The sequence below is a fragment of the Caryophanon tenue genome, assembly GCF_001700315.1.
GTDB lineage: Bacteria > Bacillota > Bacilli > Bacillales_A > Planococcaceae > Caryophanon > Caryophanon tenue.
In genome coordinates, this window is sequence record NZ_MASJ01000001.1 from 1 (window position 1) to 57,671 (window position 57,671).

53 protein-coding genes, 1 riboswitch and 1 other annotated feature (1 of these 55 running past the window's edge) are annotated in these 57,671 nt (G+C 41.0%); of the genes, 36 read left to right on the forward strand and 17 right to left on the reverse strand.

The annotated features are described in order from the left end of the window. The first annotated feature begins 484 nt into the window (after nucleotides 1–484). The 8 genes from A6M13_RS00005 (at nucleotide 485) to A6M13_RS00040 (ending at nucleotide 9,647) form a co-directional block, all read left to right on the forward strand. Nucleotides 485–1,918, forward strand: a complete 1,434-nt coding sequence (locus tag A6M13_RS00005; RefSeq protein ID WP_083998123.1) for a hypothetical protein — start codon at nucleotides 485–487, stop codon at nucleotides 1,916–1,918. A 96-nt stretch (nucleotides 1,919–2,014) separates the two neighbouring features. After that, complete coding sequence (locus tag A6M13_RS00010; protein ID WP_066542061.1) at nucleotides 2,015–2,770, forward strand: MerR family transcriptional regulator; 756 nt, start codon at nucleotides 2,015–2,017, stop codon at nucleotides 2,768–2,770. A gap of 61 nt (nucleotides 2,771–2,831) precedes the next feature. Further along, on the forward strand, nucleotides 2,832–3,170 hold the full coding sequence (locus tag A6M13_RS00015) for a TraR/DksA C4-type zinc finger protein (protein ID WP_066542062.1): 339 nt from the start codon (nucleotides 2,832–2,834) through the stop codon (nucleotides 3,168–3,170). Nucleotides 3,171–3,356: 186 nt separating this feature from the next. Further along, a complete protein-coding gene (locus A6M13_RS00020) occupies nucleotides 3,357–4,727 on the forward strand; it encodes an isochorismate synthase (RefSeq protein ID WP_066542063.1) in 1,371 nt (456 codons plus the stop codon). Next, nucleotides 4,720–6,435 carry a 2-succinyl-5-enolpyruvyl-6-hydroxy-3-cyclohexene-1-carboxylic-acid synthase gene (menD, locus tag A6M13_RS00025; protein ID WP_066542064.1) on the forward strand — a complete coding sequence of 572 codons (1,716 nt, stop codon included), beginning with the start codon at nucleotides 4,720–4,722 and terminating at the stop codon, nucleotides 6,433–6,435. Before A6M13_RS00020 ends, menD begins: the two co-directional genes overlap by 8 nt. Further along, the gene (menH, locus tag A6M13_RS00030; RefSeq protein WP_066542065.1) at nucleotides 6,423–7,238 is read left to right on the forward strand and encodes a 2-succinyl-6-hydroxy-2,4-cyclohexadiene-1-carboxylate synthase; all 816 of its coding nucleotides are present in this window, start codon (nucleotides 6,423–6,425) and stop codon (nucleotides 7,236–7,238) included. The genes menD and menH overlap by 13 nt, the downstream gene beginning before the upstream one ends. Before the next feature lie 56 nt (nucleotides 7,239–7,294). Beyond that, nucleotides 7,295–8,113: a 1,4-dihydroxy-2-naphthoyl-CoA synthase gene (menB, locus tag A6M13_RS00035; RefSeq protein WP_066542066.1), complete on the forward strand. Its 819-nt coding sequence runs from the start codon at nucleotides 7,295–7,297 to the stop codon at nucleotides 8,111–8,113. Between the two features lie 97 nt (nucleotides 8,114–8,210). After that, on the forward strand, nucleotides 8,211–9,647 hold the full coding sequence (locus A6M13_RS00040) for an o-succinylbenzoate--CoA ligase (protein ID WP_066542627.1): 1,437 nt from the start codon (nucleotides 8,211–8,213) through the stop codon (nucleotides 9,645–9,647). Nucleotides 9,648–9,708: 61 nt separating this feature from the next. Here the strand turns inward: A6M13_RS00040 and A6M13_RS00045 are convergent, their stop codons facing one another. From A6M13_RS00045 to A6M13_RS16175, 4 genes are all read right to left on the reverse strand, one after another. Then, on the reverse strand, nucleotides 9,709–10,923 hold the full coding sequence (locus tag A6M13_RS00045; RefSeq protein WP_066542067.1) for an NAD(P)/FAD-dependent oxidoreductase: 1,215 nt from the start codon (nucleotides 10,921–10,923) through the stop codon (nucleotides 9,709–9,711). 70 nt (nucleotides 10,924–10,993) lie between these two features. After that, complete coding sequence (locus A6M13_RS00050) at nucleotides 10,994–12,013, reverse strand: metal ABC transporter solute-binding protein, Zn/Mn family (RefSeq protein WP_066542068.1); 1,020 nt, start codon at nucleotides 12,011–12,013, stop codon at nucleotides 10,994–10,996. A gap of 99 nt (nucleotides 12,014–12,112) precedes the next feature. Further along, a complete protein-coding gene (yidD, locus tag A6M13_RS15925; protein WP_083998126.1) occupies nucleotides 12,113–12,343 on the reverse strand; it encodes a membrane protein insertion efficiency factor YidD in 231 nt (76 codons plus the stop codon). Then, nucleotides 12,340–12,483 (reverse strand): hypothetical protein, encoded by a 144-nt coding sequence (locus tag A6M13_RS16175; RefSeq protein WP_169817398.1) that lies wholly within the window; start codon nucleotides 12,481–12,483, stop codon nucleotides 12,340–12,342. Before A6M13_RS16175 ends, yidD begins: the two co-directional genes overlap by 4 nt. Nucleotides 12,484–12,585: 102 nt before the next feature. Here A6M13_RS16175 and A6M13_RS00055 point away from each other — a divergent pair, with 102 nt between their 5' ends. Continuing rightward, complete coding sequence (locus A6M13_RS00055) at nucleotides 12,586–13,053, forward strand: NUDIX domain-containing protein (protein WP_066542069.1); 468 nt, start codon at nucleotides 12,586–12,588, stop codon at nucleotides 13,051–13,053. Beyond that, complete coding sequence (locus A6M13_RS00060) at nucleotides 13,037–13,816, forward strand: alpha/beta hydrolase family protein (protein ID WP_141680877.1); 780 nt, start codon at nucleotides 13,037–13,039, stop codon at nucleotides 13,814–13,816. Before A6M13_RS00055 ends, A6M13_RS00060 begins: the two co-directional genes overlap by 17 nt. Before the next feature lie 45 nt (nucleotides 13,817–13,861). Here the strand turns inward: A6M13_RS00060 and A6M13_RS00065 are convergent, their stop codons facing one another. Further along, nucleotides 13,862–14,224 carry a DUF1516 family protein gene (locus A6M13_RS00065; protein ID WP_066542070.1) on the reverse strand — a complete coding sequence of 121 codons (363 nt, stop codon included), beginning with the start codon at nucleotides 14,222–14,224 and terminating at the stop codon, nucleotides 13,862–13,864. Nucleotides 14,225–14,560: 336 nt separating this feature from the next. Continuing rightward, nucleotides 14,561–16,150 carry a phosphoenolpyruvate carboxykinase (ATP) gene (pckA, locus tag A6M13_RS00070; protein WP_066542071.1) on the reverse strand — a complete coding sequence of 530 codons (1,590 nt, stop codon included), beginning with the start codon at nucleotides 16,148–16,150 and terminating at the stop codon, nucleotides 14,561–14,563. A 213-nt stretch (nucleotides 16,151–16,363) separates the two neighbouring features. Next, nucleotides 16,364–16,481: riboswitch (SAM riboswitch) on the forward strand. 351 nt (nucleotides 16,482–16,832) lie between these two features. Here pckA and metK point away from each other — a divergent pair. After that, nucleotides 16,833–18,029 carry a methionine adenosyltransferase gene (gene metK, locus A6M13_RS00075; protein WP_066542072.1) on the forward strand — a complete coding sequence of 399 codons (1,197 nt, stop codon included), beginning with the start codon at nucleotides 16,833–16,835 and terminating at the stop codon, nucleotides 18,027–18,029. A gap of 62 nt (nucleotides 18,030–18,091) precedes the next feature. Here the strand turns inward: metK and A6M13_RS00080 are convergent, their stop codons facing one another. Continuing rightward, nucleotides 18,092–18,604 (reverse strand): gamma carbonic anhydrase, encoded by a 513-nt coding sequence (locus A6M13_RS00080; RefSeq protein WP_066542073.1) that lies wholly within the window; start codon nucleotides 18,602–18,604, stop codon nucleotides 18,092–18,094. 130 nt (nucleotides 18,605–18,734) lie between these two features. On the opposite strand from A6M13_RS00080, the gene A6M13_RS00085 reads away from it, so the two are divergent. Continuing rightward, nucleotides 18,735–19,538: an alpha/beta hydrolase gene (locus tag A6M13_RS00085; RefSeq protein WP_066542074.1), complete on the forward strand. Its 804-nt coding sequence runs from the start codon at nucleotides 18,735–18,737 to the stop codon at nucleotides 19,536–19,538. 230 nt (nucleotides 19,539–19,768) lie between these two features. After that, entirely contained in the window at nucleotides 19,769–21,241 is a 1,473-nt protein-coding gene (locus A6M13_RS00090; protein ID WP_066542075.1) for an alanine/glycine:cation symporter family protein, read from the forward strand. A gap of 39 nt (nucleotides 21,242–21,280) precedes the next feature. On the opposite strand, the gene mnmM is transcribed toward A6M13_RS00090, so the two are convergent. Beyond that, nucleotides 21,281–21,859 carry a tRNA 5-(aminomethyl)-2-thiouridylate-methyltransferase MnmM gene (gene mnmM, locus A6M13_RS00095; RefSeq protein ID WP_066542076.1) on the reverse strand — a complete coding sequence of 193 codons (579 nt, stop codon included), beginning with the start codon at nucleotides 21,857–21,859 and terminating at the stop codon, nucleotides 21,281–21,283. Then, nucleotides 21,849–22,814: a tRNA modification radical SAM protein MnmL/YtqA gene (gene mnmL, locus A6M13_RS00100; RefSeq protein WP_066542077.1), complete on the reverse strand. Its 966-nt coding sequence runs from the start codon at nucleotides 22,812–22,814 to the stop codon at nucleotides 21,849–21,851. Before mnmL ends, mnmM begins: the two co-directional genes overlap by 11 nt. A 296-nt stretch (nucleotides 22,815–23,110) precedes the next feature. On the opposite strand from mnmL, the gene A6M13_RS00105 reads away from it, so the two are divergent. The 5 genes from A6M13_RS00105 to A6M13_RS00125 all read left to right on the forward strand — a co-directional run bounded on the left by A6M13_RS00105 (nucleotide 23,111) and on the right by A6M13_RS00125 (nucleotide 29,498). After that, entirely contained in the window at nucleotides 23,111–24,274 is a 1,164-nt protein-coding gene (locus tag A6M13_RS00105; RefSeq protein ID WP_066542078.1) for an MDR family MFS transporter, read from the forward strand. Nucleotides 24,275–24,322: 48 nt separating this feature from the next. After that, nucleotides 24,323–24,537: a binding site (T-box leader), on the forward strand. Between the two features lie 94 nt (nucleotides 24,538–24,631). Next, nucleotides 24,632–27,046, forward strand: coding sequence for a leucine--tRNA ligase (gene leuS, locus A6M13_RS00110; protein ID WP_066542079.1), 2,415 nt, complete (start codon nucleotides 24,632–24,634; stop codon nucleotides 27,044–27,046). Nucleotides 27,047–27,112: 66 nt separating this feature from the next. Then, entirely contained in the window at nucleotides 27,113–27,304 is a 192-nt protein-coding gene (locus A6M13_RS00115; protein ID WP_066542080.1) for a hypothetical protein, read from the forward strand. A gap of 73 nt (nucleotides 27,305–27,377) precedes the next feature. After that, the gene (locus tag A6M13_RS00120; RefSeq protein ID WP_066542081.1) at nucleotides 27,378–27,809 is read left to right on the forward strand and encodes a hypothetical protein; all 432 of its coding nucleotides are present in this window, start codon (nucleotides 27,378–27,380) and stop codon (nucleotides 27,807–27,809) included. Between the two features lie 111 nt (nucleotides 27,810–27,920). After that, nucleotides 27,921–29,498 (forward strand): Na/Pi cotransporter family protein, encoded by a 1,578-nt coding sequence (locus A6M13_RS00125; RefSeq protein ID WP_066542082.1) that lies wholly within the window; start codon nucleotides 27,921–27,923, stop codon nucleotides 29,496–29,498. 113 nt (nucleotides 29,499–29,611) lie between these two features. On the opposite strand, the gene A6M13_RS00130 is transcribed toward A6M13_RS00125, so the two are convergent. Then, nucleotides 29,612–30,868, reverse strand: coding sequence for a BaiN/RdsA family NAD(P)/FAD-dependent oxidoreductase (locus A6M13_RS00130; RefSeq protein WP_066542629.1), 1,257 nt, complete (start codon nucleotides 30,866–30,868; stop codon nucleotides 29,612–29,614). 171 nt (nucleotides 30,869–31,039) lie between these two features. On the opposite strand from A6M13_RS00130, the gene A6M13_RS00135 reads away from it, so the two are divergent. The 3 genes from A6M13_RS00135 to A6M13_RS00145 all read left to right on the forward strand — a co-directional run bounded on the left by A6M13_RS00135 (nucleotide 31,040) and on the right by A6M13_RS00145 (nucleotide 35,182). Beyond that, nucleotides 31,040–32,653, forward strand: a complete 1,614-nt coding sequence (locus A6M13_RS00135) for a putative polysaccharide biosynthesis protein (protein WP_066542083.1) — start codon at nucleotides 31,040–31,042, stop codon at nucleotides 32,651–32,653. 82 nt (nucleotides 32,654–32,735) lie between these two features. Then, a complete protein-coding gene (locus tag A6M13_RS00140; protein WP_066542084.1) occupies nucleotides 32,736–33,455 on the forward strand; it encodes a pseudouridine synthase in 720 nt (239 codons plus the stop codon). A 107-nt stretch (nucleotides 33,456–33,562) separates the two neighbouring features. Beyond that, complete coding sequence (locus tag A6M13_RS00145) at nucleotides 33,563–35,182, forward strand: polysaccharide deacetylase family protein (RefSeq protein WP_066542085.1); 1,620 nt, start codon at nucleotides 33,563–33,565, stop codon at nucleotides 35,180–35,182. Nucleotides 35,183–35,679: 497 nt separating this feature from the next. Here A6M13_RS00145 and A6M13_RS00150 read toward each other — a convergent pair whose 3' ends face one another. Continuing rightward, complete coding sequence (locus A6M13_RS00150; protein ID WP_066542086.1) at nucleotides 35,680–35,901, reverse strand: DeoR family transcriptional regulator; 222 nt, start codon at nucleotides 35,899–35,901, stop codon at nucleotides 35,680–35,682. Between the two features lie 389 nt (nucleotides 35,902–36,290). Between A6M13_RS00150 and pepV the strand changes: the two genes are divergently transcribed. Both pepV and dat read left to right on the forward strand, forming a co-directional pair. After that, nucleotides 36,291–37,676 carry a dipeptidase PepV gene (gene pepV, locus A6M13_RS00155; RefSeq protein ID WP_066542087.1) on the forward strand — a complete coding sequence of 462 codons (1,386 nt, stop codon included), beginning with the start codon at nucleotides 36,291–36,293 and terminating at the stop codon, nucleotides 37,674–37,676. A 29-nt stretch (nucleotides 37,677–37,705) separates the two neighbouring features. After that, entirely contained in the window at nucleotides 37,706–38,557 is an 852-nt protein-coding gene (dat, locus tag A6M13_RS00160) for a D-amino-acid transaminase (protein WP_066542088.1), read from the forward strand. Between the two features lie 343 nt (nucleotides 38,558–38,900). Here dat and A6M13_RS16180 read toward each other — a convergent pair whose 3' ends face one another. After that, a complete protein-coding gene (locus A6M13_RS16180; protein WP_169817399.1) occupies nucleotides 38,901–39,050 on the reverse strand; it encodes a hypothetical protein in 150 nt (49 codons plus the stop codon). An 84-nt stretch (nucleotides 39,051–39,134) separates the two neighbouring features. On the opposite strand from A6M13_RS16180, the gene A6M13_RS00165 reads away from it, so the two are divergent. The 4 genes from A6M13_RS00165 to A6M13_RS00180 are packed head-to-tail and all read left to right on the forward strand — an operon-like array spanning nucleotide 39,135 to nucleotide 42,609. Continuing rightward, nucleotides 39,135–40,166: a nuclease-related domain-containing protein gene (locus A6M13_RS00165; protein WP_066542089.1), complete on the forward strand. Its 1,032-nt coding sequence runs from the start codon at nucleotides 39,135–39,137 to the stop codon at nucleotides 40,164–40,166. Nucleotides 40,167–40,171: 5 nt separating this feature from the next. Further along, a complete protein-coding gene (locus tag A6M13_RS00170) occupies nucleotides 40,172–41,071 on the forward strand; it encodes a diacylglycerol/lipid kinase family protein (protein ID WP_066542090.1) in 900 nt (299 codons plus the stop codon). Further along, on the forward strand, nucleotides 41,068–41,715 hold the full coding sequence (gene trmB, locus A6M13_RS00175) for a tRNA (guanosine(46)-N7)-methyltransferase TrmB (RefSeq protein ID WP_066542091.1): 648 nt from the start codon (nucleotides 41,068–41,070) through the stop codon (nucleotides 41,713–41,715). The genes A6M13_RS00170 and trmB overlap by 4 nt, the downstream gene beginning before the upstream one ends. A 27-nt stretch (nucleotides 41,716–41,742) precedes the next feature. Then, nucleotides 41,743–42,609, forward strand: coding sequence for a YtnP family quorum-quenching lactonase (locus A6M13_RS00180; RefSeq protein WP_066542092.1), 867 nt, complete (start codon nucleotides 41,743–41,745; stop codon nucleotides 42,607–42,609). An 84-nt stretch (nucleotides 42,610–42,693) separates the two neighbouring features. Here the strand turns inward: A6M13_RS00180 and A6M13_RS00185 are convergent, their stop codons facing one another. The 4 genes from A6M13_RS00185 to A6M13_RS00200 form a co-directional block, all read right to left on the reverse strand. Further along, nucleotides 42,694–42,987 carry a DUF2653 family protein gene (locus A6M13_RS00185; protein ID WP_066542093.1) on the reverse strand — a complete coding sequence of 98 codons (294 nt, stop codon included), beginning with the start codon at nucleotides 42,985–42,987 and terminating at the stop codon, nucleotides 42,694–42,696. Continuing rightward, the gene (locus A6M13_RS00190; RefSeq protein WP_066542094.1) at nucleotides 42,975–43,481 is read right to left on the reverse strand and encodes a hypothetical protein; all 507 of its coding nucleotides are present in this window, start codon (nucleotides 43,479–43,481) and stop codon (nucleotides 42,975–42,977) included. The genes A6M13_RS00185 and A6M13_RS00190 overlap by 13 nt, the downstream gene beginning before the upstream one ends. Before the next feature lie 186 nt (nucleotides 43,482–43,667). Further along, complete coding sequence (locus A6M13_RS00195) at nucleotides 43,668–44,330, reverse strand: hypothetical protein (protein WP_066542095.1); 663 nt, start codon at nucleotides 44,328–44,330, stop codon at nucleotides 43,668–43,670. Between the two features lie 108 nt (nucleotides 44,331–44,438). Next, nucleotides 44,439–44,753, reverse strand: a complete 315-nt coding sequence (locus A6M13_RS00200; protein ID WP_066542096.1) for a peptidase M4 — start codon at nucleotides 44,751–44,753, stop codon at nucleotides 44,439–44,441. 136 nt (nucleotides 44,754–44,889) lie between these two features. On the opposite strand from A6M13_RS00200, the gene A6M13_RS00205 reads away from it, so the two are divergent. The 8 genes from A6M13_RS00205 to A6M13_RS00240 all read left to right on the forward strand — a co-directional run bounded on the left by A6M13_RS00205 (nucleotide 44,890) and on the right by A6M13_RS00240 (nucleotide 54,357). Beyond that, entirely contained in the window at nucleotides 44,890–45,966 is a 1,077-nt protein-coding gene (locus A6M13_RS00205) for a M42 family metallopeptidase (protein WP_066542097.1), read from the forward strand. Nucleotides 45,967–46,026: 60 nt separating this feature from the next. Beyond that, nucleotides 46,027–46,542, forward strand: a complete 516-nt coding sequence (locus tag A6M13_RS00210; protein WP_066542098.1) for a DUF84 family protein — start codon at nucleotides 46,027–46,029, stop codon at nucleotides 46,540–46,542. A gap of 81 nt (nucleotides 46,543–46,623) precedes the next feature. Beyond that, the gene (locus A6M13_RS00215) at nucleotides 46,624–47,439 is read left to right on the forward strand and encodes a DUF1444 family protein (protein WP_066542099.1); all 816 of its coding nucleotides are present in this window, start codon (nucleotides 46,624–46,626) and stop codon (nucleotides 47,437–47,439) included. Beyond that, the gene (gene ytpR / locus A6M13_RS00220) at nucleotides 47,436–48,050 is read left to right on the forward strand and encodes a YtpR family tRNA-binding protein (protein ID WP_066542100.1); all 615 of its coding nucleotides are present in this window, start codon (nucleotides 47,436–47,438) and stop codon (nucleotides 48,048–48,050) included. Before A6M13_RS00215 ends, ytpR begins: the two co-directional genes overlap by 4 nt. Before the next feature lie 305 nt (nucleotides 48,051–48,355). After that, the gene (locus A6M13_RS00225; protein WP_066542101.1) at nucleotides 48,356–51,586 is read left to right on the forward strand and encodes a DNA translocase FtsK; all 3,231 of its coding nucleotides are present in this window, start codon (nucleotides 48,356–48,358) and stop codon (nucleotides 51,584–51,586) included. A 232-nt stretch (nucleotides 51,587–51,818) separates the two neighbouring features. Beyond that, nucleotides 51,819–53,126 (forward strand): UDP-N-acetylmuramate--L-alanine ligase, encoded by a 1,308-nt coding sequence (murC, locus tag A6M13_RS00230; RefSeq protein ID WP_066542102.1) that lies wholly within the window; start codon nucleotides 51,819–51,821, stop codon nucleotides 53,124–53,126. Nucleotides 53,127–53,306: 180 nt separating this feature from the next. Further along, nucleotides 53,307–53,780: a DUF948 domain-containing protein gene (locus A6M13_RS00235; RefSeq protein ID WP_066542103.1), complete on the forward strand. Its 474-nt coding sequence runs from the start codon at nucleotides 53,307–53,309 to the stop codon at nucleotides 53,778–53,780. 34 nt (nucleotides 53,781–53,814) lie between these two features. Beyond that, nucleotides 53,815–54,357, forward strand: coding sequence for a YtxH domain-containing protein (locus A6M13_RS00240; protein ID WP_066542104.1), 543 nt, complete (start codon nucleotides 53,815–53,817; stop codon nucleotides 54,355–54,357). Nucleotides 54,358–54,392: 35 nt separating this feature from the next. Here A6M13_RS00240 and A6M13_RS00245 read toward each other — a convergent pair whose 3' ends face one another. Beyond that, nucleotides 54,393–56,576, reverse strand: a complete 2,184-nt coding sequence (locus A6M13_RS00245) for a cell division protein FtsA (protein ID WP_066542105.1) — start codon at nucleotides 56,574–56,576, stop codon at nucleotides 54,393–54,395. Nucleotides 56,577–56,754: 178 nt separating this feature from the next. Between A6M13_RS00245 and A6M13_RS00250 the strand changes: the two genes are divergently transcribed. Then, a protein-coding gene (locus tag A6M13_RS00250) for a bifunctional 3-deoxy-7-phosphoheptulonate synthase/chorismate mutase (RefSeq protein WP_066542106.1) crosses the window boundary here: on the forward strand, nucleotides 56,755–57,671 show its 5' portion. It continues 169 nt past the right edge of the window; 917 of the gene's 1,086 nt are visible here — the first part of the coding sequence; the start codon lies at nucleotides 56,755–56,757; its stop codon lies beyond the right edge, outside the window.

Here is a 57,671-nt window from a genome sequence, read left to right on the forward strand (position 1 = left end):
GGTAACACGGGTTCGAATCCCGTACGGGTCATACGAAAAAAGCGCGTAGCATTTATTGCTGCGTGCTTTTTTATTATTTAGGGAAATTAGATTGAATGGAATTGGGCGGCAATGAAGTTCGACTATCAGGAAAAACCGTTCGAGTTTGCGAACATATAAAATAACGGAAAAGATGTATTAGACAAACCATTATGCCCGTAAAGACTGAGAAATCGGCAAGCTATACATGAAATGCCTACGCCTGTTACAACCTTTTATCAATAGGCACATTACGGCTAGTTAACTAAGAACAATGCTATTCAAATAAAGCACGATGAAAACGACGTTATTTTAGAAATTCATTATAAAATCAACCTGAGTAGCTGTATTTTTGGCAATGGGACTAGAGGAAAAGGACCAGTAAAATGGTCGAACGGCTCATTATTAGTGAGAGTGGTTTACAAAGTGCAGGAAATGGCAATTTTAAATTAAGAGGTGACGCTTTATGAAGTTAGAGTCAATTAATATAGAAGAAACCGAACTCATCTTTTATTATCCAGTGACGTACCGAATGTCAAAGCGACAGGAGCTACTCGATATGTTGAGCGTATATGAATATGAGTTCTTTTCGTTAGAGGATGAAGAGAAGCGTCAAGCATATTACGGCGGGCATACGATATCGCATCAAGCATTACAACAATTTTTTTACCCGTTTTTAGAAGATAAGCTGTTTCCAGAAAAGCCGGAGCATCGTAGCTTTAGTCGTTTTTCAAAAGCTTTTTATGAAAATGGGGTAATGGACGTTCGAGGGAAGTCTGTGCCTTTTACGTTAAGCAGTGTGGATTTAACGCTAGCGCCATTTGGTTTAGCGTTTATAGCGGTGCGTATTGTGTTACATGAGCGAACGCGCCTTAGTGATGTGCTTGATTTTTGTCATTTTTTCCGTGTGCTTGTGCCACATTTAGACGAGGAAAAAGGCGCGCTATATACGTATAATGGCAATTCTTATTCTCGTGTGGACCATTTATTAAAAACCGAGTGTTATCCATTTTTAGAACAGTTTTTTGTTGATTATGAAAAGCTCGGTAAACATTATTCGCATATGCCATTTTTTGAAGATGAGCGCATGTTTGTGAGCGGCTTTTTGCGTACTGAACAAGGACAGCAGATTGATGAAACAATGCTGTTTCGCTTAGGGCAGCTAAATGGTACCGATGAACAAAATGAACCATTTATATCGACGAGTAATCCCGAATATGTCAAACGTTATTTAGAGAAGCATTTGTTAGATAGATGGGCGCCGCATACGTACCAGATCACATCGAATGCCGCACATATGCAAATTACAAATCAATCAAAGGAAGACGCGGAAGTGCGTGTCTGTGAATTTTATAGCGTCGGTTATTATAATGTGCTGATTCATTTCTTTTATAAAATTATGCTACTTAAATTATCATTCGAGCATAGTGAAATTCGGTGGGGCAAAGATAAATATGTCGTCGATGAATTGATTGAAACGATTACGAAATTTGCGTCCCGTTATTATTTTGATGAAGTTGTTGTAAGAACAGAGGGACGTGAAACATCGAATTTACTGCGTCAGCACTTTCGCATTCATGAGCAGTATGAGGAGATTCGCGAAACACTGGATGAGCTGTATCGTTTACAAGAGGATCAAGAAGATGAACGCCAAAGTCGCTTCCTTTTTATTTTAACGGTGTATACCGTTGTATCAGGTATATACGGTATGAATTTAATTATTGAAGATTGGCAAGGTTCGATTGCGTGGGATAAAATGGCTGGTTATACAGTCTTTGAATGGATTGCATGGTTGCTCGGAATTACAGGTATTTTATTATCAGCAACAATTGTTGGTCGTTCGCTTTACCGAGGTGTGACGAATTTTATGGAGAAAAAGCGCCGTGAAAAGTGGGAATAACAGCGGGAGGTATTCGTTTGTAAACGAATGCCTCTTTTTTATGCTTGACGTTGCCGTTACGTCAACGTTTATGATAGCTATAAGGAGGCAGTAGTCATGTATACAATTAAACAATTAGCCGATTTATCGGGTGTAACGACACGCACATTACGGCATTATGACGCGATTGGTTTATTCCAACCGACGAGCTACAGTGACGCAGGCTATCGGCTTTATGCACCTGAGCAAACATTAGTGCTACAGCAAATTTTATTGTACCGCGATATGGGCTTGTCGCTTCCGCAAATCCAAGCGTTCATTACCGATGAGCAGTTTTCGTTAGAGCAAGCGTTACAAAATCATTATGTAGCATTACAACAGCAAGCTAAACAACTGGAGCAAAAGATGCATACTGTTGAAAAAACATTACAGTATATAAAGGGAGAGGTTACGATGACACAGCATGAACAATTTGAAGGTTTTAAAAAGCAGCAAATCGAGCAAAATGAACAAGCATACGGACAGGAGATTCGCCAAAAATACGGTGAGGAATCAGTGATGGCCGCGTATGGCAAGATGAAGGATATGACCGAGGTACAATACGAGGCAGCACAACGGTTAGAAAGCCAAGTATTTAGCTTACTACGAGATATGCTTGTGGCGCAGGATGACGAAACGATGCTTGAAATTGCAGAACTGCATAAGCGTTGGTTAAGCATGTATTGGCCGAAATATACAACAGTCGCACATGCAGGACTTGCATCGATGTACATTGCGGATGAGCGCTTTACTGCGTATTATGATGAGCGTGCAGGAGTAGGGGCAACACAGTTACTTTACGAGGCGATTATGCGTTATACGTCACGTGCCTAAATGTTTGAACATGCCTCATTGTTGGGAATGAAAAATACAACGATGAAGGAGGCAGATGACAATGACTGATGAACAATTAAAAACATTACAAGCGCAATTACTTGCTGAGAAAGAGGCGCTAGAAGCAGGGATTACGATGCATGAGGACGACGGCGAAAATGTTGAGCTAGAGGCGGTTGATAATCATCCTGCTGACCAAGCAACGGATTTAGCCGATGAATATGTCGACCAAGCGCTTGAAGAGTTTCGGGAAGAGGATTTAGAAAAGGTCGAGATTGCATTACAGGCGATAAAAGACGGGACATATGGTACGTGCACAGTTTGTGGTGAGCCGATTCCATATGAGCGTTTAGAAGCTGTGCCAACCGCTTTAACGTGCGTTGAGCATGCATCTGCATAAAATAAAGAAGACGTGAGCAATGCTTTTTCGTATTGCTGACGTTTTTTATTTTGTTTGTATTTTTCTTGTGACATTCTAAACATCAAAACAAGGCGAACTGCGTAATATGTGTTAAAATAGAATGCGAACGATTGGACGAACGTGATGCTCATAACACAGCATCATTTTTATTGGAGGTTATTTTTTATGCAAGCTAAGTGGTTACAAGCCACTACAGAAGGATTAACAAAACCTACTTTATATATGGAAACAATTGAGGTAGCGAATCTTTCTGCATTATCGTTTTTTGCGGCAGGACAAGCATCTTATCAGCAAAAACGATTTTATTGGCAAAATCGAGAAAAAACTTTAACGCTTGTTGGTCTTGGTCATGCATATACAATTACACATCAAGGTGAGCATGAACGTTTTACAACAGTAGAACAGCAATGGCAACAATTAACGCAATCTATGCATAAAGAAGGCGTGGCACATGTACAACCGATGCTATTTGGTGGTTTTACATTTGACCCGGCAAATATAATTGCGAGTGAATGGGCAACGTTTCCGGATGCCTTTTTTGCGCTTGCAACATTTCAGTTTGTTGAGCGTGACGGACGTAGCTACGTAACGATTCAAACGGTAACGAACGCTCAAGTAGACGACAAAACGATACAAGCATTGCGCGATGAACGCGATGCGCTGATTCAACAAGCACAGCAGCAAGTAAGCTATAAAAAACCGGTAGCAACAAGCTATTTTGAGCCACATAAAATTGAATATTTAGCATCGATTGACCGTGTAACGGACTTAATTCAGCAGCAACAGGCAGAAAAGGTCGTAATTGCGCGTCCACTGGCTTTAACGTTTGATGAAGCGGTATTACCGGAGCAAACGATGGCACAAGTTTTATCAGAACAGCCAAATAGCTATTTATTTGGCTTAGAGCATGAAGAGTTATTTTTCTTCGGAGCGTCACCAGAACGTCTTGTAAAGGTCGATAATAAACAGGCGTATTCATCATGTGTAGCGGGTTCGATTAAGCGCGGCACAACGGATGAGGAAGATGCACAGTTAGGGCAGACATTGCTACAAGATGCGAAAAATTTAGGTGAACATCAGTATGTCGTTGATATGATTGCGGATACCTTTAAAAGACATTGTACTGAAGTAGATTTACCGACAGGCCCACAGCTATTAAAAATTCGTGATATTCAGCATTTATTTACACCAGTAGAAGGTCGTTTACGTAACGAAGCGACGATTTTAAGTTTAGTACAGCATTTACATCCAACACCTGCATTAGGCGGCGTACCGCGAGAGGCAGCCATGTCGATTATTCGCGAGTACGAGCCAATGAACCGTGGTTTATACGCAGCGCCAATTGGTTGGTTAGATGCGGAAGGTAACGGTGAGTTTGCAGTGGCGATTCGTTCTGCAGCTATTACGAATAAAGATGCATATTTATATGCAGGTGGTGGCATTGTAGCAGATTCAGAGGCGCAGTCAGAATATGAGGAAACATTGGTGAAATTTAGACCAATGTTACGTGCATTAGGAGGCAAAATTGATGAGTAATCGTCAAGTGTTAACACAATACGTGTATCAAATTGCAGCAACGCTTTATGCAGGTGGCGTACGTGATGTTGTTGTGAGCCCAGGCTCGCGTTCGACACCGCTTGCATATGCGTTTGCATCCGCAAATGACTTAATATTACATCGTCAAGTGGACGAGCGTGCAGCCGCATTTTATGCATTAGGTTTAGCGAAAGCATCAGGAAAACCGGTTGTGCTTCTTTGTACATCAGGTACAGCAGCCGCAAACTATTTTCCAGCGATTATTGAAGCGAAATATGCGTGTGTGCCACTCATTGTGTTAACGGCAGACCGCCCGCATGAATTACGTGAAGTTGGTGCGCCGCAAGCGATTGACCAAGTGCAATTATACGGTCAGCATGTGAAGTGGTCGGTTGATTTTCCGATTCCAGATGAAGCGCCGCAAACATTGCCATTCATTACACAGCATACAGCACGCGCAGTATTAACAGCGATGTCCGCACCGTATGGACCAGTGCATATGAATGTGCCGTTCCGCGAGCCGTTAACGATTGATCTTCAAGAAGTACTACCAGCAGTTAATGTGCAAACATTTGCTGCAACATTAACACCACCAGTTGAAGCGCAACAAGCACTTTGTGATATTGTTGCGAAAACCGCGCGTGGCTTTATTGTTGTTGGGGAGCAAGCGTTGCAAACAAATAATGCGCATATATGGGCGTTTATTCGTCAAATGAAATGGCCGGTTTTAGTCGAAAGCTTATCGAATATGCGTGGCAATATTCCACTTGATTGCCGTGACTATGTGATTGCGACGTATGATGCGATTTTAAAAAGTCCAGAATTTAAAGCAGTTGTGCGACCAGAGACGGTGATTCGTTTCGGTGCACAACCTGTATCAAAATTTGTGCAATTGTTTATTGAGGAAGCACAGCCAGAGCATTATATTGTTATCGATGAAAATGTGAAGTTCCGTGATTCAATTGCGATGGCAACATGTGTCATACAGGCACAAATTGGTGAATGGTTAACGAAGCTACCGATTACGACAGCCATTGAGTCGGCATATGTCGAAGAGTGGCGTGATGTGAATGAGCTCGCAATGGAATATATCGAGCATTATATTGATGGTGCGGTTGATGAAGGGGCAGCAATGAGCCATTTACTAGCAGGTGTACCGGAAGAAACGGACCTTTTCGTGAGCAGTAGTATGCCGATTCGCGATATTGATACGTTTTTCTTGCCGACAACACGTGATGTACGTGTATTCGCAAATCGCGGTGCAAACGGCATTGATGGTGTTGTGTCAACAGCGATTGGCTTTAGTCAGAAAAACGAACGAAACACCGTGCTAGTGATTGGAGATTTAGCCTTTTTACACGATATAAGCGGCTTACTGGCAACGCGTTATCAGGCGTGTAATTTAGATATTGTTGTGATGAATAATGATGGTGGAGGTATCTTCTCGTATTTACCACAAGCGAAAGTACCACAGCATTATGAGGAACTGTTTGGTACACCAACTGCTTTAACATTTGAACATATCGCAGCGATGTATAGTTTTGAGCATATCGCTGTGCATAATGTGCAGGAGCTATATGGCATTATGCAAACGCCACGTACAAAAATTCGTTTAATTGAAGTGTTTACAAACCGCGATGATAATACATTTGCTCACCGCGCATTGTGGCAACAAATTATGATGGGGATTAAAACATGGCAAAGCTAACGATTGGCAGTGTTGATTACGCATATACAGTTTGGCATGAACAGTGTGAACAGACAATTGTTTGTTTGCACGGTTTTACCGGCACGAAGGACACATGGGCGCAGTTTGCAGAAGCGTTGCCGACTACGCGCATTATTGCCGTCGATTTAATTGGGCATGGTCATACATCTGCACCGATGGATACGGTATTATATACGGCTGAGGCACAAGTTGATAGTTTACGTCAGTTTTTCGATACACTTCAGCTACGTTCGGTTATTTTGCTTGGCTACTCAATGGGCGGGCGTCTCGCGTTAAGTTTTGCGACGCGCTATCCACAGTATGTTGAACAACTTATTCTTGAAAGTGCATCACCTGGGCTTGCCGATGACCAAGCACGCGCTGAGCGAAAAGAAGCGGATGACGCACTTGCACAACGCATTGAGCAGGATGGTGTTGAAGCGTTTGTTAATACATGGGAAAACATTCCACTTTTTGCGACACAAAAACATTTGCCCGCTGCTGTACAACAAGCGGTGCGACAAGAGCGTTTATCGCAGCGCTCGCATGGATTAGCAAATAGTTTACGTGGTTTTGGTACAGGTGTACAGCCTTCTAACTGGCATGTATTGGATACATTAACAATGCCTGTGTTACTGCTAACAGGTGCGCATGATGAAAAATTTTGCGTGCTTGCTGAAAAAATGGAAAAGCATCTAGAAAACGTTACACATCTTGTAATTCCTGACGTTGGACATGCAATTCATGTGGAAAATCTCACACAATTTGCTACAATGGTAAAGGAAGCAATTTCGCTTACGTGAAAATTTAAACCACTTTGTTTTTATGGACACAAATTCAATTTTAGGAGGAACTATTCATGACTCGTGAATGGACTACGCTTCATACATATGAAGATATTAAGTATGAGCTATACAACGGCATCGCAAAAATTACGATTAACCGTCCAGAAGTACGCAATGCATTCCGCCCGAAAACAACGGCTGAAATGATTGACGCATTCTCTCGTGCACGTGACGATGAGCGCGTTGGTGTAATTATTTTAACAGGTGAAGGTGAGCATGCATTCTGTTCAGGCGGCGACCAAAAAGTACGCGGCCATGGCGGTTATGTAGGCGACGACCAAATCCCTCGTTTAAACGTATTAGATTTACAAACATTAATTCGTAAAATTCCAAAGCCAGTTGTGGCGATGGTAGCTGGTTATGCAATCGGTGGTGGTCACGTATTACACGTAGTATGTGATTTAACAATCGCTGCAGACAATGCAAAATTCGGTCAAACAGGACCAAAAGTTGGTTCATTCGATGCTGGTTACGGTTCAGGCTACTTAGCACGTATCGTAGGTCACAAAAAAGCGCGTGAAATCTGGTATTTATGCCGTCAATACGGTGCACAAGAAGCGCTTGATATGGGCTTAGTAAACACAGTTGTTCCTTACGCACAGCTTGAAGATGAAACAGTACAATGGTGTGAAGAGATGTTACAAATGTCTCCAACAGCTTTACGTTTCTTAAAAGCTGCAATGAACGCAGATACAGACGGTTTAGCAGGTATCCAGCAATTAGCTGGTGACGCGACACTTCTTTACTACACAACAGATGAAGCAAAAGAAGGCCGTGACGCATTCAAAGAAAAACGTCAACCTGACTTCGGTCAATTCCCACGTTTCCCTTGATTTAGCGGCATGATAGAATAAAGGTAGGGAGCTTGTTACGCCAGTAGCAAGGTCCCTTTCTTTCATTTTGAAAAAGGAGAGATGAGTAGTGGAAACAATGCCGAACTGGTTACTACAGCGTGCCTATTTAACACCACATCGTGAAGCATTGCGTTTTGAAGGGCAGTCATGGACATTTAAAGAAATACATGAAGAAGCGTTACAGCTCGCAAGTCGATTACACGGCTTAGGTGTCAAACCGTATGACCGTGTTGCCATTTTAGGTTATTCAACGAAAGAGCTCGTCGTGCTGTTATATGCGTGTATGCATGTACAAGTGGAGTTAGTCCTACTAAACCATCGTTTAGCACCGGATGAATTAGCGTATCAATTAACGGATAGCGCGGCACAGTTCGTATTTGCAGACAAACGACTGGTGACAGCGATTGCGCATGAGCAAGTGCATACATTCGATGCTATTCACGAAGCACCACTGACATCCTTTACACCTGCACCGCTTTGGCAAAAAGATGCAACGATGACGATTATGTATACGTCTGGTACGACAGGCTATCCAAAGGGCGTTCGACAAACAGTGCGTAATCATGAAGCGTCAGCACTTGCCTCAGCACTAAATTTAGGTGTGCGCGCCGATGATTGTTGGCTATGTGCCTCACCAATTTTTCATATTAGTGGGTTTTCAACGTTAACGAAGTCACTTGTATACGGGATGACTGTCGATTTATATGAAAAATTTGATGCGGTGACGGCGGCAAATCAAATTGCGAATGGACAGGTCACACATATTTCGGTCGTTGCCGTTATGCTTGGACGTCTACTCGATGTGCTAGAGGCGCAAGGACAGCAAGCGCATGCTCGTTTTATTGTTGCGTTAGCAGGAGGCGGTCCGTTGCCCGAGCGTTATTTACAGCGTGCGGCGCGTTTACAGCTCGCCGTGTCTCAAACATATGGCATGACGGAAACGGCTTCGCAAACAGCAACATTAGGCGCAGAAGATGCCACTCGTAAACTAGGGTCTGCAGGGAAGCCATTATTTTTTAATGCGATTCGTATTGCTGGAGCGACGAAGCCATTTGAAAAGGGAGAAATTTGTATTCAAGGACCACATGTCACACCGGGCTATATTGGACGTTTCGCAGCGCGTCCGGCAACTGAGGATGGCTGGCTCGCATCAGGCGATATCGGGTATTTAGATGATGAAGGCTATTTATACGTTGTAGACCGCCGCGCAGACTTAATCATCTCGGGTGGAGAGAATATTTATCCGGCGGAAATCGAAAACGTCTTACACGGGCATCCAGCGGTGTTAGAAGCGGGTGTATGTGGTGTGGAAGATGATGTATGGGGGCAAGTACCAATGGCATGTGTTGTGTTAAAGCAAGCAGTGCCAATGGAAGAGCTACGTGCATACTGCTTACAAAAGCTAGCGAAATATAAAGTGCCAAAATATTTTTATGTGATCGATACATTACCACGCAACGGTGCGAATAAAGTGATGCGTCGTAAGTTAATAGATTACCGACCTCAAGGCTAACAGAAAAAAGCGATGAACTACGACGTATTTTGATAGTTGTAGCGCATCGTCTTTTTTATTTTTATATAGTTTGAATACCGGTGACACGTTTTGTCGACACAATCGCTGAAATTGCGGTGTAGTGTTGTTGCAGTTGTTGCGTAATTTCATCAGCTGCAATCATGCTATAAACCGTTCCATTCCCACCATAGCCAGCAATGTAGAATTCATTCGCATAATCAGGATGTGGCCCAATATACGGTAGTGCGTCACGGGATTCACCGAACGAGGCACAGTACACAAACTCGGCCTGTAGTTGCAGGTGAGGGAACAGCTTTTTGACTTCCTGTAATAATTTTTTAGCCTGCTTCTTCCGTTTTCGTGGTGACGTTGTCGGTTTTGAAAATGCTTCATCTAAGCCACCGATGACAAGTCGATTATCGACGGTTGTACGTAAATACAAATATGGTCGTGCAGTTTCCCAAATAAGTGCGCGTTCATGCCAAAAAGGAGCGGTTGTTGCTTGCGTAACAAGGGCGTACGAGCGACGAATATTGGCGCCAATTAAATGGTCAACCGGCAGAGGACTGTAACCAACTGCATATACAACATGTTTTGCACGGATTGTACCAGTCGTTGTTTCAAGGGTGATGGTGTCACCGTGTTGGATGTTGTGAACGTGTGTATTTGAAAAAACATGCAAGCCATCGTCAATCAGCTTTTGTAAAATGGCATGGACGAATTTCACTGGATTCACTTCCGCATCACCGTACGTCACGAGTGCAGCATGTTTTTTGAAGCCCATGTGCTGTTGGACTTGTTTTTTTGTCCAAAAGTCACAACGGAAGCCATGTTGTTGCAGCATGTCATATTCACGCTCTAATTTTTTCGCGTCTTCTTTTGTGCTGGCGTAGCACACACTTGGACGCTCAATAAAGTCAACATCACGATGGAGTTGCCCAGCAAGCTTTTGTAAGTCACTCATCGCTTGTACGCATCGTTTGTAAAATGTTACGGCATCGACAACGCCAATTTTTTCTGCTAGCTCATGCAGCATAATATCATTGGCATATTGCAGTAAACCGGTATTGGCAGCAGTACTATTGCTTGCCGGTTCATGGCTATCAATCAGCGCAACCGTATAGCCTGCCTGTTGCAATTGATGCGCACATAAAGCACCACTCATACCAGCGCCAACAATGGCAACGTCATAAACGTGTCGCATACAGAGTGGTTTTTCGTATAGGATAGGTGCTACAGTTTTTGGCCAAAATAATGAACCTTCGTGTAAAAGCATACAAAAACCCCTTTCAGAAATACGTGATTGTAATCAAATATTCCCAAAAGAGGTTTTTTATTAAACATGCTTATTGTAATGCTGTTTTTAATGTTTCGATATTTTCTTCCATTAGTGAAAGATAATCTTTACCTGCATCAATATCTTCTTGTGTTAATACACTTAAGTTATGCAGTGTTAACGACTGTGCGCCAACTTCATTTTGAATCACTTCGGCAAGCTTCGATGACACATTTTGTTCGAATAAAATATATTGCACGTTTTGCGCCTTTGCTTGGTCAACGATTTTTGTTAACTCTTTTTGTGATGGCTCGGCTTGAGAGTTTAACCCTGCAACGGCAACTTGCTCTAAGCCGTATTCACCAGCGATATAGCCAAATGCTGCATGCGATACGAAAAATGTTTTAGAAGAAGCGGCAGCAGCCATCTCTTTATAGTGTGTGTTGATTTGTTCTAAATCGGCAATCAATGCGTCGTAGTTTGCTGTAAATGTTTCTTGCTGTTCTGGCATTTGGGCAATTAATTGGTCTTTAACAGAGGCCGCTAATGTTTGCGCAATCGTTGGTGATAGCCAAACGTGTGGGTCATGCTCACCGTGGTCGTGGTCGTCATGCACCTCTTCTTCGTCATGTGCATGTCCTTCATGATCATGGTCGTCATGTGCCTCTTCTTCACCGTGCGAGTGGCCTTCACTAATGTGTAATTGCTCTTCCGTTACATTGTCACCGGCTGCAATCATTTTCACATCTTCATTCGCAAGTGTTTGCTGTGCTTTCTCAACAAAGCCTTCTAAGCCTAAGCCGATATAGAAGAATGTATCCGCATCTGCAAGCTTCATCATATCTTGTTGTGTCGGTTCAAATGTATGTTCATTTGAGCCTGGAGGATAAATCGACTGGACATTGACATAGTCGCCACCGATGCGCTCTGCAAAATAGCTTAGTGGATAAACGGTTGTATACACATTTAATGTTTCTTGTTGTACCTCGTTTTGTTCAGTTGTTGTCGTTTCTGTTGTTGCGGCATCATCACCACAAGCGGCAAGTAGCATTGCGGCAAGTGCTGCTGAAGCAAAAAATCGTTTTTTCATATATTGGACACTCCTCAAAAATTCAAATAGTAATCATTACGTTTTATTTAACGTTGATAACTATACCGCAACATAAAACAAAAAGCAAGCCCTCGAAAATTATTTTTTCGAGGGCCATTTTTCAGGGACGGGGTCAAAGCCGCCTTTATGGAGTGGGTGACATTTTGAAACGCGAAACACAGTCAGTAAAAAGCCTTTTATAACACCGTGCTTTTGAAATGCTTCAATCCCGTAATGTGAACATGTAGGATGAAAGCGACAAGATGGCGGTAGCATGGGTGAAATGAATTTTTGGTATAGTCGAATACCACCGATCATGAGTTTATTCATGATTTGCGACCATGCTGTTGTTGCTGTTGTTGTTCAATTTGTTTTGCTGCATCTTTTTTAAAGGCTATAAATACTGTAACTGCACCAGCAAGGAATAAAAAAAGCATAATAAAGAAAATTACAGGCAAAGAAAGTGCCATAATGATTCACCTCATTTAACAAAGTATCTTTATTATACCGCAAAAATTCAAAAAAGCGTGTTTTGACAAATCGTGCTACACTAAATTGGAGGAGTGATAACGATGTTTACATTTGAAGATTTGCGTGGCTGTAAAGTTGAATTAAGTTTTATGCCACATACTTTTGACGTTGCAAGCAAGCATGTACTCGTGTTAGTACAGCATGAGGGGAAATGGTTAACGACGCAACATAAAGTGCGCGGCACAGAATTTCCAGGAGGCAAAGTGGAGCTAGGAGAAACGTTAGTGGAAGCGGCGATTCGGGAAGTGTACGAAGAAACGGGTGTACATGTAACCGATGTGACATGGTTTGCAGAATATGCCGTACATGCAGAGCCACTATTTAGTAAAACGGTATTTTTAGCGCGATTTGCATCACAAGAGCCATTGCCGAATGATTTTGAAACAGTTGGCATGGCGTGGTTAGAGGAGTCAGCTGTTTTTAAAGCACAACCACTAAGCTTTTATATGCAAGACGATGGGATGCAAATGCTACTGCAAGAGGTGAAGTGTAGTGATTATAAATGGTGACATGATTACGCATCGTCCATATCCTTCACCACATGATAGCGTAAAGCTAACCGAAATTACATATAGCTCACGAGGTGTGTCTGTAAAAGGATTATTAGCAGAGCCAAAAGCGTCAGGTACGTATGAAGGACTTGTTTATTTACGCGGCGGGCTACAGCATGTCGGTATGGTGCGCGCTGCCCGTATTGCGCAATTTGCACAGCAAGGTTTTATCGTGTTTGCTCCGTATTATCGCGGTAATCGCGGGGGACACGGGCGCGACGAGTTTGCTGGAGATGACCGCTATGATGCGCTATATGCAGTCGATGTGTTAAAGCAATTTTGCTCATCGTCACGCATTCACGTATACGGCTTTTCACGCGGAGGCATTATGGCACTGTGGCTTGCTGCTATGAGCGATGACATTACGTCCGTTGTGACATGGGCAGGCGTTAGTGATGTGACTTATTTATATGAGGAGCGTGTCGATATGCGTCGGACATTAAAGCGCATTATTGGCGGTACGCCGATGAAGTATCCAGCGCGTTACGCTGCGCGTACACCGTTGTTTGCCTTAAATTATGTACAAGCGCCGCTATTAATTATTCACGGGACACATGATGAGCATGTCGATATTGAACATGCATACTTTTTAGCAGGCTGCGCTCGCGTGCTCGATAAACAGGTCGAAACATGGATAACAGAAGGGCAGAAGCATCATTATGGCCCAGCACTTAACCGACAGACGGTGCGTGATTTATGTAAATGGATGAAGGCACAATAAAAGGAATGTCCGATATGTAAAGCTCGGACATTCCTTTTTCGTTGTTTAAAACGCGTACCCCATTGGCAATGTAAAGCCGAGCCAAGCAATCACTAAAAATAACGCTGTCATTATCATTAAAAGTGTCCGCGTCGATTGCTGTGTCCGCTTTTTATGTAAGCAAAGCTCCATCGCTATAATTAATAAGGCGCCGACAAAAAATTTTGTGGCATATTGTAAAAAGTAGCCGTAATTCATCGCTTCTAGCACAAGAAGTGTTCCAGAAATAATGATAAGTGCATAGAAAGAGTGTAATGTTAGTTGAAGCGGGCGAGGGTGCTCGTTTTTAAAAAGCAGTACAAAAAATAATAAACATGCAGTAACCCATGTGAAAATATGAAAAGTTGTTGAAACTGTAAAAAATGCCATCGCTCATTCTTCTTTCTCTTTTTTTCGTTATCGTACTATAGAGGGAAATAAGTGAAAAGGCGTGCTTGTAACAGTACATAAACTGTTCAACATTGTCTGTGAACTTTTGTTCATCGTTCAATAAATGGACAAAAAATACGTAAGTAGGATATAAAAAAGCGTCCGAGATAGCATCTTGTTTCTGATAAACATTTGCTCGTGCGTCCCGACACAGGCGGTAACATTAACGGGAATAGCAATGTGTTTTACGATGAGGTATCGCATGAGCAACATAAAAATAGCCTTCAGCAGAGTTGCTGAAGGCTATTTTCTGTCTCAATCGCTTGAATCGAATAATTATTTTACTAAAGGAGCACCTTTAGATGTGATTTCTTCAGAAACGTTTGTGAACTTTTGGAAGTTTGCATTGAATAAATCTGCTAATTGTTTTGCTTGTGCATCATAAGCAGCTTTATCAGCCCATGCATCGCGTGGGTTTAATACTTCTGTTGGTACACCTTCAACGTGTTGAGGAATGTGTAAGCCGAATACTTCATCTTGAACTGTTGCTACGTCGTTTAATTTACCGTCGATAGCTGCACGAACCATTGTACGTGTGTAAGAAAGTTTCATACGAGAACCTACACCGTAACCACCGCCAGTCCAACCAGTGTTTACTAAGAACACTTGTGCACCGTACTCATCAATTTTCTTACCTAACATATCAGCGTAAACTGTTGCTGGTAATGGTAGGAATGGAGAACCGAAGCATGTAGAGAATACTGGTTCTGGCTCAGTAACACCGCGCTCAGTACCTGCTAACTTCGATGTGAAGCCGCTTAAGAAGTGGTACATTGCTTGTTCTTTTGTTAATTTAGAGATTGGAGGTAATACACCAAATGCATCTGCTGTTAAGAAGATAATTGTATTTGGGTGACCTGCAACTGATGGTAATACAATATTGTCAATGTAGTCGATTGGATACGCTACACGTGTATTTTCTGTTAAAGAACCGTCATCATAGTTACATACGCGTGTTTCTTCGTCTACCACTACGTTTTCTAATACCGCACCAAATTTGATTGCGTTATAAATTTCTGGTTCGTTTTCTGCTGATAAGTTAATTGTTTTTGCGTAGCAGCCGCCTTCAACGTTAAATACGCCATTATCTGACCAACCGTGCTCATCATCACCGATTAATTTACGGTCTGCATCTGCTGATAACGTCGTTTTACCAGTGCCTGATAAACCGAAGAATAATGCTACATCGCCTTCTTCACCAACGTTTGCAGAACAGTGCATTGGGAAAATATCTTTTTGTGGTAAAATGTGATTCATAATACCGAAGATTGATTTTTTCATTTCGCCGCCGTACTCAGTACCACCGATTAAGATGATTTTCTTTTCCATTGATGTAATGATAAATGCTTCTGAGTTTGTGCCATCAACAGCAGGGTCTGCTTTAAATGATGGTGCAGATACGATTGTGAAATCTGCAAGATGTGTTGGTAATTCTTCCGCTGTTGGGCGAATGAATAATTGGTGGGCAAATAGGTTGTGCCAAGCAAATTCGTTTACAACTTGGATTGCTATGCGAGATTCTTTGTCTGCGCCAGCGTAACCGTTGAATACGAACACTTCTTCTTGCTCTTTTAAGAAGTTTACTACTTTCACATATAAGTTATCGAATACTTCCGCAGAAATTGGTTGGTTCACTTTGCCCCAATCAATTTGGTCTTTAGTGCTTGCTTCTTCGACGATAAATTTATCTTTTGGTGAACGACCAGTGTATTTACCAGTTTCTGCGCGTAATGCACCTTCTACTGTTAATACTGCTTCACCGCGCGCTGTTGCACGTTCAACTAATTGAGGTACTGATAGCTGTGTGCGGATATTTTGACCGTTTAAAAGTTCATTCAGTTCGTTTTTAATTTCTACTGAGTTCATTCGATTCTACCATCCTTTTATGTGCTCCCAACGAATTCCGTGGGTGTTTGAATTAACTAAATTTAAAAATAGTATAACACATTAACTGAAATAGTCTATACTAATGTGGGATTTATTTTTGCCCTTTTTTGAGAATGTGAGAGAATTGACAAATATGTATGAAGTAGTTGACAGTGCCACTATTTTTTCGTATCATGGGGAATTGAACGGATACTCTTATCCCGAGCTGGTGGAGGGTCAGGCCCTATGAAACCCGGCAACCTGCAATATACGTTGACGTATAGCGTGTTGGTGCCAACCTGATGCAAGGATCTTCCTTGAACGATAAGAGTGAAAGGTAAACGAGAATTGAAACCCTTTCCTCATGTAATGTGGGCGAAGGGATTTTTTATTTTTAAGGTGTTAGGCATCATCATAACATCTTTATAAAGAGGGAGAAAGCATTTTTTCGTTACTAAGAAACTATTTTTCAAAAGTGATGACAACTAGCGCATATACGTGAAATGTTTACGTGATGGCTTTTTAATGTTTCTTCCTTATTATATATCTTTCGAATCCTCGTGTGAAAAGCGGCAGTGGCTTGGCGTCCAATCAACTAATTGAGGGGACTAAACATGGGTAACGAGTACCGTATCAAATTCGGGCGGCATTTCCGCCAAGATATATTAGGAGGAATTTTTCCATGACGCAACGTCGATTATTTACTTCAGAGAGTGTAACAGAAGGGCATCCAGATAAAATTTGTGACCAAATTTCAGATGCGATTTTAGATGCCATTTTAGCAGCAGACCCAAATGCACGCGTAGCATGTGAAACAACAGTAACAACTGGTTTAGTATTAGTATCAGGTGAAATCACAACATCTACATATGTAGATATGAAAGGGATTATCCGTGATACAGTTGCTGAAATTGGTTATACACGTGGGAAATACGGCTTTGATGCAGAAAACTTAGCAGTACTTGTAGCAGTAGGTGAGCAATCTCCTGACATCGCACAAGGTGTAGACCAAGCATTAGAAGCTCGTGAAGGTTCAATGACAGATGAAGAATTAGAAGCAATTGGTGCAGGCGACCAAGGTTTAATGTTTGGTTATGCATGTAACGAAACACCAGAACTTATGCCGATGCCAATTTCATTAGCACATAAATTAGCACGTCGTTTAACAGAAGTGCGTAAAAACGGTACATTAAACTATTTACGTCCAGATGGTAAAACACAAGTAACAATTGAGTACGATGAAAACAACACACCAGTACGTGTGGATACAATCGTTATTTCAACACAACATGATGAAGAAGCAACATTAGAGCAAATTCAAGCAGATATGAAAAAGCATGTCATTGCAGAAGTTGTACCGGCTGAATTATTAGATGACAATACTAAATACTTCATTAACCCAACAGGTCGTTTCGTAATTGGTGGACCTAAAGGTGATGCAGGTTTAACGGGTCGTAAAATCATCGTTGATACGTACGGTGGTTATGCACGTCACGGTGGCGGTGCATTCTCTGGTAAGGACGCAACAAAAGTTGACCGTTCAGCTGCATATGCAGCACGTTACGTAGCGAAAAATATCGTAGCGGCTGGTTTAGCAGACCGTGCAGAAGTACAACTTGCATATGCAATCGGTGTTGCACAACCAGTATCAATCGCTGTTGATACATTCGGTACAGGTAAAGTGGATTCAGAGCAAATCGTAGCATGGATCCGTGAAGAGTTTGACTTACGTCCAGCAGGTATCATCAAAATGTTAGATTTACGTCGTCCAATTTACAAACAAACAGCAGCTTACGGTCACTTCGGTCGTACAGACTTAAATGTACCTTGGGAAGCAACAGATAAAGCAGCAACATTACAAGCAAAAGCTGGTTTATAATTTATAGAAAAGAGGCACTAACGAATGTGTATTCGTTAGTGCCTCTTTTTATGTACGTAGTATTATTTTTGTAATGATTTGTAATACTGACCTTTTTCCACGTATTCACGAATAATACGGTCCATATCTTTGCGATCTTCTTCCGTAATTTCGCGTACGACTTTTACTGGAGAGCCCATCGCTAATGTGTTTGGTGGGATTTTTTTGCCAGGTGGTACAAGTGAGCCAGCGCCAATGAATGCACCTTCACCAATTTCAGCACCGTCTAAAATGATTGAACCCATGCCGATTAATGCACGTTTTTTAATCGTACAGCTATGTAGTGTTACTTGATGGCCAACTGTTACTTCATCTTCAATAATGAGTGGTGCTAGTGGACTTTGATGTAAGCAGCTTAAATCTTGAATACTTACGCGTTCGCCGATAATCGTCTTGTTTACATCACCGCGGATAACCGTGTTAAACCAAATCGTTGAGTGTGCACCAATCGTAACATCACCTGTAATCGTTACATAATCTGCAACAAAAACGGTCGGGTCGATTGTTGGGGATTTATCTTTATATGGGTAAATCATCGCAAATGCTCCTTTTTTCGATTATTATGAATTACATATAATCGTATCAAACAATACACATAAATGAAACAGCAGAAAAAAATAATGTTTTCATGTAACAGATGTATAATAGAAGAATGGAGGGATGCATATGTGGAAATGGGATGCCCAACAAGCACCAAAAGCGGTTGTTGCAATTATTCACGGTGCTTATGAATATCACTATTGGTATATGTGGTTAATTGAACAATTACGAGCAAATGGATACGATGTCGTTATGGGCGACCTGCCAGGGCATGGTGAAGTGAAGCGCAGTGAACATATTCATAATGAAAGCTTTCGCGATTATGAAGTATTTGTAAATCAAACATTAAAAGTAGCGATGACACATGATTTACCGGTATTTGTTATCGGGCAAGGTTTAGGAGCTACGCTTGTGATGCAAGGTATTAGAAAGAAAAGTATCGAGTGTGCAGGGATTATTTTATTATCGCCATGGCTACAATTGGATAATACACCAAGCAAATTATCCGGAGCACTTGCGAGTATGTCCAAAATTGTCGGGAATATGAAGTTGACACATCAATTATCATTATCAGATATGACGAATAATGAAGATAGCTATCCTGAATTACAAAATCAGCCAATATTTAGTACTCACATTACCGTTAGTTGGTATAAAGAGTTACAACATTTAATGCGTGAGATGAGCAATGACCAAATTAAAATACCAAATATTCCAACGCTTGTTATGACAGGTGGGCAGGACCGCATTACCAATACAGTTGCATCCCGAAAATGGGTGCTACAGCAACATTTAAGTGAGTTTCATTATAAGGAATGGCCGAACTGTCGTCATAACTTACATATGGAAGAAGAACGTGAGGAAATATTCCATTATATGAATGATTTCATGGCTAATATTTTGCGTTCTCTCGGATATATTATTGAATAAATTGTACTAGCACAGGGTGTTATCGCCAAATAACATTTGGATGTTAGTTCATAAAAATAACTTACAACATATACGTATTTATGTTGTAAGTTATTTTTATTTTGTGTATTAAAACACATTGCACAATATAAGATTTTGTAATATATTGAATTTTAAGATTAGTCTTTTTCTAAATGGAAAAAACGTATGAAAAAGACAATTTAGTACATAGAAAAAAAGGGGGCGGACAGATGAGTGAAGCAATTAGCTGGATTAATGGAATTTTATGGGGACCGTGGATGATTTACGGTATTTTAGTCGTTGGTCTATTTTTCTCGATTTTAACGAAGTTTGCACAAGTACGTTTATTCAAAGATATGATTACGTTAATGTTCAAAGGGGAGAAATCAGCAGAAGGTGTATCGTCATTCCAAGCATTATCGATTGCGCTGTCAGGACGTGTAGGTACTGGTAATATTGTCGGAACAGCATCGGCAATCGCGTTTGGTGGACCAGGTGCGGTATTTTGGATGTGGGTAACAGCGTTTATTGGTGCTTCTACAGCATATGTAGAATCAACGCTTGCTCAAATTTATAAGGAAAACAAAAATGGTCAGTACCGAGGTGGCCCAGCGTTCTATATCGAAAAAGGGATGGGTGTACGTTGGTTCGGTATTGTTTTCGCAGTATGTGCGATTTTAGCGGTGGCAATTTTAATGCCAGGTGTACAATCAAATGCAATTTCAGGTGCAGTAACAAACGCGTTTAATATTCCAGCGTGGGTAACGGGCGCATTTTTAGTTATTTTACTTGGATTTATTATTATCGGTGGGGTAAAGCGTATTGCAAATGCCGCACAAATTATTGTACCGTTTATGGCATTAGCGTATATTTTAATGGCCGTTATTGTTATCTTTATGAATATTTCAGAAGTACCCGATGTATTTGGGTTAATTTTCCGTAGTGCATTTAACTTGGATGCAACGTTTGGTGGGATGATTGGTGCGGCAATTGCTTGGGGTGTAAAACGTGCGATTTACTCAAATGAAGCAGGGCAAGGTACAGGACCTCACCCAGCAGCAGCAGCGGAAGTATCTCACCCAGCGAAGCAAGGTTTAGTACAAGCGGCATCTGTTTATATTGATACATTATTAGTATGTTCAGCAACAGCATTAATGATTTTATTTATGGGAACATACAATACAAATGTTATGGATGCAGATGGTGAGTTAGTCGCTGAAAATATTCCGGGCACAGACTATACAGGCTTTACACAAGCAGCAGTAAATGGTGCATTCCCATCGTTTGATGGCTTCGGCTCAGGCTTTATTGCAATTGCGCTATTCTTCTTTGCCTTTACAACATTAATGGCATACTACTATATTGCCGAAACGAATGTTGCGTATATTTTCAGAGGACGTAATGAAGTCGTCGCCACGTGGGTGCTAAAGTTTGTTATTTTAATTTCGGCGTTCTACGGTACAGTACGTACAAGTGACCTTGCGTGGGCGTTTGGTGATGTCGGGCTTGGTTTAATGGTATGGACGAACGTTATTGCCTGTCTATTCTTAACAAAGCCAGCAATTGCGGCATTACGTGATTACGAGGCACAGAAAAAAGCAGGGAAAGACCCAGTGTTTGACCCGGATAAATTAGGCATTAAAAATGCAGATTTCTGGTATGAATATCGTAAAAAGCACCCTGAAAAATACGGGGATAAGTAAATAAAAAGGAAGCGGGCACGAAGTGTGCTCGCTTCCTTTTTATTGTGCCGGTAATTCTTTTACCTTTTGTAAGGCAACAACAAATGGTGGGTCGTTTTGTTGGTTTAAAAATTGGTATTGTAACACATGCACATGCTTTTGTGGCAAATTTGAAACGTATTGGAGTACAGCATCACGTTCTTCTTTTCCACCGGCATGTCCGTGATAAATCACAAGTACGATGATGCCACCAACCGTTAATAATTGCAATAATGCTTCAATCGCAGGAACAGTGGTATTTGGCTTTGTAATAATTTCGTGGTCACTGCCAGGTAAATAGCCTAAATTAAAGACAGCAGCAGAAACCGGCTTTGTTACGTATTGTGCAACATTTTCATGCCCATCATTTAATACAAGCGCGCGGTGTTCAAGCCCTTCATCTAATAAGCGAAGCAGTGTCGCATTGACCGCTTCTTTTTGCACATCAAAGGCATACACTTGTCCGTCATCACCAACAAGTTGTGCTAAAAAGAGCGTATCATGTCCGTTGCCAGCTGTTGCGTCAACAACGGTATCGCCAGGCTGAATCGTCTCAGCAAGTAAATCCTGTGCATATTGTAAGACGCGTTTAAGCTTCATGTGCTGAAACCTCTTCTTTGTACAGTTTACCTTGCCAGCTACCGCGACGTTCAAGCTCTGCATCAATGCCATTTAGCACTTCCCATTTATTTACACTCCACATCGGACCAATCATTAAATCAATTGGACCGTCTCCTGTAATACGGTGAATAATCATGTCAGGTGGTAAAATTTCTAATTGGTCTGCAACCAGCTTCACATACTCGCCTTGGTCCATAAATTCTAGCATCCCTTTTTCATATTGCTTCACCATAGGCGTACCTTTTAATAAATGCAGTAAATGAATTTTAATGCCTTGTACATCTAATTTCGCAACTTGTCGTGCGGTTTCCATCATCATATCGTAGTCTTCTAAAGGTAGACCGTTAATAATATGTGTAACGACACGAATGCCATGCTTACGTAATTTTTCGACACCTTCTACATATGTTTTGTAGTCGTGTGCACGATTAATAAGCGTAGCCGTTTTTTCATGCACCGTTTGTAAGCCAAGCTCTACCCATAAATAGGTGCGTTCATTTAGTTCTGCTAAATATTCAACAACATCATCCGGTAAGCAGTCGGGGCGTGTTGCAATGGATAATCCCATAACACCTTCACATGCAAGCGCTGCTTCGAATTTTTCTTTTAGTACAGGAAGCGGTGCGTGTGTATTTGTATACGCCTGGAAGTAAGCCATCGTTAAGCCGTCTTTCCATTTATGCTCCATCTTTGCTTTAATTTGTTCGAATTGTACAGGAATAGGATCTACTTTATTTCCTGCAAAGTCACCAGAGCCGGCTGCTGAACAAAACGTACAGCCACCAAATGCAACAGTGCCGTCACGGTTTGGGCAGTCAAAGCCAGCATCAAGAGCCACTTTGTATACTTTTTTGCCAAATTCATTTCGTAAATAACGATTCCACGTATAGTAACGCTTTCCGTCTGACGGGAAAGGGAAGTTTGTTTCTGTCATATGTTTCATTCACTCCTTAACGCTTTATTCTAACATGTGGAGGCAGTGAAGTCATGTGTTGTGTCATCGTGAAATTGCGTTGCTATTAGATGGCGATGTGTCATTCTAAAGGTTCGTTTATGTAGGTGGGATAATAAAGGAGTTTAGTGGACTGGTAAATATATACGGATTTTTAAGTGAACAGCAAACATAATGGCGCTAGTAGATTTGTTTGGGTATAAAACTTTTTTCTTGAGAATTTCAAAAAACAAGCATAGACTGTTATTTTGTGAACTGACATAACGGAGGAAAAAGCGATGCCAAAACGTGTATGGATTTTAATTATTGGTGCGTTTGTGAATACAATTGGGAATTCATTTTTATGGCCTTTAAACAGCATCTATATCCATGATTATTTAGGGAAGTCTTTAACAGTAGCAGGCATTGTACTGATGCTGAGCTCATTAGCAGGTGTAGCCGGCAATTTAGTCGGTGGGTATATTTTTGATAAAATTGGTGGCTTTAAGACGATTGGTGGCGCGGTAATCGCCAATTTAGCAACACTGATTTGTTTAGTGTTTTGGCATGATTGGCCGAGCTATGTCATCTTTTTAACGTTGCTTGGCTTTAGCGGGGGCATTGTATTTCCCGCATTGTACGCAATTGCGGGGAATATTTGGCCTGAAGGTGGACGCAGAGCATTTAATGCGATTTTTTTAGCGAATAATGTCGGTGTTGCGATTGGGCCAGCACTAGCAGGACTTGTTGCGGATGTGTCATTTGAATATGTGTTTATCGCAAACTTATGCGCATATGCCTTGTTCTTCTTCATTGTGATTACGACATTTAAGCGCATTGATACGAAGCCTGTAAAGAGAACGACACAAGTGATGACGGAAAAAGTTTCAAATGTACCATTGTATGCGCTACTGGTGCTATGTATCGCACTTGTCGGTTGTTGGCTATCGTATTCACAATGGGCAGCGACAATTTCAACACATACGCAAGCGCTTGATATTAGCTTGTCACAATATAGTTTATTATGGACGATTAATGGCTTATTAATTGTAGCAGTGCAACCGCTTATTTTGCCGATTGTGCGCATGTGGGAGCATAAAGTGAAGCATCAGCTTGTGCTTGGCTTAGTGTTAATGGCATTGTCATTTGTTGTCGTTGCGTATGCAGGAGATTTTAAAATGTTTGCTGCAGCGATGGTCATTTTGACGCTTGGGGAAGTATTTTTTACACCTGTTATTCCGATGATTGCGAGTCAGCTTGCACCTATTGGAAAGGAAGGTTTTTATCAAGGTGTTGTCAATAGCGCTTCAACAATGGGGCGTGTTATTGGACCGTTAGTTGGTGGGATTATGGTCGATATGTATGATATGAAGGCGTTGGCACTTATGTTAGTCGTTATTTTATTATTGTCGATTGTGCCGTGTTTATTGTACGATAAACGCTTAAAAGCCATGAACGCATAACAAACACTTGTGATTTTAACGAGATTCGATTAAAATGAATGCGATACACAAACGACTGTGATAAGGAATAGTAGCGACTGAATTTTTTGTAGAGAGTTAGCGGATGGTGAAAGCTAATAAAAGGACAGCGTGAACTCGCCTTGGAGTCTGCGAGTGGTGAAAGTAAGTAACTATTTGCCGTTTTCCGCGTTAAGGAACTTAAGTTGAGTGGATACACTAAATTGGGTGGTACCGCGGGAGCTGCATTTTCTCTCGTCCCTTTTCTGCATGTGCAGGTTAGGGGCGGGATTTTTTATTTTCAAGAATTTTCTGTCAACTCACCACATTGAATAGAAATATTAAAGGAGGAAACGATTTATGAGTTTTAATCATCAACAAATCGAAAAGAAATGGCAAAAATATTGGTTAGATAACAAATCATTTAAAACGTTAAATGACGATTCAAAAGAGAAGTTTTACGCATTAGATATGTTCCCTTATCCATCAGGTGCTGGTCTACACGTAGGTCACCCAGAAGGTTACACAGCAACAGATATTTTATCTCGTTACAAACGTATGAACGGTTATGATGTATTACACCCAATGGGATGGGATGCATTCGGTTTACCAGCAGAACAATACGCACTTGATACAGGAAATGACCCAGCGGAATTTACAGAGAAAAACATCGCGACATTTAAGCGCCAAATTCAAGAGCTAGGTTTCTCATATGACTGGGACCGTGAAATTAACACGACAGACCCGAAATACTATAAATGGACGCAGTGGATTTTCACAAAATTAGTGGAAATGGATTTAGCGTACGTTGACGAAGTAGCAGTAAACTGGTGTGAAGCATTAGGTACAGTACTAGCGAATGAAGAAGTAATCGACGGTTTATCAGAGCGCGGTGGTCACCCAGTTGTACGTAAGCCAATGCGTCAATGGGTGCTACGTATTACAAAATACGCAGACCGTTTAATTGATGATTTAGAAGAAGTAGATTGGCCAGAATCAATTAAAGATATGCAACGTAACTGGATTGGTCGCTCAGAAGGCGCACAAGTGAAGTTTACGGTTGCTCATACAGATAAAGCGTTTGAAGTGTTTACAACACGTCCTGATACATTATTCGGTGCAACATACTGTGTATTAGCGCCAGAGCATGCGTTAGTAAAAGACATTACAACAGACGCACAACGCGAAGCAGTAGAAGCATACTTAGAAAAAGTAGCATTAAAATCTGACCTTGAGCGTACAGACTTAGCGAAAGAAAAAACAGGTGTATTCACAGGTGCATACGCAGTAAATCCAATTAACGGTAAAGAAGTGCCGATTTGGATTGCTGACTACGTATTATCAACATACGGTACAGGCGCAATTATGGCCGTTCCGGCACATGATGAGCGTGACTATGAGTTCGCAAAAGAATTTGGTTTAGACATCATTGCTGTACTTGAAGGTGGCGATATCGAAAACGAAGCGTTCACAGGTGACGGTGCACACATTAACTCAGACTTCTTAAACGGCTTAAACAAAGAAGACGGTATTACAGCTGCGATTAACTGGTTAGTTGAAAACGGTGTCGGTGAGAAGAAAGTAACGTACCGTTTACGTGACTGGTTATTCTCTCGTCAACGTTATTGGGGTGAGCCAATTCCAGTAATTCACTGGGAAGATGGCACAATGACGACAATTCCAGAAGCGGAATTACCACTTGAATTACCGAAGACAACAAACATTCGTCCTTCAGGTACAGGTGAATCGCCACTTGCGAACATTGCAGATTGGGTAAACGTTGTAGACCCTGTAACAGGTAAAAAAGGTCGTCGTGAAACGAACACAATGCCACAGTGGGCTGGTTCTTCATGGTACTTCTTACGCTACATCGATCCAACGAATGACAATGCCATTGCAGACCCAGAGTTATTAAAACGCTGGTTACCGGTTGATATTTATATCGGTGGTGCAGAACATGCTGTACTTCACTTATTATACGCGCGCTTCTGGCACAAAGTGTTATACGATTTAGGGGTTGTTCACACGAAAGAGCCATTCCAAAAGTTATTTAACCAAGGGATGATTTTAGGTGAAGGTAATGAAAAAATGTCGAAGTCAAAAGGGAATGTTGTAAACCCTGACGAAATTATCGAATCACACGGTGCTGACACATTACGTTTATACGAAATGTTCATGGGTCCATTAGAAGCATCTGTTGCTTGGAGCACAAATGGTCTTGACGGCGCTCGTCGTTTCTTAGACCGCATTTGGCGTTTATTTGTAACAGAAGAAGGTACGTTAGCAGAGAAAGTACAAGATACAGCAAACGTAGACCTTGAAAAGTCTTACCACCAAACAGTGAAAAAAGTAACGGAAGATATTGAAGGAATTCGCTTCAATACAGCCATTTCGCAAATGATGGTATTCATTAACGATTGCTATAAAGCAGATGTGATTCCAACTGAGTATGCAAAAGGCTTCATCAAATTAATTGCACCAATTGCGCCACACGTAGCGGAAGAAATTTGGAGCATTTTAGGTAGCGAAGAAACATTAACATATGCAGCTTGGCCAACATATGATGAGTCAAAACTTGTTGATGACGAAGTGGAAGTAGTTGTCCAAGTAGCAGGTAAAGTACGTGCGAAAATTAAAGTTGCCAAAGATGCAACAAAAGAGCAATTAGAGCAAATTGCGCTAGCAGATGAAAAAGTACAAGAATTTATCGCAGGCAAAGACATTAAGAAAGTTGTTGTCATTCCAGGTAAATTAGTAAACATCGTCGCAATTTAAGGATTACAAACTAGCTGTCTAGGGGATAGTCTCCTAGACAGCTTTATTTTTTAGGAGGAAACCAATATGAAATACAATCAAAAAATTATGTTAAAGTTAATTAATGAGACACGTTCATTACATGATGAATTAAAACAGATTAAGCGTGATACAGGTTTAGAGAAAAACTTAGCAGTGCGTGCTTTATATCACGCAGTTGTAGCAGAGAGCGGTCCGTACCAAACACGCTACCAAGAATTAGAACGCGAATATAAATAACAATCGATTGTTCGAGCATTGCTTGGACAATCTTTTTTTGTCTTTAGTACACTAGAGAAAAGGGGGAGTGGCTATGAAAGAGGCAACGTACGAAGTAATGTTTACACGTTCAGCATATGAAGTGTATGACGCGTTACGACATATTGATAGTTGGGCACATTTAGCGCCAAACTATGCGTTTCATACACATATTGCACAAGGGGTATCACATTGGACGATGAATGGTATTTTACCGAGTCGACCGATTCAAGCAGAAATTCGTTTTGTGAAGGAGCAGCGCCCAACGATTTTGGCATTTACATTAAACGGGTTGACGGAGGATTTTCTAGCGAAAGGACAAGTCATTATCACACCGACAGCAAGCGGCTGTTCGATGTTTGTACAAGTACGTGCGGAGGCGACAGGGCGGAGCAAGCTGTTGTTAAACCCGCTGATTCATACCGCTTTACCGCGCGTCACGAAACATTTAAGTGACAAGCTACACCATTTTATTGAACAGCAATAGCTGTAAAATTGACAAGGCATTGCATTTTTTTGCGATGTCTTATTTTTTTATAGTCAGAATTATTAAAGTTTTGTAGAATGGATGTTTATAGTTGAAAGTGAGGTAGACAAAATGGCAGCAGTAATTGGCGGTATCGGGATCTTTTTATTAGGGATGACGATGCTCACAAATGGCTTAAAGGAGCTTGCAGGGGATGCATTAAAAAAATGGCTCAATAAATTTACCGGAGGAACTTTTAGCTCGCTTATCTCCGGTATGTTTATGACCGTGCTTGTTCAATCATCGACGGCAACGACATTATTAACGATTGGTTTTGTCAGTGCAGGGTTATTAACATTTGCCCAATCAATTGGTTTAATCATCGGTGCAAATATCGGTAGTACGAGTACAGGTTGGATTATTTCACTCATCGGCTTTAAGGTGAGCTTAGCGGCGTTTTCATTACCGATGATTGGTATGGGTGTGTTTACGCAGCTTGCAGCACCGCGTGAGTATAAAACGTACGGCACGATTTTAGCAGGCTTTGGCTTTTTATTTTTAGGGATTGATTTTTTACAGTCAGGTATGGAAAGCGCACAGGACTTTATTCCGTTCGATGCCTTTTTAGCAGACTCAATGATGAATAAGCTAATTTTAATTGTCATTGGCATTATTATGACGATTATTATGCAAGCCTCATCCGCAGCGATGGCGGCAACACTTGCGGCGTTATTTTCAGGCGCCATTGATTATGAACAAGCTATTTATTTAGTCATTGGTCAAAATATTGGGACGACAGCAACGGCTTTAATCGCATCATTTGGTGCATCAGTTGCAGCGAAGCGAACATCGATGACACATGTATTGTTTAATGTGTTAACGGCAGTCCTTGTTGTCGCGCTTATTTCCCCAATGTTACAGTTAACAGAGTGGCTCACTGTAAGCGTAAACGGCTCGTTTGAAGAAACGGTCGCAGTCGCGGTATTCCATACATTGTTTAGTATGATTGGTGCATGTATTTTCGTACCACTTGTGCGTCCGTTCGCGAACTTAATTATGCGTATCGTACCGGAGAAAGAAAATCGTTTAACACGTCATTTAGATGACAGCATCACGCATATGCCAGCGATTGCGTTACAAGTAGCTTTCCAAACGTTAGTCGTGTTAACACAAGAATTGACGAAGCATGTGATGTTATTAATCGAGCAAAAGCGTGTGACCGTTACATTTGAAAAAGCGTTAGTGGAGATAGATGACGCATTAGAGGAAACACGTCGCTTTTTAGGCATGGTCCAGTCGACACAACGAAAAGAGCGCGAGCAACATTTGAATTTAATGCATGTCATTGATCATATGTCGCGACTGATTCGGGTGTTGCATGAACAGCAGCAAGCAGAAGCGGTATCGTTACAGCAACAAACGATTGAAGATTTCTATAATATTTTAACGCGTGTCGAAGCGGATTTGCATAAGCGTGAGCAGTTAATCGATGCGTCGTTATTACTAGAGCATACAGCAACGATGACGGCAAAGAAGCGCCGTGAGAAGCGTGAGGAATATTTTGAGCGTACCGTTACGAATGAAGTAGATGTAGAACAAGCGGCAGCAAAAGTTGAAGCAATTTTATGGGTCGATCGCTTAGTATTCCATTATTTCCGCATTACAGCGCGTCTCGCAGGATATGTACAGTTAGATGATAAAGATGATTAAATAAGACATTTGACGTTATACAAAGAGCGTAGCGGAACAAAGCCACGGCGAACGTGATCGTCGCCGTGGCTTTGTTGTTTGTGTATCTCATTGAGTTTGCTTCTAGAAAATGTTTATGCGAAGCTACCGGCACTCATACCGGCAATACGTCCTGTTACAAGTGCACTTGTAATATTGTAGCCACCTGTATAGCCGTGAACATCTAAAATTTCACCGCAGAAATACAGACCAGGCTTTTTCTTAGAGGCCATTGTTTTTGGTTCGATTTCTTTCACGGATACACCGCCGCCTGTGACGAATGCTTTATCGAGTGATTGAGAGCCGTGTACAAGCATCGTGAAGCTCACAAGTAGCTGTGCGAATGCGCGGATTTTTTCTTGTGATAGTTCAATACCTGTTAGTGTCGCATCGATATGAGCACGTGCCATTAAAAATAATAACCAACGCTCAGGTACAAGTGATTTCCATAAATTTTTTACCGCTTTTTTCGGTTCAGCTTTAATCGTTTTATTTAACATTTGGAAGCATGTTTCTTCGTTATAATCGACCAGTGACTGAATGCGAATTTGCACCGGCTCACCGCCCGTTTTCCGGAATTCTTTTACGGCAAATTGGCTACAGCGTAAAATCGCAGGCCCACTTAAACCGAAGTGTGTAAAGAGCATGTCCATTTGGTGCGTAATAAGGGGCTTACCTTTTTTGTTCAGTACAGAAACAGCCACATCACGTAGTGCCAAGCCTTGTAATTCACGTGCATGAATAAAGTCTTCTTTTGATGTTAATGGCACTTCCGTTGGGTAGAGTGGTGTTACGGTATGACCGGCACGCTCAGCCCATGGATAACCATCACCTGTTGAACCTGTTTGTGGTACAGCTTTACCACCAACAGCGACAACAACGGCATTGGCACGGATTTCTGTACCATCCTCTAAACGTACACCAAAAACTTTCTTCTCATCCATTACCAGTTTAGCGACCGGTGTATTTAAACGTGTTTCGACACCTAAACGCTTCATTTCATTTAACAGTGCATCGACAACATCTTGCGCACGGTCAGACACAGGGAACATACGTCCATGATCTTCTTCTTTTAGTTTCACACCTAAACCTTCAAAAAAGGTAATGATGTCCTCGTTGTTATAAACGGTAAATGGGCTATATAAAAAGCGACCATTTCCCGGAATATGTTTCACAATTTCATCAACAGATAGACGGTTTGTGACGTTACAGCGTCCACCGCCCGAAATCGCTAATTTTTTCCCAAGCTTATTGCCTTTTTCAATTAATAATACCTTTTTTCGTTGCTCTGCTGCAGCGATCGACGCCATTAAGCCTGACGGACCGCCACCAATAATTATTACATCATACATCGTTTTTTCGCTCACTTTCGTATTCTCAAAAGTTTAGTATACACGAAATGAAGAAATTATTTGAGTAAATAGGTTAGGAGAGGTAAACTATTTAATAGGTTTTTGCGCAGTTTTGCCAAAACAATGTCGCGGATTGTGACACCAAAACTAAATAAAGTAGGTAGGATTTATATGTCTTCATTAATGAAAGGAACAGCGATTTTAACAATCGGACTGTTTTTATCGAAAGCGCTTGGACTTATTTATATCTTCCCGTTTTATGCTCTTGTTGGTGAAGAGAATGTTGTACTTTATCAATATGCCTACATCCCATATAACATTTTATTATCGATTGCGATTTCAGGTGCGCCGATTGCGGTATCTAAATTTGTCTCGAAATATAATGCCATCGGGGATTACGAAGCAGGACGGAAGCTTGTACGTTCCGGTTTACTTGTAATGATTGTAACCGGTATTGTGTCATTTATTGCGCTCTATTTATTAGCCACACCGATTGCCCATATCGTCATTAAAGATGATGAGCAAATTTTTACAGTAGCTCAAATTGCTGAAGTGATTCGTTGGGTCAGCTTTGCGTTAATTGTCGTGCCGTTTATGAGTTTAACGCGCGGGTTTTTCCAAGGTTACGGTCATTATATGCCAACGTCTGTGTCACAACTGATTGAGCAAATTGTGCGGATTATTGTGTTATTAGGTGGCGCATTTGTCGTTGTCGTATTAATGGAAAAAGATGCGCTTGTTGCCATTAACTTCGCGGTATTTGCTGCAACAATTGGTGCGATTGGTGGATTAGTTGTTTTATACTTCTACTGGAAAAAGCATCAGCCAGAATTTGATACGCTACGTGCGACGAGTGTGTCGTCAGGTGAATTATCATATGGCAAAATTTATAAGGAAGTCATTACATATTCGATTCCCATCGTCTTTGTAGGTCTTGCGATTTCATTATTCCAATTAGTTGATATGTTTACGTTTAACAGCGCGATGGCATCAATTGGTTTAGCAGCTGTAACGGATACGTATTTCGGGATGTTTACGTTTTTAACGCATAAAATCGTTGTCATTCCGGTAATGCTGGCAACAGGTTTCTCAATGGCACTTGTTCCTGCGATTACAAAATTATATATGGAAAAAAATTATGGTGCTGTACGTGAATCAATGGATAAAACATTCCAAATTTTATTATTCATTACCGTACCAGCAGCAGTTGGTATTTCGTTATTAGCGGATGATATTTATCATTTACTGTATTCGAAAAGTGCAATGGGTGCTGAAGTGTTAGCGAACTATGCACCAGTTGCGATTTTATTCGCACTGTTCTCTGTAACAGCAGCGCTTTTACAAGGTATTGATTATCAAAAGTGGATTGTTACGTCATTAACAATTGGTGTATTAACGAAACTAACGTTAAACACGGTACTCATTCAGCAGTTTGAAGTGAATGGTGCTATTTTAGCAACAGCGATTGGATATGCGGTAACGATACTGATTAATTTAGTAGTCATTGTACGCGTTTTAAAATACCGTTCACCACAATTAGTGAAGCGTGTGTTGACAATTCTGTTATTGACGGCGATTATGGCATTAAATGTGTATGTTGTCAGTCGTTTAATGGGCTTATGGTTGCCACATGATACGAAATTACAAGCCATTATTCATTTAGCTGTGACGGTGTCATTTGGATTGTTTGTGTATGGTTTCTTATCATACAAAATTGGGCTGGCGCAACAACTTTTAGGCAAGCGTTTAGATGGTGTGTTACGTAAGCTACGTGTAAAAAAATAATATTCAGAGTGCTCACCACGTTTGCCTCGTGCAACGTGGTGAATTTTGTTTTACACTGAAGATGAACTATAGGAGGAATTATATGCGTTTAGATAAATTATTAGCAAATATGGGCTATGGCTCGCGTAAAGAAGTAAAGCAATTATTAAAACAAAAGGCTGTGCGTGTTGACGATGTTGTTGTCAAGGATGCAGCGATGAAAGTTGATACTGAAAAGCAAATCGTCACAGTGTTTGGTGAGCCGGTCGAGTATACGGAATTTATTTATTTAATGATGAATAAACCACAAGGCGTTATTTCTGCGACAGAAGATAATCGAGATGAGACGGTTATTGATTTATTAGACCCGCTTCATCAGCACTTTGAGCCATTCCCGGTAGGACGTTTAGATAAAGATACAGAAGGCTTTTTACTGATCACCAATGACGGGCAGCTCGCACACAATTTATTATCGCCGAAAAAGCATGTGCCAAAAACATATTATGCCGATATTGAAGGGCATGTAACAGAAGCAGATATTGAAGCTTTTGCGCAAGGTGTGACGCTAGATGATGGCTATCATACAAAGCCAGGGCATTTAGTTATTTTAGAAGCTGCTGAGCAATCGAAAATTGAACTTACCATTCAGGAAGGGAAATTTCATCAAGTAAAACGCATGTTTGAAGCGGTTGGCAAAAAGGTGACGTATTTAAAGCGTTTATCAATGGGCGATTTAGCGCTAGATGAGTCATTAGCATTGGGTGAGTACCGTGAACTTACATCAGAAGAACTGGAATTGTTACAAAATAGTCAAGGAAAATAGCAGAATAGCGTATGTATTAAACGGGACTTTCTATATAATAAATAGAGATTCCCGTTTTTTATAACGTTATTTTAAAAAAATGGGAAGCATGAAAGGTGGGATTGACAGTGAAAAGAACAGCCGTTTTAAGCATTGTTATTGTAAGCGTCGTGCTTTTTATCATATGGGGTATGAGTTTTCAACATAAAGAACAGCGTATTGTATTACAGCAAGAAGTGACAGTTGTAGATATAAAAGACGAACAAAAAATCCTTGGTACATTAGCTGCAAACACAATGATTTGGCTAGATGATGTACAACAATGCGATGAAGAGTGGTGTACCGTTATCTGGGGCGATATGACCGCGAAATTTGAGATGACAGAGCAAGTGGTCATTGAAAAGGTGAAAGAGCGTGAGGAAATAGCATCACAAGAAGCGACAGAAACGATTCAAATTGCACGAGATACAATTGTACATAATGCACAACAGCCGATTGGAACAATTGTTGCCAACCAAACATTTCCAGCGATTTCATTTACTGATGAAGTAGCCATTATACAGCTTGCGAACGGCTTAGGGGAAGTAGCGTTAAGTGATACGATGACAACGACAGCAACGCAGCTGAGCGAAGCGATTGAGGTAACAAAAGATACAACCATTTACCAGTTTGACCAATATGAACGTCGCTATGCCATCGGTACATTATATGCAGGCGAAGCATTTGAAGTCATTGAAACGATGCGCTATTACTATGTTATTCAGTTCGGAAACGGAGAAGCTTACGTACCGCGTGAGCATACACAGCCGGCTACTCAGCACATGGTCGAAGCACTTTATTTAAAGAGTGAAGCAACGGGTAGTATTATGGCAAATGAACCATTAACGGTACATACAAGCATGGCTACAAATGCACCTGTATTAGCAGTACTTGAGCCAGAGATGCGTTATGTCTCTGTTGGACAATGGCAAGAGTGGGCGATTGTCCGCATCGGTGGACGTGTTGGGTATGTACAAGCCGATACGACACATGAAGATGGTATTCCAGTATTGCATTATGAACATATTATTCCAAGTAAAGATGTGGACACGTTCCCCGCAACACATACTGTGACGACACTCGAACAATTTATTGAGCAAATGACGTATTTAGCGACAGAAGGGTATATGACGGTCTCAAAGGACAATGTATTGGATTACATTGATGGCAGTTACGTTTTACCACGTAAAGCTGTGCTTGTAACGTTTGATGGCGGTCTGTTATCGGCGAAGGAATACGCGTATCCGGTTTTACAAGAGCGTGGCTTCCAAGCGGTACAGCATATCATTGCAAGTCGCTTAGACCGTGCAGAGGGAGAGCAATCTTTCTCACTAACGGAGGAGCAGTTTATGACACTGAAAGATATCAATATGACAAAAGATGTTTTTGATATGGAGGCACAAACCTTTAATTTAGTTGGGGTAGCTGAAGAGAAAAGTATCTTTGTGCAACTACCAATAGAAATTGTTAAAGATGATTTACGCCAATTAGTAAACGAACTTGGCACGGTGACATCATTTGCATACCCGCACGGACAAACATCAGAGCAAGTCGTGAAGGCATTGCAAGAATATGGTTTCTTAATGGCATTTACACGTGAAGCGCGCGATATTGTAGTTGGTGATAACGCGATGCTGCTGCCACGCTATAGTATTACAACGGAAATAACATTCGACATGTTTAAAGAGATTGTCGCACCACAACAATAAACAAAAGGATCTGAGCTATAGCCTTATTTCTCATCAAAATGAGCGTAGTGAGATGATAAAAACTTGCTAGTGCGTCCACTATATGGCGTAGTAACAAATAGAAAAAATAGAGTTTGAGACAAAACAAAGCGTTAGGGAAAATGACGAAATTTCTCCTAACACTTTTCTGTTTTCGTCGTCGTAAATTTTCGAGCAGGCAATTCTTTCGGTACGGAGGCAAATGTTCCGCCAGAAGTCCGCTCTTCGTTTCACGACGACGTATCCAATTTGTATCATCGAACATCGTTGGTATTTATTTGAATTATACTTTTGTCCCTGAATCATCCTTTTTATCCCAATCTGTTTTTCGTATAAAAAAACCGTCGTCTACATTTGATTGGTCAAGTGTAGGCGACGGTTGAGAATTTCAATGTTTGAAATTCTGTACACGGATTTATTATATGTTCGGAAAAAAACGACCTTCATCATAAGGTCATTCTTTTCGTTGTAAGCGACGTTTAAGAAGATAATTTTACTTTTTTCTTCGTCGTTGTCCATTTGCCTCGACTTGGGCTAACAACCAAATCGTTAAAGGCTAACACATTCAAATCTCTTTGAATGGTGCGAGGAGTGATGTTGAACTCTTCGACTAAATCCTGTGTAGTAACCTCTCCTTTATCCAGGATAAACATGTACACATCTTTAATACGATTAAGCATTCGATCAGTAGTTGGTTTCATTTGTAAACCACTCCTTCATCTTAATTCTCTTGGCAAAGACTAGCGGACGACATGATATGTGGGCTGTACTTAAAATGAATAAGTTTATGCCTCATACATCTCCCTTATCTATAACTATTATCAGTTGTGAGATACTGACACCTATATTATAGCGGAATATAATTTTTTTTTCTACCATCTATCACTAATTAATACAAATTTCACATATGCAAGACAAATTTACACAAACGATATATTCATATCCACCAGAGATGTGCCTCTACGTTATGCAAATCGCATAAAAGGTGAACGAAGAAGACACAAGAAATTTTGAAACAATGATCATACAGCCATTGTTTTTTAACAGAAAAGGCGTACAATAGCAATACATTATAAATTGAGGTGATACGATGAATTGGGAGCAATTGGCACAATCTCGTAAAGAAGAATTATTTACAGAGTTACAACAACTTGTTCGTATTGACAGTGTGCTAGATGAAGACAATGCAAACGACTCGATGCCGTTCGGTGAAAAGCCACTTGAAGCATTACAATGGATGTTAGCGCGCGGAGAGGAACAAGGCATGCGTACAAAAAACATCGACAATATGGCAGGCTATATTGAGATGGGTGAAGGTGAAGATTCTTTAGGTATTTTATGTCACGTGGACGTTGTACCAGCAGGAGAAGGGTGGACATACCCACCGTTTGAAGGACGTATTGTCGGGGACAAAATGTACGGACGTGGCACGATTGATGATAAAGGGCCAACGATGGCAGCATGGCTCGCGATGAAGCTTGTAAAAGATGCCGGCATCTCGCTCACAAAACGCGTGCGTATGATTATTGGTACGGATGAAGAAAGTGGTTTCCGCTGTGTTGAACGTTACTTTGAAAAAGAAGAAATGCCAACAATAGGTTTTGCGCCGGATGCAGATTTCCCGTTAATTAACGCGGAAAAAGGCATCGCGACACTTATTTTTAGCGGCACCACTGCAGCGACGAGCAACGAAACATTAGTATCGTTCACAGCCGGAAAACGCACAAATATGGTACCAGAATCAGCCGTTGCCGTACTTGCTAGTAAGGATGAAGCACTTCCTGCACGTTTTGAAGCATATTTGCAGAAAAATCAGTATATAGGGTCTTTATTAAATGAAGAAGGTCGGTATATAATCGAGATGAAAGGAAAGTCAGCGCACGCGATGGAGCCTCATAAAGGTGTGAATGCAGCGGTGCTACTTGCAACGTTTTTACAGCATGAGCTACAAGGTGCGCGTGAACGAGCCTTCATTCAATTTATCGTCGATGTTTTTGGTCGTGATATTTTTGGAACGGCTTTACAATTAGATTTCAGTGACGATGTATCTGGCCCAACGACATTGAATGCAGGTGTCATTACATATAATGACAAGCAAGCAGAAGTAGCAGTAAGTATGCGTCATAGTGTGACATACCCATACGAAGAAAAGTTAACAGCTGCTCAGCAAGCAGTGTCGGCATTTTCAATGGCATTAGATATAGCTGATTATTCAGCACCACATTATGTGCCAGAAGAGGATGAGCTAGTGGCAACACTTTTAGATGTTTATCGTCAATATACAGGTGATATGCAAAAACCTTTATCAACAGGTGGCGGGACATATGCTCGTGAACTGACAAAAGGTGTGGCATTTGGGATGCTATTCCCAGGTGAGCCGGAGTTAGCACATCAAAAAGATGAATTTGTTGACTTAGATAATTTAGTAAAAGCCGCTGCTATTTATGCAGCAGCCATTGAGCGATTAGCCAAATAATTTTAAGAAGAGAAAAGGATGAGTAGAGAATGAGTTATTGCTTATACAACGATCAAATCGTTAAAAACGAAGAAATTATTATTGATAAAGAGGACCGCGGTTATCAGTTTGGTGACGGGATTTACGAAGTTGTAAAAGTATATGATGGTGAATTATTTACAGCAACAGAGCATATTGACCGTTTTTATGCGAGTGCAGAAAAAATTCGTTTAACAATTCCTTATACAAAAGATAAATTACATCAATTATTACATGAGCTAGTAGAAGCAAATAACTTAGGTACAGGTCATGTATATTTCCAAATTACACGCGGTGCATCACCACGTAATCACATTTTCCCTGGGGACGATGTGAAGCCAGTATTAACAGGTAACGTGAAAGAAAACCCACGTCCAGTGGAAAACTTCAAAAACGGCGTGAAAGCGACAGTACTAGAAGACCGTCGTTGGTTAATGTGTGATATTAAATCATTAAACCTTTTAGGTGCAGTACTTGCTAAGCAAGAAGCATACGAAAAAGGGTGCTACGAAGCGATTTTACATCGTGACGGTGTTGTTACAGAATGTTCATCATCAAATGTTTTCGGCATTAAAGATGGCGTACTTTACACACATGAAGCGAATAACTTAATTTTACACGGCATTACACGCGCAGTTATTTTACAATGCGCACAAGAGATTGGCTTACCAGTCAAAGAACAAGCATTTACAACAGCGCAATTACTAGAGATGGACGAAGTCATTATTTCATCAACAACATCGGAAGTAACACCATGTATCGAAATTGATGGTACAGTAATTGGCAACGGTACACCAGGTGAGTGGACACGTAAATTACAAGCACAATTTGAGACAAAAATCCCGAAACGCGTAGAAGCGTAATTTTAGCTCTAGAGGCTGAGGTAGCAGTCGGATTTGAACTCAAACGACATGCCCGAATAAAAAAATAGCTACATCGTCGCAACGTATAAGAGCCTGCTCAAACGGGAGCGACGATGAAAGTAGAAGAGAGATTGGGACAGAGCCCTATTTCTGATGAAAATAAGTGTATTGAGATGATAAGAATTCGCTGGTGCGTTCCGACACAAGCGGCGACTTCTGCAGGAAAAGCAATGTTTTTCTGCGACGAGTAACCGCAGGAGCATGGGCTTTTAAGAGGAACATCTGCCAAGAACGCCACGTCGTGTGGCAAGGCAGATGTGACAAACATCGTGTTTGCCTCAAGTCATGCCTGCGAAACGCGTCCGCTATGTGGAGTAGCACCTAAAGCAGAAAAATATCCTTCAGCAGTTATCATTGCTGAAGGATATTTCTTTTTGTACCAGTCTCTTTGTTTTAGCTCAGCGATTTTGGCGTAGATTAAGGCATTTGACATTGGACAGCCCTTCTTTTTTTACCAGTAGTCATGTAAAATAATAACTATCTAAAAGAACTTTATACATATGGAGTGTGACATAGTATGGCGCAGTTAATTAAATTACAAGACTATATTTCACGCTACCAACTTGATTTGAATCGTTATCCAACGCAATTTATACGGCTAAAGCGTGTACAATGGGATCGCGTGAAAGAACAATTTGAGCGGGGTGGAGCACAGCAACAGTGGGAGCCTATTGAAATCCAAGATGACGAAGAAAAACCAAAGCCGTCTTTTTTGAAGCGTCTATTTACGAAAAAATCAATGGAAGAAGACGCACATATCAATATCGAGGATCTATCAGTAGAAAGTGAGCTAGATGCTGAAGATACCATACCAGAAGAAGCAACGACGCTCCATTTTGAACCACGTATGGTATTTGAGCCGAAAAACATTGAAGAGCTAAAGCGTATGTATTTAGATCAGTTTTTCCATTTCCAATTGAAATGGGCAAGTTCGACATTGTTAGAGAAATCCTACGTCGACCCGCGTTATATGCGTGATACATTACTACGCACGCTTACGCAAAGCTTGCCAGATAGCTATTTACTGCTATATTTACCGGTGTTCCAAGTGAAAAAAGCGCCAGTCGAAGTCGATATCGTCTTATTAACACCGACTGAGGTTCTTTGTATTACGCCCATTGAACAACAAGATTTAGCCGTTTACGTAGCTGATGGTGAGCGTTTTTGGACACGCAAAATTGATAAAACATCGAAAAAAGTATTAAGCCCGATGATTCAGTTAAATCGTATGGAATCGATTGTTTCGAGTTTACTTCGCCAACATCAGATTGATTTGCCAGTGCGTAAAGTAGTATTATCACGCAACGGATTTATTGACCAGCCTGCGACGGTGTACGGCACGCAGTTTATTGACCAACGTAAGTTTTCAGAATGGTTCTTGCAGTTAAAGCGTTCAACTTCACCGATGAAGCACATGCAAATTCAGGCAGCGAGCGTGATTTTATCGCATACACAAACGACGAGTTTCCAGCGAGATTTGTGGAAAAATGACGAGGAAGCGGCACAACATGCAGCAGCTGAAGAATTACAAGATCAACCAAAGGATTAATTCACATGAACATCGTATTTATTGTCAATGAACATGCAGGGAACGGCAGAAATGTGTGGCAACGTATACAGCGTCAACTGACGATTCCATATGACGTGTATAAAACCGCGTACAAGCAACATGCGACGGCTATCGCTGCGCAAATTGCCGCAACGAAGCAGCCGACGTGTTTAATCGCAGTTGGTGGAGACGGCACAATTCATGAAGTCATTAGCGGTATTGTTGGCGCAACGTCCATCATTGTCGGCGTATTTAGTGCTGGCTCTGGCAATGATTTTGGACGCGCCTATGAAGTGTTTGACAGTGTAACAGCTCTTGAGCAGTGGTACGAAACAAAACAAATGGCTACGCACGATATCGGCACATTTCAGCAAGCGTTTTTTATGAATAATGCAGGATTTGGCTTTGATGCCTACGTCGCTGCACTTGCAAATGCCTCGACGCTTAAAAACATATTGAATCGGGTGAAACTAGGGAAGCTTGCCTATATTTATTTTTTAGTGCGCGCATTATTTACGTATGACACTGCGACATTTACGATAAACGGTGAACGTTACGAGCGTGTCTGGTTTATTACAGTCTCGAATCAGCCATATTTTGGCGGTGGTATGAAGCTGTCTCCGCATTCCAAAACGAATGATGGTATGTTAGAATGTACAGTTGTGCATCATCTTTCTAAACTGAAGCTACTGACGATGTTTGTCACGGTATTTTGGGGTGGGCATACGCACTTTCGAGAAGTTACGCAATTTACAGCGTCTTCGTTTCAAGTGGATGTATATGGAAAAACATATTGCCATATTGATGGCGAAACGTTTGTTATAAACAAGCAACCCGTGCCAATCGCTGTTCAACCGCGTAGCTGGCAGCTAGCACAAAAGAAAAGAAATGAGGAACTACATTGAGATTACGTCACAAACCTTGGGCAGAACAATTTATTAGCGATAATGCGCATATTGTTATTGAAGACCCAACACAATTTAAAGGCAATTGGTCAGCTGTATTTGGCAACGACAACCCACTACACATCGAAGTAGGAACAGGGAAAGGTCAATTTATTACAGGTATGGCATTACAAAACCCAGACATTAACTATATCGGTATTGAATTATTCCCGAGTGTAATTGTGTGTGCGGTTGAAAAAGTATTAGAAGCAGAAACACCAAAGAACTTACGTTTATTAAAAGTGGATGGAGCGAACTTAGAAGAATATTTCGCAAAAGGCGATGTTAGCCGTGTGTACTTAAACTTCTCAGATCCATGGCCGAAAAAACGTCATGCGAAACGACGTTTAACACATGCTACATTCTTATCAATTTATGAGCGCATTTTACCAGACAATGGCGAGATTCACTTTAAAACGGATAATCGTGGTTTATTTGAATTCTCTCTTATTAGCATGAATGAGTATGGCATGAAATTGAAATATGTTTCACTAGACTTACATGCGGAAATGCCGGAAGATAATATTATGACGGAATATGAAGAAAAGTTCTCAGCAAAAGGACAACCGATTTACCGTCTAGAGTCGCAATTTGTAACGCAATAGTCAATTCGAAAAAAGGGGAGAAGTAGAATGGACAAGTATGTATTTCACGATATGACATTAACGTGGTTAAACGGAGGGATAACGTCGCTTGATGGTGGAGCGATGTTTGGCGTTGTGCCAAAACCGCTTTGGCTACGTAAATATCCAGCGAATGAGGCCAATCAAATCGAGCTGTCGACAGAGCCGATTTTAGTGCAATTCGGTGGCAAGAACTATGTCATTGACACGGGTGTAGGTCATGGCAAGTTAAATGAAAAACAATTGCGCAATTTCGGTGTCACTGAAGAAGGTGATATTGAAGGAAGTTTAGCGCAGCTAGGTTTAACAACAGCCGATATTGACGGCGTATTATGCACGCATTTGCATTTTGACCATGCAGGTGGCTTAACGCATTATGAAGGAGAGACGCTTGTTTCAACATTCCCGAAGGCGACGATTTATGTGTCGCAAAAAGAATGGGATGAAATGCGTAACCCGAATATTCGTTCAAAAAACACCTATTGGAAAGAAAACTGGGAACCTGTGCAAGCGCAGGTCGTAACATTTGATGAGCGTCTAGAAGTAGTACCAGGCATCGAGATGATTCACACGGGTGGACATAGCGATGGGCATGCCATTATTAAATTAACACAGCAACAAGAGGTGTTAATTCATATGGCTGATATTATGCCAACACACGCACACCAAAATCCGTTATGGGTGATGGCGTATGATGATTATCCAATGACATCTGTATTTACGAAAGAAAAACTAATGGCTGAAGCGTATGAAAATGGCTATCGTTTTATTTTTTATCACGATGCGTATTTCCGTATGATGCAGTGGGGACAAGATGGTAAAACCGTCATTGACTCGCTACCTCGTACAAAGCCGGTTGCCGTGCCATTAACATAAGAACGATATAAAAAAGCTTGCTTGGCATATGCCGAGCAAGCTTTTTTATGGGTAAGTGTGGGTAAAAATGATACAGATTGTGTGTTAAAAACGTAAATATGCAACCATGCCTTCTACATCATCAATGGCTAATTCAATACCAGCAGATGCGGCATTTTTTTGAAGCACATCGTTAATGTATAGGCGGATTGCGGCAATAAATGTGCCTGTGTTGAAATATTCAATGTGACCGGCAACGTCTGCTTCTGCACCGTAGCCAGCTGCGTCATCATATGTTAATTCAACTGTTACAGCTGAAGGCTCAACATTTTTGTAACGCGCATGAAAGCGACATACTGCATTGACTAAATCTTGTTCAAGTAATGTTATTTGTTCCATGGAGTATCTGTCGCCTCTTTTTGCTCTTTTTTACGACCACCAAATAGCTTTTTGATGACGAATACTAATAGACCAACAACTGCAACAATCGCAAGCATGTTAATCATAAAGCCTAAAATTGAACCTAGCATACCTAAGTCACCGAATAAACCACCGAATAATAAGCCCGCTAGACCACCAATCATTAAACCTTTCATAAGACCGCTAGACATGAAGCCGCCCTTTTTCTCTTCAGGTTTTGCTGTTTTTGCAGATGATGAATTGTTATTATTCGTCGTTGCATTATTGTTATTTGTTGTGTTGTTGTTATTGTTCACAGCTGCATTTGAGTTTGTCTCATTATCATCTTGTGAATTGTTATTATTGTTATAGTTTTTCTTGCCTGACTTATATGACTTTGCTTCTACTTGTGAAACATCGTCAAATGATAGAAAGCTTCCCACGCTTGAGAAGATTAACGTCATCGCAAAAAGAGCTGCGATAATTTTTTTCATTTTGTTCCCTCCGACTATTATTTTCTCGTAAATGACTTTACTTTCTTAGTATATCATCAAGAAAGGTCAAAAAGAAATAATCACATCGCGATTACGCAAGAATACACATATTTTAGGGAAAAAGCGAATAGACGCATAAAAAAAGGCGTCTCCACCTTTATCGTGAAGACCCCCATTCTCGAAACATTATACTTTTTTAGCAGCTTGTTGTGCCTCAGCATATTTATTAAAAATGTTTTGTTGTAATGCTTGCACCGAACCGAGCATTGCTGATGTGTTCAACTCTTTTTTAGCTGTTAATGTATGGTCAATATAGCTCGTTAACGTCGTCATATTTGCCTGTAGCTTATCGATGCGGTTTGTTATCGCAGCATTCGGTTGTTCGACTTGTTGAAGCGCTGTTAACTGCGTATCATATTGGTCTTTCGCAGCTGATAGATGCTGCATTTGTTGTGCGTCAAATTGTGCCATTAATAAAGTAGATAATGTGCTCGATGACGTTGCGTTTGTAGCGCCACCGAAGAGGGAAGCGGTAGAACGTTCGTCAGCAGGTATATTTGACTGCATTAAGTATGTTTGCATTGCCTCTGTCGGTGTTGACGTACTGCCGCTTAACAGTGAATTTAAATAATACGCGTATGTCGAATTAGCGCCGAGTAATTCACTGACACTTTTCGCGCTTGTTGTATCGGTTGCAGCGAGCAGTGATGAGACATCATTTGTCGATGAAGTTTGCATATATTGTTGTAAAATGTCGTTAAAATTTGTTGTTGTTGCTGTGGTGTTCAATGTTGCTGTTGTTTTTGGCAACAGCGATAGTAAGTCGAGAGAGTAATTGGACTGAATCAATGAAAGCCCTCCTTATCGAGCGATATAGCTCTAATATCGGCAGCATTTGGAGCAATATCAATAAAAAAAGTGTGACTAGAATAATTTCTAATCACACTTTCGCATAGATTAAACGCGTACTAAATCTACAACTACACCAGAACGAGCGTCTGCTGTAAATTCAAATGATTCTGTTTCGCCTTCAACAACGCGAGAAATACCACCACGGTAAACTGGTAATTCACCAACAGTATGTTTAATTGTTTCTGGTTTTGCATAAATCCAAGTCGCATCGATTGGAGACTCTTTGCGGAATTCATCTTTAATACCTTGTAAGACACGGTCAGAAGACATGTATGGAGATACACGCTCAGTTGTTTGGTTTACTAATACTGAAACAGCAACACCTGTTGCTACACCTAAAAGAAAATCACGTAAGTTCATTGTTACGTCCCCCTTAACTCAATATGTTTCTATTGTATCATAACAAAAATATTCTAAAAAGGAGAAAGAATTTCGAATTGCGAAATGATTATGTTATAATTGAGCGTACTATATGTGAAAAAGAGAGGCGACTGTCTTGAACGAGCAAACATTACAATTATTTAAAACATTAACAGAATTACCAGGAGCACCTGGACAAGAGCATGCGGTACGTGCATTTATGCGTAGCGAGCTAGAGAAATACTCAGATGAAATTATTCAAGATAATTTAGGTGGCATTTTTGGCGTGCGTAAAGCAGTAGACGACAATGCACCGAAAATTTTAGTAGCAGGGCATATGGATGAGGTTGGCTTTATGGTAACGTCAATTACCGACAATGGTATGATCCGTTTCCAACCTTTAGGCGGCTGGTGGAACCAAGTAATGCTAGCGCAACGTGTAACCGTGTATACGAAAAATGGTGAAATCCCAGGTGTCATTGCATCGATTCCGCCACATCTTTTAACAGATGCGGAACGTGCAAAGCCAATGGATATGAAAAATATGCTTATTGATATTGGTGCGGATTCAAAAGAAGATGCACAACAATTAGGCATTCGTCCAGGGCAGCAAATTATTCCTGTATGTCCATTTACACCAATGGCAAACCCGAATAAAATTATGGCAAAAGCATGGGATAACCGTTACGGCTGTGGTTTAGCAATTGAGCTATTACAAGAACTACACGGCAAAGAAGTTGCATCTCACATTTATTCGGGTGCCAACGTCATGGAAGAAGTTGGTTTACGTGGTGCACAAACGTCAGCAAATATGATTCAACCCGATTTATTTTTCGCACTAGATGCTTCACCAGCAAATGATACGTCAGGTGATAAAACGCAGTTCGGTCAATTAGGTAAAGGGCCACTACTACGTATTTTTGATCGCACGATGGTTACGCACCGCGGCATTCGTGAATTTATTTTAGATACAGCAGAATCAAATAACATTCCGTATCAATATTTCGTATCACCAGGTGGTACGGATGCAGGACGTGTACACACAGCAAACGATGGTATTCCATCAGCAGTTATTGGTATTTGCTCGCGTTATATTCATACATCGGCGTCAATCATTCATATTGATGACTATGCAGCAGCAAAAGAACTATTAATTAAATTAGTAACGTCTTGCGATAAAACAACAATCGATTCAATTAAAGCAAACGTATAAAATAGTCGTGTAGCAAAGTATTTGCTACACGATTTCTTTGTAAATAGAGGAGTGAAAAAGATGAAAATTGCGATTGGCACAACAAATCGTGCAAAGGTAGGCGCAGTAAAGGAAGCGTTACAACAATTGTATCCACAGGCAGATTTTATGGAAATTAGTGTGCCATCTGGTGTTGCAGACCAGCCGTTTTCTGATGAGGAAACGCGACAAGGAGCGATGAATCGTGCACAAACAGCGCTTGAAAAAACAGGCGCACATATCGCGTTTGGGCTTGAAGGTGGCGTCCGTGAATTAGACGGTGAACTGTATTGTTGTAACTGGGGTGCAGTTGCAACGCGTACGCGTACATATACGAGTAGTGGGGCACAGTTTTTGTTGCCAGAAGAAGTTGCGCAGCCAGTAAGAAACGGACAGGAGTTAGGTCCAGTGATGGATGCATATACAAAAAAACGCGACACACGTCACGGCTTAGGCGCTGTTGGTGTGTTTACAAATGGCTTAGTTGACCGAAAAGAGATGTTTGTACATATCGTGCAATTATTAATTGGACAAGTGCAGTATTATGAAGGCAAGTAGTTTGCATAACACCCCAATCCTCCGTAAAATAGAACAAGTGATAATGAAACGGATAAGCAAGTAACAAGTAGGAGGATTTATATGGAATCAACAACAATGGTTGACTTACTGAAACAGCGTTTAGGTGTGGATACATTTATTTATACGTACGATGAAAAGCATGATAAATTGCGTTTAGACCACCCGACGTTAAACAAAGGGATGGATATTGCGGTAGGTGCAGTTGCATCAAAATACGATACGGTAAAAGAGCAAGCAATTGAAGAGGTTGTTTATACAATTGCACAAACATTTGCAGCGATGGAAAAAGAAGCAACGCAAGGCTTCGACAGTTTAGCAAATGTGTATCCGGTCATTCGTGCTGCATCGTTTGCGAAAGCATCAAAGGAAGGGCATACGTTTATTACGACAGACCATACAGCAGAAACACGTATTTATTACGCGTTAGACCTCGGTACAACATATCGATTAATAGATGAGCAAATGCTTGAGAAGTTACAAGTAACCGCGCAACAAGTAAAAGAAGCAGCACGTTTCCGCGTGAAGAGCTTACCAACAACATATAAGGTCGATGAAGTACGCGGTAATCTGTTTTATTTCGTCAATGTCAATGATGGTTATGATGCATCACGCATTTTAAATGATAAATTTTTAGCGGATATGGCAGCGAATGTGGAAGGGGAAATGACCGTTTCTGTGCCACACCAAGATGTTTTAATTATTGGGGATATTCGCAATGAAGTTGGGTATGATATACTAGCACAGATGACGATGCACTTCTTTACAGTAGGAATGGTGCCAATTACGTCACTATCATTTATTTATGAAGACGGCAAATTAGAGCCAATCTTCATTTTAGCGAAGAACAAAGTGAAAGAGGAGAATAAGGACCAATGATCGTTTCTTATAACAAAGCACACGTAGGCGATGTGCTATTAGTAAACTTAACAACAGATGCAGTACAAACAGTAGAGATCGAGCGTAAAGGTGACGTTGTGTTACTACGCGAAGCTGGACAACCAGAAGTAAAAGGTTTTAACTTATTTAACGCAAGCAAATACATCGAGCTAGATGTTGCAGGAAATGTAGAAGTGACAGAAGACGTTGCACAAAAAATCCAAGCAGCATTAAACGAAAACGGTGCAGAAGTAGCATTAACAGTAGACTTCTCTCCAAAATTTGTTGTTGGTTATGTTGAAACAAAAGAAAAACACCCAAATGCTGATAAATTAAGCGTTTGCCAAGTAAACGTAGGCGACGAAACATTACAAATCGTATGTGGCGCACCGAACGTTGAAGCAGGTCAAAAAGTAGTTGTTGCGAAAATCGGTGCTGTAATGCCATCAGGTTTAGTGATTAAAGCAGGTAACTTACGCGGTGAAGATTCATTCGGCATGTTATGTGCAGCGCGTGAATTAGCCATTCCAAATGCACCACAAGAAAAGGGCATTTTAGTATTAGAAGATTCAGCGGTTGTTGGCGAAGAGTTTGTAGCACCAACTGTATAATCGATAGACAAAACAGGAAGCAGTGGCATACTGCTTTCTGTTTTTTTTGTTCCGACTCATATTAGATGTTACATGTGAACCACATAATGCGACGTTATAAATAAGGAGTTTAGTCATACATAGAGAGCAAAGAGACATAGCTTGTTGCAGGAACTTGGAAATATCCGTATCTTTTAGTGGCTTTTATGCAGTTATTGCAAGCGAGCGGTGAAAAAAATCATCAGTTTATGTTATGCTAAAGGCGGAAAGACGCTCGTTTTGAGATGATTTCCAAATTGCACGATTATAGAAATGAGTGACCGTATATGAAATGGCTTAAAAAAATTAATGAATTATTTACACATAAAGAATTACGCGATAATGAACCCGAATATTATGAAGATGATACAGTGGAAGAAACAGTACAGTATGATACAGCACCTATACAAAAAGAAGTAGCGGAACAGCCAGCAAAAAAGAAGTTTGAAGTGCTAAAAAATGATGCGCCTGTGCCAAAGGAGAGTTCATTCCGCTTCCCGTTAATACCGGATGAGGCAGAATTGTATGAAGCGACAGCACCACGTCCAGAACCTCGTGCACCAAAAGAGCAAAAGCAACAAGACCCATTAAATGTTGTTATTGAGCATGACCCAGCAGCACCAGGGCTTCGTGATTTATTAGCACAGCGTCAATATGGCTCACAGCGCCGTACACCAGAGCGCACACGTATTCCATTACTACGTCAGCAACCACCTGTACAACCATCGTTTTACCAGGAAGAAGCGCAGCCGCCTTTTATTGAGCCGGCGCCTGTTGTAGACACACCAAAAGTAGAGATGTTTGAGACGAAGCGCTTTACACCAACGATTGTGCCTTCACCGATATTTGGCTATGCAGAGCCTACGGATTTAACGAAAAAGACACCGGTTAAAGAACCGAGTACGATAAATCAATTATTAGATAAACATCGTCAAGAAATGCAGGACTTACCAAAGTCAGCAGAGCCTTCGCTAGAAACATATACGAAGCCAGAAGTGACAGCGGAGCAAACGATTTTACAAACGGTTGAGCAAGCATACGCAGCTGTTACACCGGCTGTCGTAACAGAAGAGTCATCATCAACATCACAAATTGTCGAAACATTGAAAGAGGTTGCGGAAAAGCCAACTATTGTAGAAGATACAGCGTCTACACAACCTAGCACAATGAACATTCAGCAAGCGCATGTAGAGGATGTAGTCATTAAAAATGTACATGTTATGCAAGCAGTTGAACAAACTACGATTTCGCCGACAGCAGAAGTGCAAGAGGTAAAAGAAGTAGCACCAGTGTTAGACGCAGCCGAAGTACAAGAGGTAAAAGAAGTAGCACCAGTATTGGACACAGCAGAAGTGCAAGAGGTAAAAGAAGTCGCGCCAGTGTTAGACGCAGACGAAGAACAAGAAGCAAAAGAAGTAGCACCAGTGTTAGACGCAGCCGAAGCACAAGAGGTAAAAGAAGTAGCACCAGTGTTAGACGAAGCCGAAGCACAAGAGGTAAAAGAAGTAGCACCAGTGTTAGACGCAGCCGAAGCACAAGAGGCAAAAGAAGTCGCACCAGTGTTAGACGAAGCCGAAGTACAAGAGGCAAAAGAAGCCGCACCAGTGTTAGACGAAGCCGAAGCACAAGAGGCAAAAGAAGTAGCACCAGTATTAGATACAGCTGAAGAACAACAACCAGTCGTAAACGTTAAAAAGCCTGTGGAAGATGGAAGTGAGGTAGTTTCATCAAAGCCGGTATTTGTCGAGAAGTCACGTCCATTTAACGTTGTTATGCTAAAGTCGGACCGTGAAAAATTAGCACGTAAAGAGCAGTTATCAACTTTAGTACAACAAGGTACAGTGTTGCCAACACCAGCACCAATTGCAGCAGTATCTTATACACCACAAAAGGGAACCGTGACACCGATTGCAGATGTACAACAGCCGACTATGTTTACAGAAGATGTATTTGAGGAAGATTTAGAAACAGAAGCGTTATCTGTAACGCCAACGCCCGCTGCGACTACGGATGTACAAGCGACAAATGAGGTATTACCCTTTCAAGAGACGCTAGAGGACATCGAAGAGCAGGAAGAAATCAACGTTGAACCAAATCCTGTTCGCGTATACGAAAAGCCGCATGATACGTTTTTAGCACCACCAGAAGAAAATTTACAAGATACAGAATGGATGGAAGAGCAGGGGGAACGTCTTGTCGAGGCGCTATCTTACTTCCAAATTAACGCGCAAATTGAATCCATCGTACAAGGACCAGCTGTTACACAATTTGAAATTACGGTCGGGCAGGGAACGAAGGTAAGTAAAGTACGCAACTTAGCTGATGATTTAAAATTGGCTTTAGCCGCGCGTGATATCCGTATTCAGGCGCCAATTCCTGGGAAAAGTTCCATCGGTATTGAAATTCCAAACCGACTCTCACGTCCAGTACGTTTATCTGAACTGATTTCGAGTGAGCCATTTTTGCAATCGACATCGCCAATGGAAGCGGCATTAGGGCTTGATTTAACAGGTTCGCCAGTTACGCTTGATTTACGCAAAATGCCCCACGGTTTAATTGCAGGTGCAACAGGTTCAGGGAAGTCTGTATGTATTAACTCGATTTTAGTAAGTTTACTCTATAAAGCAGCACCTCATGAGCTAAAACTATTATTAATTGACCCGAAAATGGTCGAGCTAGCACCATTTAATCATATTCCGCATTTAGTGAGTCCGGTAATTACCGATGTGAAGGCGGCAACAGCTGCATTAAAATGGGCTGTTGAAGAAATGGAACGTCGTTATCAATTATTTGCGCATACAGGTGTTCGTGATTTAGAGCGTTACAACAAAATGGCAGAAAAAAATGATAAGCCTGGACATAAACTACCGTATATTTTAATTGTCATTGACGAGTTAGCAGATTTAATGATGATGGCGCCACATGAAGTCGAGGAGTCTATTTGTCGTATTGCGCAAAAGGCTCGTGCATGTGGGATTCATTTAATTGTGGCGACACAACGCCCGTCAGTAGATGTGATTACAGGATTAATTAAATCGAATATCCCAACGCGTATTGCTTTCATGGTATCGTCACAAATTGACTCGCGCACAATTATTGATACGCCAGGTGCAGAACGTTTACTTGGTCGTGGTGATATGCTGTACTTAGGCAGTGGTAAAAATGCGGCTGTGCGTTTACAAGGTACATTTGTAACGGACGATGAAATTGAGGAAATCATTGAGCATGTACGTGCACAAGGGGAGCCAGATTATATTTTCCAGCAAGAAGAGCTTTTACGTAAAACAGAGCTAGCAGAAGAAACGGACCCGTTATTTGAAGAAGTATGTCGTTATGTGTATGAACAAAAAACAGCTTCGACATCATCGATTCAACGTCGCTACCAAATTGGCTATCCGCGTGCAGCAAGAATTGTTGATTTACTAGAGCAACATGGTTTTATTTCGGAAGCGAAATCAGGCAATAAGCCACGTGACGTCTTCATTACATTAGAAGAAATCGAGAATATGTTTAATTAGTCAAGACAGCATGACAAAAAATGCTATAAAAATGTGCGCAATGCTGAATTTTTAACGACAACCGTTTAATTTTACGAACTACTCGCGCTTTTAAGAAATAGTGGTATAATGGTTAATCGATAATAGTTAAAAAAATGGCGACATTTTATCGAGCAAAACGGCATTTATGCAACAGGTATAAATCATTTTGCGCTTATAGAAGGGTTTTAATTTCCCAGGAGGGTTTAATTTTATGACATTATTTCATTTTACCGGTATTAAAGGCTCAGGTATGAGTTCATTAGCACAAGTTCTGTTTGATTCAGGATTCGCAGTGCAAGGATCGGATGTAGACAAATACTTCTTTACACAACAACCATTAATGGATCGAGGCATTACGCTATTACCATTTGATGCAGCAAATATTCAAGAAGGTATGACGGTAATTGCAGGTAACGCATTCCCTGATGACCACGAAGAAATTGTACGCGCGAAAGAAATGGGCGTAGAAGTCATTCGTTATCATAAGTTTTTAGGTGAATATTTAACAAATTACACATCGATTGCGATTACAGGTGCACACGGAAAAACATCAACAACGGGCTTAATGAGTCATGTTGTTCGTGGATATGAGCCGACATCTTATTTAATCGGTGATGGTACAGGTTCAGGGCAAGAAAATGCATCATTCTTCGTATTAGAGGCGTGTGAATATCGTCGTCATTTCTTAGCATATACACCAGATTATGCAGTTATGACAAACATCGATTTTGACCACCCAGATTATTTTGCGGATATTGAAGATGTATATAGCGCTTTCCAAGAGCTTGCACGCCAAGTGAAAAAGGGCATTATTGCATGTGGTGATGACGAGTACTTACAACGTATTCAAGCGAATGTACCAGTCGTGTATTACGGATTCGGTGAGGAAAATGATTTCCAAGCAACGAATATTGAAAAAACAACAACAGGTACGTCATTTGATGTTGTTGTGCGCAATGAGTTTTATCATCGCTTCCATATCCCATTATTCGGCGACCATACAGTATTAAATACATTAGCTGTTATTTCATTATGTCACTATGAAGGCATTCCAGCAGATGTGGTGCAACAGCAATTAAACACATATAAAGGTGTAAAAAGACGTTTTACACAAACGGACATTGGGAATAATACACTGATTGATGATTATGCACATCATCCAACAGAAATTCGTGCAACGATTCAATCAGCTCGCCAAAAGTTCCCAGAGCGCGAGGTTGTAGCGGTATTCCAACCACATACATTCTCACGTACTGAAGCCTTTTTACAAGACTTTGCTGATGCATTAAATGGTGCAGATAAAGTATACTTATGTGATATTTTCGGTTCTGCGCGTGAAAAGCAAGGTGGATTAACGATTCATGACTTAATCGCACGTTGTAATGATGCGACTTATTTATCAGAAGATGTTACAGTATTAACAGAACATGAAGGCGCTGTTTACTTATTTATGGGCGCTGGTGATGTCACAAAATATCAACAAGCATTCGAAGCTTTATTGCAAAATACAAACGTTTAATTGAATACATGGAAGTGAGCGCAAATCTTACTTTTTAGAATGGCGAGCACACAACATGCATCATTCAACGGGGGCTACATAGATGAATTTTTACGTAGCCCTATTTTTGAAGCACAGCAGGAAATTTTGGATGATTTGTCGAACATTAAAAAAAAAGACACGAATTAGGAGGGTACTTGTATGGAATGGATTTTATACGTTGCAGCGTTAATTGCGGCAATTGGATTTCTAGTACTTTGCATTAGTCTAGGGGCCACATTATTCTCAGTGAAGAAAACATTAGACCATATGTCTGGAACAGTAGCCGGCATTGAAGGTCAATTAGAAGGCATTACACGCGAAACAACAACGTTACTTGCAAAAACAAATGATTTAGCAGCAGATGTGCAACATAAAGTTGCCGAAATGAATACAGTTGTTTCTGCCGTGAAAGGGATTGGTGATTCTGTTACAGGTTTAAACCAATCAATTTCTCGTGTAACGTCATCAATTTCATCAGAAGTAAATAAAAACGACGTGAAAGTTGCGCAAGTCGTGCAATGGGGTAGCGTTGCGATGGGCTTAGCGGATAAATGGAAAAACCGTAAAGTTATTGACGAGCAACAAGTTCAATTTACATCATCATCAAATCCAGTGCATTCACCGAAAAAGTAATCTCAATACAAGTAGATTTAAGGGGGATTTTTGTATGACACAACGTAAGCCGTACACAGTAGACCCAGTCTATGCAGATGAATCTGCAACTACAAAAGATTTTATACTTGGTGCAGTTGTCGGAGCAGTTATTGGCGCAGCCGCAGCATTACTTTTAGCACCGAAATCAGGTCATGAGCTACGTCAAAATGTAGCAACACAAGCTGGCACATTACGTGATAAAAGTGTAGCTCTTTCATCAACAGCAAAAGAGAAAACAGCAGAATTTTCATCAACAGCTGTCGATAAAACGAAGGAACTGGCACAAAAAGCACAGCCATTAACAGAGAAGGTAACACCGCTTGTTGAAAAAGTAAAAGCAGTCGTACCAAGCTCAACACCAAAGCAGCCGACAGATGATGGCACAGCGAATATGGATGAAGAACCATTAACACCAGAGGAGAAAGCCGCAGCATTAGAAAGTGGTTTAGACCCACGTGGTGATAATGGCGATACAACAGATGGCGTCGAGGCATTAGATGCAGATGTTGAAGAAGCATTGCGCAAAGTTTCAGAAGCAAAAGATAAATATAAGTAAGCAAAAACGCGGTCGCTTTTAGCGGCCGCGTTTTTTTATATCGTCTGAGGCTGTAATTGAATTTCTAACGTATCGCCACCAAAAATCGGTTCATCAAAGCCGCAGCGTTCGCCGTTGCGTAAAATTGCAAATGTTCCTTTGAAATCAGTAGGTAATTGCCACGATGAATAACGGAACACATCTTGGTATTGCCATGGTGAAGATTCTTTTTTCACCGTTGTGATGACTGCGCCACTCGGTACAGCGCTGTGTGTATCTATACGTACACCATTCATTGAGAAAGAGGTAATTGTACGATGTAATGACAACGCTTGTTGTTGGAAAGTGATATGAATGTGGTCTTCCAATACAATGTTTAGATAGTCTGCAATCATTTGAGCAGTTGGTGCGGCACTTAATGTTACTGATAACTGGTCACCATGTTGTAATGGGTAATTCGCTTTTACGCGTCGCTCATTTAATAAAAGCTGCGCTGAAAATTCCGGAATCGTTAATGGTTTCCCATCCAGCAGAATCATATATGGCTGTACTTGTTCTAGTATACTTTGTTGAGCGGTTACCGTTAAAAAGTCAGCGATTGTATCAACAAGTGTAATCGCAACATGGTCATTTTGTTGTAGTACCGTTTCGAGTGATGCAGGCACGTCATTGATGATAACAGTTGGTTCGAGTACATATTCACGTTGCTGAAAATGAATGACTTTTGCACGTGCTTCGTCGAGTAAATCTGCGACGCGAACAGTAGGTGTATGCCCACGTTGCCCTGGGTGTAATGTAATGCTATCACCTTGTCGAATAATCGCTTTCATCGACGCAGGTTGTCCATTAATGTGGACAGTAGCAGGTTCTCCACGCGTTCCAGGCAATGTCAGTGATTGGCCATTAAGCGTAATCAGCAGCGGTTCACCTTGTTCGCCATATAAATCATCTGCTGCGATATTGGCGGCAAGTAACGCATCAGATACAGTCATATCATGTACTTCAAATAAGCGAATAACGCGTTCATTGACCGTAATCGACATATAATGAATCGGTGCGCGTTTCGCTGCAATTGCGATACCAATAGGTGTCACAAGTTCTGGCGTCATTGGGATGGAGTCTGCATAGGTGATATTTTGTAGTGCTTTTAAGTCACGTACAGCGACGCGGTTTGCTGGTAGTTGTAGTACATGTGCAAGTTCCGTTGTAATTGACGGTGTTAAACTACCACCACCAATTAACATCACTGCTTTTGGCGGTGTTTGCCCATTTAAGCGTAAAATTTCTTGTCCAATGGCAGTGGCTAAATGTTGGACAGCTGGCTGTAGGGTAGTGCATACTTCCTCGCGTGAAAATGTTTGGTCAAAGCCTAAAATATCTTGCAAAATAATGTTGTCATGCTGTGATAAGTCACGTTTTGCTTGTTCTGCGACGTGGAAATCGAGTAAATAATGGTCGCTGAGCGCTTCTGTAATTTCATCGCCAGCAGTTGGTACCATACCGTACGCTACAACTGTATCTTTATCGGTAATCGCAATATCCGATGTACCTGCACCAATATCGACAAGTGCTACGTTTAAGCGACGCATCGATGGTGGTATGAGTACATTAATCGCAGCAATTGGTTCTAGTGTTAATGCTTCCATCTCCAAGCCTGCGCGTTTTAATGCAGCAAGCAATGATTCAACAACAACGCGCGGTAAAAAGGTCGCAATGACTTCAACCTGTGCTGTATCACCTTGTTGGTCAATTAAGCTGCCAATTTCATCTCCGTCCAAGCGATAGTAAAGTACTGAATAACCGACGCAGTAATAATGTGAGGAACTTTGTTGGCGCTTTTCGAGCAATGCTTGTTGCGCGTGTTGCACAGCCTGAAGCTCTAATCGATGTACATCCTCTTCGTCTAACACGTGCTGCTGACGAATATCAATCGTTGCAAGCCCTTGCTCCGTTTTCAGTGCACGTCCGGCAGCAGCGACACTGACAGAAGTAAAGCTGCCATGTTTATGTTCAAGTTGTTCTTTAATTTCTGTAATAAGCTGTGCGACAAATAGCACATTATGTATTTGCCCATCGACCATCGCACGTTCCTTATGTTCTTTTGCTAATATATCAATGACATGAAATGTGTCACCGTGCTGTTCTAAAATAATACCGACGACTGAACGTGTGCCAATATCGAGTGCAAAAAGCTTTTGTGCAGAAGTACATGCAGCTGAGTAAGAAACATCAGTTGACATGAAGGCACATCCTTTCTTATAATAAATTAACAATACTATACTTCAATGCGTTGAAGCGCTAAATTAAAAAGCGTGACAATTCAAAAAATATCATGTATAATAAAATTATATATGAAAAATGTATCACACATTAGCTTGTTAGGAAATGGTTTGATACGAGGAAGAGAGGGAAACGGTAATGAATCAACAAGAGTTAGAAGTATTACGTTCACAGATTGATGGGTTAAACTTAGAGATTTTACGTTTAATCAATGAGCGTGCAGAAATCGTAGAGCAAATTGGTAAGATTAAAGAGAAACAAGGTGTGAACCGTTACGATCCTCTTCGTGAGCGTCATATGCTTGACTTATTAAAAGAGCATAACAATGGACCATTAAACCAGATGACAGTAGATTTCATCTTCAAGCAAATTTTCAAAACAGCATTAAAGCAACTAGAAGCTGAGAAGAAGAAAGAATTACTTGTATCTCGTAAGAAAAAAGCAACAGATACAATCGTCAATGTAAATGGTGAATTAATTGGTCAAGGTGGCCCATCATTTGTATACGGCCCATGTGCAGTAGAGTCTTACGAACAAGTAGAAGCAGTTGCGAAATCAATTAGCGAAAAAGGCTTAAAACTAATTCGCGGTGGTGCTTACAAGCCACGTACATCGCCATATGACTTCCAAGGCTTAGGCTTAGAAGGCTTAAAAATCTTAAAAGAAGTTGGGCAAAAACAAGGCTTAGGTGTTGTAACAGAAATCGTTACACCACGTGATTTAGAACAAGCGTTAGATTATATTGATGTGATTCAAATTGGCGCGCGTAACATGCAAAACTTCGAGTTATTAAAAGAAGCAGGTGCTACGAACAAGCCCGTATTATTAAAACGTGGTTTAGCAGCAACAATTGATGAATTTATTCATGCAGCAGAGTACATTATGTCTAAAGGTAATGAAAATATCATTTTATGTGAGCGCGGTATTCGTACGTACGAAAAAGCGACACGTAACACATTAGATATCTCAGCTGTACCAATTTTAAAGCAAGAAACACATTTACCAGTAATGGTAGATGTAACGCACTCAACAGGTCGTCGTGACTTATTATTACC

Coding starts and splice junctions, on each gene's coding strand:
- yidD (WP_083998126.1), bottom strand. CDS start 12,343: ATGAATAAACTCATGATCGGTGGTATTCGACTATACCAAAAATTCATT.
- pckA (WP_066542071.1), bottom strand. CDS start 16,150: ATGAACTCAGTAGAAATTAAAAACGAACTGAATGAACTTTTAAACGGT.
- pepV (WP_066542087.1), top strand. CDS start 36,291: ATGAATTGGGAGCAATTGGCACAATCTCGTAAAGAAGAATTATTTACA.
- A6M13_RS00240 (WP_066542104.1), top strand. CDS start 53,815: ATGACACAACGTAAGCCGTACACAGTAGACCCAGTCTATGCAGATGAA.
- A6M13_RS00245 (WP_066542105.1), bottom strand. CDS start 56,576: ATGTCAACTGATGTTTCTTACTCAGCTGCATGTACTTCTGCACAAAAG.
- ytpR (WP_066542100.1), top strand. CDS start 47,436: ATGATCGTTTCTTATAACAAAGCACACGTAGGCGATGTGCTATTAGTA.
- menH (WP_066542065.1), top strand. CDS start 6,423: ATGGCAAAGCTAACGATTGGCAGTGTTGATTACGCATATACAGTTTGG.
- A6M13_RS00170 (WP_066542090.1), top strand. CDS start 40,172: ATGAACATCGTATTTATTGTCAATGAACATGCAGGGAACGGCAGAAAT.
- A6M13_RS00190 (WP_066542094.1), bottom strand. CDS start 43,481: ATGAAAAAAATTATCGCAGCTCTTTTTGCGATGACGTTAATCTTCTCA.
- metK (WP_066542072.1), top strand. CDS start 16,833: ATGACGCAACGTCGATTATTTACTTCAGAGAGTGTAACAGAAGGGCAT.
- A6M13_RS00115 (WP_066542080.1), top strand. CDS start 27,113: ATGAAATACAATCAAAAAATTATGTTAAAGTTAATTAATGAGACACGT.
- A6M13_RS00180 (WP_066542092.1), top strand. CDS start 41,743: ATGGACAAGTATGTATTTCACGATATGACATTAACGTGGTTAAACGGA.
- A6M13_RS00140 (WP_066542084.1), top strand. CDS start 32,736: ATGCGTTTAGATAAATTATTAGCAAATATGGGCTATGGCTCGCGTAAA.
- A6M13_RS00065 (WP_066542070.1), bottom strand. CDS start 14,224: ATGGCATTTTTTACAGTTTCAACAACTTTTCATATTTTCACATGGGTT.
- A6M13_RS00130 (WP_066542629.1), bottom strand. CDS start 30,868: ATGTATGATGTAATAATTATTGGTGGCGGTCCGTCAGGCTTAATGGCG.
- leuS (WP_066542079.1), top strand. CDS start 24,632: ATGAGTTTTAATCATCAACAAATCGAAAAGAAATGGCAAAAATATTGG.
- A6M13_RS00200 (WP_066542096.1), bottom strand. CDS start 44,753: ATGAACTTACGTGATTTTCTTTTAGGTGTAGCAACAGGTGTTGCTGTT.
- A6M13_RS00010 (WP_066542061.1), top strand. CDS start 2,015: ATGTATACAATTAAACAATTAGCCGATTTATCGGGTGTAACGACACGC.
- mnmM (WP_066542076.1), bottom strand. CDS start 21,859: ATGAAGCTTAAACGCGTCTTACAATATGCACAGGATTTACTTGCTGAG.
- A6M13_RS00090 (WP_066542075.1), top strand. CDS start 19,769: ATGAGTGAAGCAATTAGCTGGATTAATGGAATTTTATGGGGACCGTGG.
- A6M13_RS00055 (WP_066542069.1), top strand. CDS start 12,586: ATGTTTACATTTGAAGATTTGCGTGGCTGTAAAGTTGAATTAAGTTTT.
- menD (WP_066542064.1), top strand. CDS start 4,720: ATGAGTAATCGTCAAGTGTTAACACAATACGTGTATCAAATTGCAGCA.
- A6M13_RS00120 (WP_066542081.1), top strand. CDS start 27,378: ATGAAAGAGGCAACGTACGAAGTAATGTTTACACGTTCAGCATATGAA.
- A6M13_RS00215 (WP_066542099.1), top strand. CDS start 46,624: ATGGAATCAACAACAATGGTTGACTTACTGAAACAGCGTTTAGGTGTG.
- A6M13_RS00135 (WP_066542083.1), top strand. CDS start 31,040: ATGTCTTCATTAATGAAAGGAACAGCGATTTTAACAATCGGACTGTTT.
- A6M13_RS00015 (WP_066542062.1), top strand. CDS start 2,832: ATGACTGATGAACAATTAAAAACATTACAAGCGCAATTACTTGCTGAG.
- A6M13_RS00005 (WP_083998123.1), top strand. CDS start 485: ATGAAGTTAGAGTCAATTAATATAGAAGAAACCGAACTCATCTTTTAT.
- A6M13_RS00210 (WP_066542098.1), top strand. CDS start 46,027: ATGAAAATTGCGATTGGCACAACAAATCGTGCAAAGGTAGGCGCAGTA.
- murC (WP_066542102.1), top strand. CDS start 51,819: ATGACATTATTTCATTTTACCGGTATTAAAGGCTCAGGTATGAGTTCA.
- mnmL (WP_066542077.1), bottom strand. CDS start 22,814: ATGACAGAAACAAACTTCCCTTTCCCGTCAGACGGAAAGCGTTACTAT.
- A6M13_RS00105 (WP_066542078.1), top strand. CDS start 23,111: ATGCCAAAACGTGTATGGATTTTAATTATTGGTGCGTTTGTGAATACA.
- A6M13_RS00225 (WP_066542101.1), top strand. CDS start 48,356: ATGAAATGGCTTAAAAAAATTAATGAATTATTTACACATAAAGAATTA.
- A6M13_RS00125 (WP_066542082.1), top strand. CDS start 27,921: ATGGCAGCAGTAATTGGCGGTATCGGGATCTTTTTATTAGGGATGACG.
- A6M13_RS00040 (WP_066542627.1), top strand. CDS start 8,211: ATGCCGAACTGGTTACTACAGCGTGCCTATTTAACACCACATCGTGAA.
- A6M13_RS00080 (WP_066542073.1), bottom strand. CDS start 18,604: ATGATTTACCCATATAAAGATAAATCCCCAACAATCGACCCGACCGTT.
- A6M13_RS00085 (WP_066542074.1), top strand. CDS start 18,735: ATGTGGAAATGGGATGCCCAACAAGCACCAAAAGCGGTTGTTGCAATT.
- A6M13_RS16175 (WP_169817398.1), bottom strand. CDS start 12,483: ATGGCACTTTCTTTGCCTGTAATTTTCTTTATTATGCTTTTTTTATTC.
- A6M13_RS00150 (WP_066542086.1), bottom strand. CDS start 35,901: ATGAAACCAACTACTGATCGAATGCTTAATCGTATTAAAGATGTGTAC.
- A6M13_RS16180 (WP_169817399.1), bottom strand. CDS start 39,050: ATGTCAAATGCCTTAATCTACGCCAAAATCGCTGAGCTAAAACAAAGA.
- A6M13_RS00045 (WP_066542067.1), bottom strand. CDS start 10,923: ATGCTTTTACACGAAGGTTCATTATTTTGGCCAAAAACTGTAGCACCT.
- A6M13_RS00050 (WP_066542068.1), bottom strand. CDS start 12,013: ATGAAAAAACGATTTTTTGCTTCAGCAGCACTTGCCGCAATGCTACTT.
- menB (WP_066542066.1), top strand. CDS start 7,295: ATGACTCGTGAATGGACTACGCTTCATACATATGAAGATATTAAGTAT.
- A6M13_RS00020 (WP_066542063.1), top strand. CDS start 3,357: ATGCAAGCTAAGTGGTTACAAGCCACTACAGAAGGATTAACAAAACCT.
- A6M13_RS00185 (WP_066542093.1), bottom strand. CDS start 42,987: ATGGAACAAATAACATTACTTGAACAAGATTTAGTCAATGCAGTATGT.
- dat (WP_066542088.1), top strand. CDS start 37,706: ATGAGTTATTGCTTATACAACGATCAAATCGTTAAAAACGAAGAAATT.
- A6M13_RS00165 (WP_066542089.1), top strand. CDS start 39,135: ATGGCGCAGTTAATTAAATTACAAGACTATATTTCACGCTACCAACTT.
- A6M13_RS00235 (WP_066542103.1), top strand. CDS start 53,307: ATGGAATGGATTTTATACGTTGCAGCGTTAATTGCGGCAATTGGATTT.